A 57,671-nucleotide genomic window follows, 5' to 3' on the forward strand; every position below is an offset into this window, starting at 1 on the left:
TCAGAAGTGAAACATCGTTGCGCCAATGGTAGTGTGGTTCGCCCATGTGAGAGTAGGTCATCGTCAGCTCTCTATTCTAAAAGTAAAAGCCCCCTTCGCTAACGCGGAGGGGGCTTTTCTTTGTCTGAAATTTAGTTGATTACCACTACTATGTTCTTAAACGTGTGTTACATAATGTTTGCAACTATCAGATTATCTATAGGCTAGAAAAGATGCAGAACGCAGACTTTATTGCTATATTGATTGTCAGTTTATGAGAATGATGATAAGTTTTTAGGATTGTAAGTTGCTAGCATATACTCCGTTTCTGTAAAGGTAATATATTTTATGAGTGCTTGGAATGATTTTTTAGAAGAAGTAAAAAAAGCTGAGAATGAGCTCGGGAATCCTCGTGAAATATGGTATAGAGGGCATTCTCAAGAGTCTTGGAAATTAAACCCAAGTTTACTTAGATATAGTAATTGGCAAAAAAAAGAAAAGGAATTATTCTTTGAATTCAGTCAGACGGCTTCCAGACTTTTTGATAAAAGGAATAATGACTGGGAAATATTATTCGATATGCAACATTACTGGGTTCCTACAAGGCTACTTGATTGGACAACAGTCATGGGTGTTGCGATTGCATTCATTCTACATGCTGATTATGAAGGTACAGAAAATAGCTGCTTATATATTTTAGATCCTAGATCTTTAAACCAGTTGAGTGGACGTAATGAAATTATAAGTTTACCTGATGATAAAAAGTTTGATTATAAGTCTATTTATTGGGAGCATATACCAATAGAAGTTGAAAAGCCAATTGCAGTTCTTCCGCAACAGCAAAGTGCTAGGCTATTAGCTCAAAAAGGTGTATTTACTGTACACGGCAATCTAAATGATAGTTTTGAAAATAGTGCAAATGGTTGTTATCGAAAAGTAGTACTTCCAAATGAAGCTAAAGAAGAAGCTAGAACTTTCCTTAAATGGGCAAACCTTGATGAATATACTATCTATCCAGATATTGTGGGTATGTCACAGCATATTAAAAGAAAGATATTAAAGGAAGAATAAAATGCAATTTACCAAGAAAGAGAGATTGAACTTAATTAACCAGTATAAAATTTTGTCAAAATTATACCCGGAAGATTCAGAGCATTATGATGAGCTTCGCGAGATACTGGAAGATGGTTATGAGGTTTTTTATCCACAGATTAGTGAGTGGGTTAGTGAAGATATGCCTGAAAAAGAAGGTAAATTTGTATTAGATGTATTAGATCTATATAGGGCTATTGAAGATTATAAAAGGATATCTAAAGACCAAGAAATTATTGACAACTATTATTCATATTTTAGAGGGTTTGATGGTAATAATGAAGGGCAATATATGCAGTTCGCAAGGTTTCTCATCAATAAGCAAAATAAGTTTTCTGAGCAGAAAGATTATTTAAGAAAGAATGATAATTTAAACAGCCACGCTCCAATGGTTGATATCTATCAAAAAATGTTATCAAAATGGACAGATATTGGTAAACCGTGGAATTTGGATGCTCAAGACATTAATGATATTTTTAATATTTAGGCCATAAATTTTATATATCTTTTATTTATAATTCTGAAAAACCCTTGTAGTCTGCTAAGTTGGGACTGAATCTTCTTGAAGAGTATTGTAGATGCTTGATAAAAAATTGACTATAGTTTTGATATTCCTTACGTTGATATCTTTGGCTATCGGAATGACAACTGTAGACAGTAATGGCTATGGAAGTATGATTAACTCTTTGAGTGTAGGCTTCGTAGTTAGTTCTATATTTTATTTTCTTGTAGTATATATGCCTGAATACAAGCGTAGGAATATGGCTCGTGAGCGCCTTGAAGATGAATACATACGTTTTAAAATGTCGTGTATTAATACTTTTCTAATACTTAGTGACTCTCAAGATTATTCTAATAAAGAAAAACTCCTTAATTTGTCTGAATTTCGTTGTTATTTTAAAATGGAGAATAGACGAGGAGAGAAACGCTGGGATGCTGTAGCTAATTCTCTTGAGGGTAATGAGTATTATCTCAAAGAGGTTATCTACCATCTTCGAATGTTGAATGAAGAAATAAGATATACTCGTAATGCTACGAACCTAAATGATCCAGAAGTGTTTGATTTTCTTAATCGACTTTCACAGATTATTGTAAGAATGGAACTCGCAGAAAAAGAGTATGACGATGTAAAATCGCTATGCAGATTTCTTTGGGCGATTTTTACAGGGTGGGACTTGGCTAAAGGTTACAGTGATTCTGATATAGTAAAAGATATGATAGGGCGTGCTAATAAAACGTAATAGATTATTCAAAAAAGAGAACCCTTATGACCACATCAAAAGTAACCTACCAAGGCGATTTACGCACCACCGCCATTCATTTGCAATCAAACAATGAAATCATCACCGATGCCCCAACGGACAATCAAGGTAAGGGCGAGGCGTTTTCGCCGACCGATTTGCTGGCGACCAGTTTGGCAAGCTGCATGCTGACCATCATGGGCATCAAAGCCCGTGACATGGAGATTGACCTTGCAGGCACCACGGCTGGAGTGACCAAAGTCATGGCCGCTGATCCAAGACGCGTGAGCGAGATCCATATCATCGTGACCTTTAATAAGGAACTCGATGATAGAACGCAAACCATCTTTTATAATACCGCATTGACTTGTCCAGTCGCCAACAGTATTCATCCTGATATCACGCAGAACTTAACGTTCCGTACTGCGCGTGGCCTCTAATACCATGACAAAAACGTTATTGATTGTCGCTCATGCGCCGTCGCCCAACACTGAGAAGTTGGCGCAAGCGGCGTATGCTGGTGCCAATCATCCTGATATAGATATCAATGTGGTATTGAAATCGTCGCAGGACACGCAGCCTGAAGACGTGTTGGCTGCTGATGCGCTACTGATCGGCACGACTGAAAATCTGGCGTATATGGCAGGGCTGACCAAAGACTTCTTTGATCGTTGTTATTATCCTGTGCTGGAAGAGAAGCAAGGCATGCCATTTGCGTTATATATACGGGCAGGGCATGATGGTACGGGTACCAAGCTTGCGATGAAGATGATCACGACGGGGCTGCGTTGGTCATGGATTCAAGAGGCGCTGATACTACAAGGTGAGTGGCATGATAGCTTTGCTGACCAAGTAAAAGAGCTTGCCATGACGTTAGCCGCTGGCGTTGAGGCGGGTATTTACTAGTAGCATATTTTGCCAATAATTCGCGAAAGATGCTGCAAACGTAACGGGCAGTCTGAGGAGAGTATCAATGCAAAACGATCATATAAACAGTCAAATGGATATCGATGCGTTGCCATGCTCTCAAGCTTGTGAGAATAATAAACAGCCCATTCTAGAAGTGTTGCAAAACGAGCTACAAGGCTTTACGCATGTGCTAGAGATTGGCTCTGGAACGGGTCAGCATAGTGTTTACTTTGCACCGCGTTTACCTAAGATACAGTGGCAAACCAGCGATGTCACGAGCAATCACCGCCATATAGCAGCTTGGCATTATGCTTATCCTGCACCCAATCTGTCTCTGCCATTAGCGTTTGATTTGGCTTACGATTCTGTACCTATTAATAGTCATTTAGCAAATAATAATATAGCCAAGCCTTATGATGCGATATTTACGGCAAATACGCTACATATCATCAGCTGGGCGTTGGTCGAAAATTTATTTGCACTGGCTGGTGACGCGTTACCTGTGGATGGTAAGCTGATTGTCTATGGCCCATTTAACGAGCATGGTAACTATACTAGCGCGGGCAACCAGCGATTTGATGCGATGTTAAGGCAAGGTAATTCTGACAGCGGGATTCGTCATAAAGAAGACATTATCAGCCTAGCAATTACTCATCATTTGGCGCTTAGCAAAACGTACGCGATGCCTGCCAATAATCAGCTATTGGTCTTTCAGAAGTATTAAATGATTAGAACGTCAAAAAAAGACACCTCACTGATGATTCGTTGAGGTGTCTTTTTTTTGCATTTCTTATGCAGTTACCGATGTTTTTTATGCTGCTAAATTATTTATACTCATCTGCCAAAAAGTCCAAGTAGCGCTTCCAAGAGCGTTCATCGGCACGGGCATCATATCTGTCACTGCCAAATACGCTAAAGGCATGTGGTGCGCCGCTGTAGGTGACCATTTCATGAGGAACTTTTGCTGCTTCTAGCGTTTTGCCCAGAGTCGCAAAGCTCTCTAGAGAGACAGACTGGTCAGCTGAGCCGTGGAATACCAATATCTCTCCAGTGGTCTTGTCGTAACTTTGACCCGTTGGAATATCAAAGGCACCATGGAAAGGGACAAAGGCTTTTTGCGGGAAGCCTGAACGTGCTAACTCTAATGCAACTGTACCACCGAAACAATATCCCATGGTCGTGCCGTTACGCACATCATTGCCCTCCAGTCGTCCAGCATTCAATGCACCTTGTAGTATGCGGCGCATTTTGTTGCGATCATCATACAATTCGCCGGTTAAGCGTTTGTTTTCTTCGACAGAGGTCGGACGAATACCTTGCCCAAACATGTCTGCGACCAGTACGTTGTAACCTTCATTCGCTAGCATATCAGCACGTTTGCGCTCATAGTCTGTCAAACCATCCCAGTCATGAATCAATAAGATAAAAGGAGCGTTAGCCTTATCTGCTTTGGCGTAATAGCCTTCGTACGCTTGGTTATCCACTGTGTAAGTGACGTTCTTGGTCGTGATAGCGGCAGCGGTTTGGCTGATGGTCAATGCCATGAGACCCATTGATGCACCCACCAATAATGAGCGGTAAGGTTTTTTGGACGAGAAATTCGAAGTTGGTGACATAGTCGATAGCCTTATAATTATATAAAAAAGAGATAAATATATGGCTAAAAACCATGCCAATGTTATTTATCGATGATCTCTAGTACGCTATAAAAGCATACCTTAAAGAATAACTACATTACAAGATTGGATTGTTAATGTTTGGGCTCGCTCAAAAGCCGTCAAGCGGTTGAGTGACTGCGCACGTAAGCTTTAACCAAACATCAACAAGGTTCACTATATACGCAACTATAAGCGACTTAGTTTTTGGGTAATATAAGCCGTATGCCTTTTATTCCTTTATCTTTTTTAATAATTGGTCATGCAGCAGCACAGACAAATAATCGACAGATGAAGTCAGTATTATCCCAAAGGATACAACACCTGTGTAAGCACATTTTTAATGGTCTTAGAAGAGACTACTTTACTCATTAGCTAGGATGTTTTATGAATAATAATATCGATCATACCGACCCAGCCAAAGACATGAATGCTGAGCGTGGCAATGGGGGTGAAACCCATCAACGCGCAGGCGATGACACCAAAGTATTGACCACCCAACAAGGCGTGGCTATCAGCGACAATCAAAACTCACTAAAAGCAGGCGCACGTGGTCCTACGCTATTAGAAGATTTTGTATTACGTGAAAAGATCAACCACTTCGACCATGAGCGTATCCCTGAGCGTATTGTCCATGCTCGCGGTAGTGCGGCCCATGGCTATTTTGAGCTGACCGAATCATTAGAAGAGTATACAACGGCCAAAATTTTGACTGAGACTGGTAAGCAGACACCACTCTTTACCCGTTTTTCGACCGTTGCCGGTAACAAAGGCTCAAAAGATACGCCACGTGATGTGCGCGGATTTTCTGTAAAAGTCTATACCGAAGAAGGTAACTGGGATATTGTTGGTAACAACATGCCAATCTTCTTTATTCAAGATGCGATTAAATTTCCAGATTTGATTCATGCGGTCAAGCCTGAGCCAGATCGCGGATTCCCGCAAGCGGCGTCTGCCCATGATACGTTTTGGGATTTTGTCTCATTGAGCCCTGAAACCATGCACAATCTGATCTGGCTCATGAGTGATCGTGGTCTGCCACGTAGCTTACGTATGATGGAAGGTTTTGGTATTCACAGCTATCGTTTGATTGATAAAGACGGTAAGAGCACTTTTGTACGTTTCCATTGGAAGCCAGTACTTGGCGTACAGTCAACCACGTGGGACGAAGCCGTAAAAATCTCTGGCGCGGATCCTGATTATCATCGCCGCGACTTGTTTGAGTCAATTGACAATGGCATGTATCCTGAGTGGGAATTTGGCGTCCAGTTATTTACTGAAGAAGAAGCAGATAACTTCCCATTTGACCATTTAGACGCGACCAAGCTCATTCCAGAAGAGCTAGTGCCCGTAAAAATCGTTGGTAAAATGGTCTTGAATCGTAATGTAGATAATTTCTTTGCCGAAACAGAGCAAGTAGCATTCTGTCCATCACACGTGGTACCTGGTATCGACTACAGTAATGATCCATTGCTTCAAGGTCGTCTATTTAGTTACCTAGATACGCAGTTGTCACGTTTGGGCTCACCAAACTTTGCGCAAATTCCAATCAATGCGCCAAAATGCCCGTTTGCCAACAACCAGCAAGATGGTCACATGCAAATGCAGGTGCCTAAGACGCGCGTGATGTATGAACCACAAAGCCTTGATCCAACGCGTCCACGCGAAAGCGCCAAACGCGGATTTGCCTCATTCCAAGAGCAGATGGATGATGGCGTTAAAGGTCGTATCAGAGCAGAAAGCTTTGCTGATCATTACAGTCAGCCGCGTATGTTCTATCGTAGCCAGACCGATGCAGGCAAGGCACACATTGCCTCTGCTTATGCGTTTGAGTTGGGTAAAGTAGACACTGCACACGTACGTACTCGTATGCTCAGCCATCTGCCGCATATCGATGAAGACTTGGCCAACCGTGTGGCTTCAGCCCTTGGTATGGAATTACCAGAGCCTGCAGATGCCGCTGCACCTGTACAGGATCTAGGAACGTCAAAAGCGCTTCAAACCATCGGTATCTCACCGAAGAGCCTAAAAGGTCGCTTGGTCGGTATCTTAGTTGCTGAAGGTTCTAGTCATAGTGAAGTCAAGAAGTTTGAACAAGCCGCTATCGACGCTGGTGCTAGCGTCAAGATCGTCGCGCCTAATAAAGAAGTGACGTTAGACGATGGCACGCACATTCAAGCGGACGAACGTCTTGCTGGTGGCCCTTCTGTGCTCTTTGATGCTGTGGTCAGTATCATCATGCATCCACCAGCCAAAAAGCTGGCCATGGACAGCGCAGCACTAGATTGGTTCAATGATGCTTATGCACATTGCAAAGCGATCGCTTATTGCCCTGCGACTGAAGAACACATCTTGAGCAAATTGCCTATCGAAAAAGATGCGTTTGTGACGCCGCTTGATGACGTTGCTGGTTTTATCGAAAATGCTAAGACCCGTCTATGGGAGCGCGAGCCAAAGGTACGTGACCTTGCATAAATAGGCTTAATGCACAATTAATTATATGTTTAAGCAAATAAACCAGTCATAGCAATATGGCTGGTTTTTTCATTTGGATAAAATGTTTTTGGAGAGAGTATGACTGTTTGTGAATATCTATAATAATCTATATCTGAGAGTCGACGCCTGTATAAAGGATCAGAACTTCTTTAGAGGTATATATTGTTGGGTAAGGTTTTTAGGTGCGGTTACATTGTCGTTGTAAGACATCGATGCTAATATTGTATTTTGATAAATCACTATCAATATAAGAGGATTGCAAGTATTGTTTATTTCTCAAAAGAATAGTAATGAGTACATATATCATTACACTAAATCTGAAACTGCAATTGATTTTATTCTAAAAAATAAGAATTTAAGGTTTTCTGCATTCAATGAAACGAACGATCCAAAAGAAACAAAAGATTGGCTTCTAATTCCTGGTACGAATGAAGGAAGGGATTTAACAAAATATACTCCAGAATATTTGTCGAAACGGTTAAATCCATATTTTAAAGAATCAACAAGGTTACTTTGTTTTTCTAAAGACCAAGAGCTTACAGGTAATCATTTAAAGGACACACCTAAAAGAGGTTTCTGTAAACCTCGCATGTGGGCTCAATATGCAGGAAATCATACTGGAATCTGTTTGATTTTTGACTCTGAACGTTTTACCAAAAATTTTCATGATAAGTTTTATGATAAAGAATATACCTATGACCATGTTGATTATTATGATCGCTTGCTAGCTGACACACAATTGGAACAGGCGTATATGATTAATGTTGATTATTTAGAAGAAAAAGGTGATAGAGATTACTGCAATGAACATTTGTTCAAATTTAATAAGCGTTTGTTCTTTGAAAAAGCTAAAGATTGGGAAAATGAAAATGAATTTAGATTTGCCATTTTTGAGTGCAATGAGGAGCTCTATTTCGAATATCGGAATTCTTTAAGAGGAATAGTCTTCGGTCAGGATTGTAAAGAGTCGGATGTTAAGAGAATTGTTGAATTAACGAAAAATGACAGGATTCAGTATCAGAAACTGAGGTGGAGGAATTGTACACCATGGTTTGAATTTGAACGTACAAAGTGGTTATAGTAGTACATGACTTAGCCTAAGTTTAAGCCTTGAGTATGTGAAAGATATTCTTAATAAAAAAAACCCAGCCTAAGCGCTGGGTTTTTTTATGAGGAAATCATACAAAACGGTGGTCACAAGCGTTCACTGAAAACGATTTGTTTTGTATTGATTATCGCTATACTAAAAATACAAAGACACTAGGATCAGATGATCAGGGATGACAAATGAGTTCGTGTGAGATTGTACGCTTAGAGGGGTATATCCAGAGTAGCTACCTTGCGGTATATCCAGACAAAATAATGCTACTAGATGGCTGCTGCCGTGCCGATGTGCCGATGGTACTGGATTATATCAAATCAACGCTAAAGCGACCTATTACGGACCTAAAAGTCGTGGTGGTCACACACATGCATCCTGACCACGCAGGCGGTGCGCGTAAGTTTCGACAAGAGACCGGTTGCCTCATTGTCTCTGCTGACAAGAAAGATCAGTGGTACGGCGGTATTGGTGGACGAGCGATGCATTTTGTCGATATAAATCTAGGGTATTATGTGGCTAGACGGCAAGGTCGCCCATTTAAAAATCTATATTATTCGGCAAGCCTAAAGCCAGACATCACTGTCACAGACAGTGACCCTGTGCCAGAGTTTGATGAGTGGCAAGTATTAGAGACGCCAGGACATACGGATCGTGATCTGTCTTTACTTCATCTACCCAGTCGCCAAGTATATACGGCTGATCTCATCATTAAATTGCGCCATAAGTTTGTTGCGCCGTTCCCTGTCTATGACCCCAAAGCCTATAAGCAATCGTTAAAAAAAATAAGAGATTTAAAACCATCACTAGTAATGATGGCACATGGTCGAGAGCGGGCGATGAGTAGGGTAGAGTTTGATGAGTTCATTGCTCAAGCACCCAAATACCCGCGCACGATTAAAGATACGATCAGCCACAAATTGCTATGGCGTAAGAAAGGCAGCTTCCGACTTTTTAAAAGGCAACGTCATAAGTAAACATAAAATAAAGAACAAAAAGTGCAGACGAAAAAAAGCCCAGTTACTATGATAGTAACTGGGCTTTTCAAATATGGTGGGCTGTCCGCGACTCGAACGCGGGACCAATTGATTAAAAGTCAACTGCTCTACCAACTGAGCTAACAGCCCTGAAGAGTATATAAAAAAGCGAGGCTTTTTAACTCTGCAAGTAAAAATTCTAGTTAAAGAATTTTTTAAAACTAAACATTGAAATAATGTCTTTTAAACTTAACTTTATTAAGCCACTACCGAATAGGGCAGAACGATTAACAAAGATCAAACTAAAATATGGTGGGCTGTCCGCGACTCGAACGCGGGACCAATTGATTAAAAGTCAACTGCTCTACCAACTGAGCTAACAGCCCTAACGTTTAAAGTGTTTGTATCCCTAAACGTGAGAGCACATTATATATATAATTCTGACAATTACAACCCCACATGATAAAAAAAGTGTAATTCTCTTATAAAATTGTCAATTTATTCCAGTTTCTTTAAATTTTTGCCATTATATCGATATTGACTGCTCTATTTTTGGCTAAAGCGAGTCAATAATCAATTATTAGTCGCGAGAAAGTGCTTCGACGGGGTCAAGTTTTGCCGCATTACGCGCAGGCAAGAAGCCGAAGATAATGCCAATCAATGTCGAGCAAACAAACGCGGCAATAATAGAAGTTGGTGAATAGATGACTTTGAAACTGTCACCGCCCACACGATTGATCAATTCACCAATGGCGAAGGCCAGTCCAATCCCAAGTAAACCGCCCAAGATACAGACTAAGACTGCCTCAATCAAGAACTGCTGCATGATATCGCTTTGGCGCGCACCAACGGCCATACGCACACCAATCTCATTGGTACGCTCAGTAACGGATACTAGCATGATATTCATCACGCCAATACCGCCGACGACTAAGGAGATGATGGCAATGGATGAGATTAGTAACGTCATGGCAGTCGTCGTTGACTCAATCGTCTGGCGAATAAAATCTGAATTGCGTATACGAAAGTCATCAGTACCATGACGGCTGATCATCAATTGCGAGATAGCAGACTCAGCAGCGGAAGAGGAGATATTGTCATCAATCAGTGCTACAAAGCTTTCGATGTTCGAGCCGCCTTTGATGCGCGACATCATCGTGGTATAGGGCATATAGAGCGTCGGTGTGTCGACACTGAAGCCAAAACCACCATCATTAGGTGCAAGAACACCGATCACCCGTCCAGGTACACTACCGATGAGCAGCACTTCGCCGATAGGGTTGGCATTATCCGGAAAAAAGGTTCGCTTGGCACTGTCATCAATAATGATGTCCTGCATACGGCGGTCGATACTCTGTGCATCAAAGCCTTGACCTTGTGTTAGCGTCTCACCACTGACCGTCAGGTAGTCTTTACCAACGCCGCTGACACTAGCTGCTTCCTGTATGTTGCGGTAGCGCACGTTCATGTTGCTATCGAGCTGTGGGCTGACGCTGATGACGTAAGGCTGGTTTTCGACGGCCTCAGCGTCTTGCGGGGTCAGATTATCATCATTGTACTGACGCCTTGGATCACCATAAGGATAACCGTCACTGATGGTAATGGTATTGGTACCAAGCGCGCTGATATTCTCTAAGATTTGCGCCTGTGAGCCTTTACCAAGCCCAACCACTGACACGACTGAAGCGATACCGATAATAATACCGAGCATTGTCAGCAGAGTACGCATTTTATGAGCACGCATCGCGAGCAAGGACATTTTGAATGCTTCGAGCAGGCGATCAATAAAGCTACTGAATACACTTTTGCGATTGTTATTTAAAATAGGCTCTGGTTCATTATGGGTCTGCTGATAATGCTCAGTTTTATAATCAGCGATCACATAACCGTCTTTGAGCTCAATGACGCGCTCAGCTTGCGCCGCAAGTTTGGGGTCATGCGTGACCATGATGATGGTATGACCTTGATCATTAAGGTCATGTAGTATTTTCATCACATCTTCGCCAGACTTGCTGTCAAGCGCACCTGTTGGCTCATCCGCAAGGATAATATCGCCACCGTTCATGAGCGCCCGCGCAATGGAAACGCGCTGCTGCTGCCCGCCTGAGAGCTGGTTTGGACGGTTATTGACCTTTTCTGCCAATCCTAAGTCTGCTAGGAGTTTTTCGGCACGATCACTACGAGTTTGACCGTCCATTCCTGCATATACCGCAGGGACGGAGACGTTATCTCTGGCACTGATATCGCCGAGTAGATGATAGCGCTGAAAGATAAAACCAAAATGCTCACGGCGCAGTTTTGCCAATTCATCAGCGTCTAAGCGACTGACTGATTGACCATAGATTTTATATTCACCAGCCGTTGCTTGATCCAAGCAGCCCAAGATATTCATCAAGGTTGACTTACCAGAGCCTGACTGTCCAATGATGGCAACCATCTCGCCTTGATTGATGGTCAAGTCGATATCATGGAGCACGCGAATGTTTTGTTCACCAGCTTTAAACTCTCTGATCAGCCCTTTGACCTGCATCAATGGAGTGTCTGCTGCGGCATTAGGGTTGGGGCTTTTGGTGTTCATTTACGCTGCTGCCTATATCAGTACTGCTCATATAATGACTTATATAAAATTATAAAACGCTTATCTATCATGATTGGACGCTGGTTTATCTACTTAGGTATTAAAACGGTCTTCCACCTTTACCGCCTTTTTGTGGTCCTTCTTCACTTAGTATCACTTCATCGCCTTTATTCAGGCCACTTAAAATCTGTACATCGACGCGGTTATTGATACCTGTTTTTACCACTTGTTCAGCCACACTGCCATCCGCTTTCAAGACACGAACCTTAGCTGTTTTTGTATTTGGATCATCGTTAGTTGTGACTGATTTTTCGGTTTTGCCGATAGGCTGTAGGGCAGCAGCAGGAATGAGCAAGACGTTTTTTGCTTGATTGATCACGACGTAAACCTGTGCCGTCATGTCAATACGAAAGCGGCGATCGGTGTTAGGTACTTCGATATAGCCAACATAATAGATAGCAGAATCGGTTGAGCTGGTGTCACTGATTTGCTCAGGAGCAGGTTCAATGGCTTTGAGAACAGAGTCAAATTTTTGGTCAGGGTTACCAATGATGTTGAAATATACGGGCATACCTGCGTTGACGTTGATAACGTCTGCTTCGGAGATTTGCGCGTTGATACGCACGGTCGATAGATCTGCTAATGTGACGATGGTTGGTGCGGTCTGGTTGGCATTGACAGTGGTGCCTTGCTCCGTTGTGATCGATACGACTGTACCTGATATCGGTGCACGAATCGTGGTATAGCTCAGATCTTCTTCAGCTGTGCTGACGTTGGTCTGTGACTTACGTAGCGCCGCTTGCTGGCTGTTGATATTGGCCTCTGTGGTCGCAATCGCGGCTTTGGCCGTGTCGATGGCAGCACGAGCATTGGCAACGGCTGCTTTTGCAGTCTCAACGCTAGTCGCTTGTGTGTCATATTCCTGCTGGGAGATGGCATCGATAGCGACTAAATCTTGCAAACGAGCAAAATCAGATTGCGCTTGCTTGAGCTCAGATTGTCGACTGGCAAGATCGGCATACGCGCTTTTTAGGCTGGCTTGGCGACTTAGTGACTCAGCTTGTGCGCTTTGGATGGCGGCCACACTTTGTTCAAGGCTGGCTTGTTCGTTGCTCAGGTTGTTTTTTTGGGTCACTTGGTCAATCTGTGCGATCAAATCGCCTTGTTGCACTTCGTCACCGACCTCAACGTACAAGCGTTTTACTTCGCCAGATACCTGCGCCCCGACATCAACGGTATTTAAGGCTTTGACCTTACCAGACGCCATGACATTGTTTTCAATATCACCAATCTCAGCTGTCGCGGTCAAATAGTTGGGGGTGGTTTCTTTTGGTTTTAAGAAATTATAGGCTAAAGCCCCTAGCGCTACGACGACTAAGGCGATAATGCCCCATTTGATAGCAGACTTTTTGCTCATTTTGCGCATGACAACAATCCAATCACAATTAAATCAAGTGTAGATATAGTAGAGACTTCATGTGCAAAAGGGAATGATAATTAGTTTACGAAAGGTTAAGGGGCTTTGTGAAAAAAACATAATAATTTGAATGTAGGTTAAGATAGTAAAACTATTTATATTTAGACAAAGGTTTTATGGTGCTAAATCATCAGCAAGTTCAAGATATAATCAATGGTTATGGTAGAAAAATAGGGTTAAATGCTAATGAAGTGGTCTTAAGAAACGAGCCATCTGGATTTGGAGAGCCGCACTTAGAGATAAGCGACGACTATTACCACTATGTAATATGTGAACGCGGTAGTGAGTTATCTAGAGAATCTTTTTTAAATGTAGATGACTTCATTTATGAATTTTTTGAGATGGTAACTTCTATGCTGGCAGGCGAGTATGAGCAAGAGAATAGGGTCATTGGTGAAGATCAAAGAGTTATACGCTTTAATAAGCAAATTGAACTTATGACGCAGCTAAATCATGAATGGCGTAGAAAAAAAGAAGCTGATATAGCAGAAACTTTAAAAAACTCTCCTTATTCAATTAATAACAGGACTTACGATAAGAGAACTTGGCTAAATAAGCTTGCAAATTTTTTCAAATAATTAAACTGAAAACAGCCTTCTACCTGATAGTTCAAGCGCGGCCTGTAATAACAATTCCCACGCTGGCTGACGAATAAGTCCTTTGATGGCTTGGTCACAGCGATAGAGCAGAGCAGGCCACTCGGCGGTTCGTTCTTTTGATTGACGACGGCAGGCTTGTTGATAGAGACCTTGCTTGCTACGCCAAATGCCCAGTGCTTGTGGGTCTTGTCCATCCATCAATTGTATAATTTGCCGCATATCTTTGCTGATCGCCCAAAGGACCAAGGTGGTCGGCTCATCGGTCGCCTTTAGCTGAAACATGATTTTGGCAACTTGCGTACTATTGCCCGCGAGCATGGCATCAGACAAATCAAACACACTAAATTGAGCGTCACTGACCAAAGCGGCTTGCAAGTCTTTGATGTCCAGTGCCACGTTGTTTACTGGCTGCGTAAAGTTATTAGATTGGTCGTTATCCTCATCATTATCACTAGCGGCTAATTGCGGTGCAAACAGATAAGACAGTCGCCATAGCGTTTGATAAGCACTGAGTAGATGATGCTCAGTGTGTGACATAAGGAGCTGCCACGCTTCTTGCGACAGTCGTAACCCAAATTTTTGAGCCTGTATCTGCAACAACTGCTGGCGCTGCTGCTCATTGTATAAATTGCAATCAATAACAGTGCCGTATTGAGCAAAAGGGGTAAACCATTTGCTACTCTGACTGCGTTTGTCTTGCTTGGGTGTTAGCCATAATACGCTATGACTGTGCGTACCTGTTTGCGCCTCAACCGCAAAGCGCTCAAGCTCAGCAATAACCGCTTTATCAGGTTTATGATTGCCAGTCACGATTACCGCACTGGCATCATCAAACAAAGACTGGCTACCAAGCTCTGACAATACCTCTTGCCAACTCTTCACCGATATTAGCTCTATGCGCTTGATGGCGTAGTTTTGCGCGCGCCAATGCGGACGCAGCGCATCAATCAGCCATTGACTGAGTAATGGCTCGTCACCGTGCGCCAGCCACAAGCCCGTTACCGCAACCGAAGGCTGCAGGAGTTTTGGATAAGCTTGTATAAAGGTATTTTGCATAGCATGGTAGGACACAGGTTGGTAAACAGATGATAGCATTTGCAAAAATATGACGAGCGCTGTCGAACTTGCTTAGCTGACTAAGTTAGTGCGTACGCTCGTTGCTCTTCATACTTAAATGACTGCAAATGGTAGGGCTTCATAACAGTATTTGTTAAAAGTTACTTCTCAGGTACGACAACAACGGTTGGCGTTGCGCCTTTATTCATCAGTACAGACTGTTTGGCAGCAGGTGCGACTTTCGGTAGCGAAATTGCCACATATTGATCCGTGATACGGCGCGCTAAGCTGTCATAGAGCCAGTCACGAATCTGGTCGCCTTGCTGATCGTCAGTACTGACGGATGCTTCATTGTATTGATAGCTACGCTCGACCTGAATCGGATTGGTAAGCGTGACGGGCTTGCCATTCTCGATCGTCTGGTAACTGACATCAGCGGAGAGTACCAAGCGAATCTCTGTTAATACACCCACCAACTCGTAACGCTTAAAACGCACGTTACTGATATCGATCGCTGCAATCGGTTTAGCACCAGCTTGTTGATTACTGCGAATCACATCATCAACTGTCATATTGTCAATGACATCGACACCTAACGTGGTTAGGCGGCGTGTCAATGGCAATTTTAGAGGAAATGAGGTGCGATTATCTTCGATAATGACGGCTGTCTTGCTGTCATTGATCAGCATAGGGGTGTCATAACCGCGTAGCTGAAAACCGCAACCACTTAGACCCGCCGTTGCACCCAATATCGCAAACATAGGTAATGCTGCTAGCATTGCGGTTGCAAGCTTACGCCCACCAGATTGTTTTGCACCAAAGTGTAGTGCGCTTGGCGTTGGTTGTGACTGTCCAGCTCGATGCTTATACGACATAAACGCTATCCTCATATGATAAAAAGGCTTAGAGCACTAAGCCTAGGCGACTAGCCTACAACCACAATATTAACCAGTTTGTTGGGTACGACGATTTCTTTTTTGATCTCGCCTGTGATGAATTTTGCCACGCTTTCCATCGTTCGAGCCTGTGCTTTTAGCTGCTCAGGATCGCTGTTTGGTGCGACATCCATCTTACCACGCATCTTACCATTGACCTGAACGACCATTGTGATCATGTCCTGTACCAGCGCACTTTCATCAACGGCTGGGTAGTCTAGGGTTAATGTATCAAGGCCTAGCTGCTCAAGCAAATGCTCACCAACGTGCGGCGCATAGACAGACAGCATAATCAGCAGATTGGTCAACGCTTCGTGTTTAACGTGTAGCTCTTGCTCGCTACTGGCGTTAAAAGAAGTCAACTCGTTGGCAAGTTCCATCAGGCTTGAGACTGGCGTGTTGAGTGCCAAACGATCACCCAAGTCACTATCAATCTTGGCGATGGTTTCGTGCGTTTTACGGCGTAAGTTTTTGGCTTCTTTGCTCAACCCGTCTGTGTTCAATGTAGCACTATTAAGCGTATCAATACTGATATTGCCGGCCGTTAGCGCTTGCATATGATCATTGGCAATACGCCACACTTTTTTCACAAAGTTATAAGGGCCTTTTAACGCATCATCTGACCATTCAAGCGTTTGATCAGCAGGTGCGGTAAACAACGTATATAAACGAACCGTATCTGCACCATATTTATCAATGGTTAGCTGTGGATCGACACCGTTGTTTTTTGATTTAGACATTTTTTCGATTTTGCCGATCGTGACTGGCTGGCCGTCAGATTTTAAGATTGCTTTGATTGGTTGACCACGTTCGTTAAAGTCAATATCGATATCTTCTGCAAAGTAGTAGGTCGTACTGCCATCAGCGTTGACGCGGTAGAACGTACCAGCAAGTACCATGCCTTGGGTCATTAGATTGGCAAATGGCTCGTCGCCAGTAACTAAGTTTTCGTCACGCATCAGCTTATGGAAGAAACGTGCATATAGTAGATGCATCACCGCATGCTCAACACCGCCGACGTATTGATCGACTGGCAACCATTTGTTAGCAGCAGACTTGTTGACCATGTTTTGTGCATCATTTGGGCTAGCAAAACGTGCATAGTACCAGCTTGACTCTACAAAGGTATCAAAGGTATCAGTCTCACGCTCAGCAGGGTTGCCGCATTTAGGACAAGTGGTATTGACAAATTCTGGTATATTTTTAAGCGGATTACCACGACCATCAGGCACAACATCAGTCGGCAACACAACTGGCAAGTCTTGCTCTTCAACTGGCACCGTACCACAATGCTCACAGTTGATCATTGGGATAGGGCAGCCCCAATAGCGCTGGCGAGAAACACCCCAATCCCGCAAGCGATATTGGATTTTTTTCTTAGCAAGCTCTTTTGGCTCAAGTTTGGCAAGCATTGACTCAAACGCTTGCTCAAAGTCTAGACCGTCAAACTCACCTGAATTGACCAAAGTGTTGCGTTCAGTATAAGCAAGATTCACTTTACTATCATTTGCTTTAGCATCTGCTTTTAGCTCATCAAAATAGCCATCAGGCGTATTGATGACTTGCTTGATCGGTAGGTTATACTTCACCGCAAACTCGTAATCACGCTCATCGTGAGCAGGTACCGCCATCACTGCACCTGAGCCATAGCTCATCAACACATAGTTGGCGACCCAAACTGGTACTTCTTCACCAGTTAGTGGATGCGTCACAGTCAGGCCGGTATCCATACCGATTTTTTCGGCTTTGGCGAGATCAGCTTCAGCCACTGAGCCTTTTTTGCAAAGGGCACAGAACTGAGCGATCATGTCATCATTTTCAGCAGCGTATTGGGCAAGTGGATGCTCTGCGGCAACAGCGACATAGGTCACACCCATCAAGGTATCAGGACGAGTGGTGAACACATCTAAGGTGTTTTCTTCGCCAGCCAGCTCATAAGGGAAATGCACTTCCATACCGGCACTACGACCAATCCAATTGCGCTGCATGGTCAATACTTCAGATGGCCAGTGACCTTCTAGCTGATCCAAATCATCCAATAGCTCATCAGCATAGTCAGTGATGTTGAAGTAGTACATAGGGATATCGCGTTTTTCGACGGCAGCACCACTACGCCAGCCTTTGCCATCGATGACTTGTTCGTTTGCTAAGACAGTGTTGTCAACGGGATCCCAATTGACCGTCGACAGCTTTTTGTAGACTAAGCCTTTTTTATACAACTGCAAGAACAACCACTGCTCCCACTGATAATACTCAGGGCTACAAGTGGCAAACTCGCGTGACCAGTCAATAGACAGGCCAAGTAATTTAAGCTGGGCGCGCATGTTGTCGATGTTGGCAAACGTCCACGCAGCAGGCGGGGTTTGATTGGCAATCGCCGCGTTTTCAGCTGGCAAGCCAAAACCGTCCCAGCCCATTGGCTGCATGACTTCATAGCCTTTTAGACGATAATAACGGCTTAATACGTCAGAAATCGTATAGTTACGTACGTGGCCCATGTGCAGCTTGCCGCTTGGGTAAGGGAACATCGACAGCATGTAACGACTTGGCTTGTCGCTTGGCTCATTGCTGACTTCAAAGCGCTTGTCAGTGGCCCATTTGGTCTGCTGCGCGGCTTCTATCGCTTGCGGATTGTAATAATTGTTTTCTGTTTGGTCTGCTGTCACGGCGTTGCTCATAGTCGGCTCGAAATTGGTTGATACTGATTTATTTAATACGGATTTGTTTAATACTGATCAAAATAGGTGGAATTTGACAATGCCATAGCATAGCGTAATTTGGCAAAAATTGCGACGATATGATGCAGTTGCTTACTAGGTTTGACGATTAAAAGTGAGGTATTTTTTATATCCAGTCAGCCTTCGGTATAATAGAAACATTCACAAGTATTTATGAGTAATGATAAGGAGTCACCATGACCATCACAATTTACGGCATCAAGTCGTGCAGCACCATGAAAAAAGCGTTCAATAAGCTCGATGAGCTAGGCGTGGAGTACACGTTCCATGATTATAAAAAACAAGGTATCGATAAAGAAACAGTGCAGCGCTGGGTAAATGAGCTAGGTATCGAAAAAGTGCTCAATAAGCGTGGAACGACATGGCGCAAGCTAACTGACGAGCAAAAATCGGAAGCTGATGCCAGTGTAGACGCTGCGATAGCGTTACTGGCAGAAAATACCAGCATGATCAAACGTCCGATTGTAGAAGGTCAATTAGAGGATAAAGATCAGCCGATATTACTATGCGGTTTTAATGAAGCGGAGTTTGATAAAGTTTTTTCGTAAGTTTAATTGATAAAAATTAAGCCAGTTTCGTTATTAAAGATAAAACTGCACAAAAAAGCCCGAGGGTTTATATTGACTTGGGCTTTTCTACATTTGACATTGCTACATGTTACTAGCTCAATTAGGCCTCTATCTCACGGCTGATAAGTGTACCAACCCCTTCGTTAGTGAAAATCTCCAGTAACGTGGCATGAGGAACGCGGCCATCGACGATAACGGCACTTTTAACACCGCTACGTACCGCATCAAGCGCACACTGTATTTTAGGAATCATACCGCCTGAGATAGTCCCATCTTCGATTAAGGCATCGACTTTCTTGGGTGTTAGCCCAGTTACTACCTCACCGTCACGGCCCAATACACCTTTGATATTGGTCAATAGCATTAGTTTCTCAGCTTGTAAAAACTCAGCCACTTTACCAGCGACCAGGTCTGCATTAATATTGTAAGTATTGCCTTCTTTATCAACGCCAAGCGGTGCGATAACGGGAATAAAATCAGAGGCAATGAGCATATTGATGACGTCTTTATTGACACTTACTACGTCGCCGACGAACCCTAAATCGACAGGAACAGCGACACCATCTGCGCCGATTTTTTCCATCATCAGTTTTTTGGCTTGAATCAAGTTGGCGTCTTTACCCGTGAGGCCAATTGCACGCCCGCCGTGCTTGTTAATTAAGCTAACAATTGATTTGTTTACACTACCGCCCAAGACCATTTCTACGATATCCATGGTGCTTTTGTCAGTGACGCGCATGCCATCGATACGGTCTGATTGACGACCGAGCTCTTTTAGTAAGTTATCAACTTGTGGGCCACCACCATGTACAACGACTGGGTGCATACCGACCGTTTTTAGCAAGACGATATCGCGAGCAAATGAGCTTTCAAGCTCAGGATCGGTCATGGCATTGCCACCGTACTTCACTACGATGAGTTTATCAACAAAGCGCTGAATATAGGGCAGTGCGGTGGTTAATACCTCGGCGGTGTTTTTGGCGTCATCTAAATTAAGCGTCATTCCTAACTCCTAAAGGGCGGGTTTTAAAGGGGTTGTTCTTTTTAGCATATTTAATCGATACAGGTTTAATGCCGTTATTCAGCAGGCATGGCGACAATCTGTGTTGCCAGCTCTGCATTAAATGGGCGACACAGCGCGGCAAAGGTCGCTTGAATGTCTTTCAGGTCATCCATGCTGTCACCAGCAAAGCGTGCAGTCAGGCTATTACTGGTATTTGATTGACGCAATACGCCAAATCCGTGTGCAAAATCCAAGCGGACACCATCAATGCAGCTAAGTCTAGTGCCTGCTGGCAATAAAGACTTGGCTTGTTCGACGGCTATATGTGATCTGACAGTGGAGCAAGTACAGACTGGTGACTCACATATAGCCGTTGGTAGATTAACGGCGTTTAGTCGGTAATCATAACTGTCAAACAAATCAGCATGAGTAGTCACGCTCGCTAGGTCTTGCAAGTAAGTACAAACCCTCGTTAATTGCTCCATAATTGAGCAATCTGTCCTAGCAGTCTGCGGCACCGGCAAATAATGATCAGCCGTACTGACCATGGCTGGCAAGCGTTGGAGAATATCTGTTAGCGCATTTTTATCATCTAAGATATTACGAGATTTAGCAAACCAATGTAGTAAGCGTAATGCAGCATATATGGCATCATCATAAGGGATAAAGCGGCCATCATTAAAAATAAAATGTCCTGATAGCTCACCTGCAAAGATAATTTGACTATCAAGATGCTGTACCTGTTGGCGCATAAAGCTGCTACCAGTCTTGCTAATCACTGGCATCGCGCCAAGATCTGCCAGTAGCTTCGGCAGATGATGCGCGCATTTAATATCAAATAGCACCTCAGACGCTAAGGAGTTGGTTAAAGAATCCGGACGTTCTGTAATGGCAATGCGTGCCAATAAGTAGAGTAGGTGATCAGGCATGACCACTTTGCCGTCATTATCGACGATCATCAAACGATCACCATCACCATCAAATGCCAGACCAATATCGGCATGGTGAGAAATGACAGCTTGCTGCAACGCGGTTAGACGGTTGGGCTCGGCTGGATCAGGATTACCAAGAGGAAAACTGCCATCTGGCGTATCATTGAGCACAATGACATGCTGGCAAAAACGGTCAAATAAGCGCTGAGTGATGTTGCCAGTGGCACCGTGCATACAATCAATAACCACAACCAAATCAAGCTTAGATGCTGTTTTTTGGTTTTTTGTAGTTGCTGTCTGATTATCTTGAGTCAACTGACAAAAGACTTGCTCAATAGCCGCGATATAGACGTCTGCTACTTGCTTGGCAGGCAGCTCTTTAAGCAAGGTTCTAGAAAACCCAGTATTGCTGCTAATATTTATATGGTGTAAGTCTGATTTTGAGAAGGTTGCTTGCTCGACTTGGTTTTTAGATGAGTAATGAGTATGAGAGATTAATTGTTGATATAGGGTTTGAATCTCTACATTACTGGGAGATCTATGATTGACTAACCATTTAATACCCAATATGTCTTTGGCAGAGTGGCTGGCGGTTACGATAATGCCATGGCCTTGATACTGCTTTGCCCAAAACGCCATCATGGGTGTGGTAACAAGACCAAGCTGGACAACGCGTAAACCCTGCTGAGTCAATACAGTAGAGAGTGTACGTGCAATCGATTCGCTGCCATGACGCATGTCATAGCCAATAACGACGATAGTTTTGGCTACTGTATTCTGCTGGACGCTAACGGTGCTATCGGAAGAGCAAGTAACATCAGCAGCAGTATTGGCATCACTATTTTTTGTGAATTGGCTGCGTTGAGAGCCATAGAGCTGAGCAAAACGATGGCCGAGCGCTTGTACAAACTCATCGGTGAAATGCGTGTTTGTACCACGGATGTCATAAGCACGAAATAAGGATTGCTGCGCCGCAAAAGATGGCATGGCTTATTCTCCTTATTGACGTGATAAATAGGTGATTATGAATACAAAATGGACAGCGCAACATTCTATTAATGTAAACAGATAAACCCTAGTCGCTATCTTGGTGACGATTTGGCTTAGTGACGATCTAAGTCGCTGTCCGAAACTTACTTGCCAATGAGTAGTTACTGACGACCCGAATGCCCGAATCCGCCAGCACCGCGTACGCTTTCATCACTGAATTCTGCAACCACTTCAAACTCAGGACGAGCAACAGGTACCACGATATACTGTGCCATGCGATCGCTTGGATTGAGAACAAAGTCATTCTCACTACGGTTCCAGATGCTAACCATCAGCTCACCCTGATAATCGGCATCAATCAGCCCAACCAAGTTACCCAAGACGATGCCATGCTTATGGCCAAGTCCCGAGCGCGGCAATATCATACCGGCATAATTAGGGTCTTGAATATAAACGGCGAGGCCTGTACCTATCAAGTGAGTTTCGCCTGCTTTGATCGTTAATGGCTCATCAATACAAGCACGTAAGTCGATACCAGCACTGCCATCGGTGGCACGAGTCGGCAAAGAAAATGCTTCATCTTCAGTAATTTTAGGGTTGACCACTTTCACTTGTACAGCTTGCATAACACACTCACTTAACGATTTAGAAGTTTTATAAATTAAGACTATTCAACAATATTGTATAAACAACAATGCTATATTTTTATTGGATACTTTATCATCTAGCAATTCACTAGAGTATTAACACACTTGCCAAGCCTAAAAATGACATAAAACCGACAATATCTGTGACAGTGGTTAGAATCACTGAGGCGGATAGTGCAGGATCGATATTCATACGTTTTAGCATCAGCGGTATACTAATTCCCGAGACATTAGCCGCCGTCATATTAATCGCGATGGCAAAGCCAATGACAGCACTAATTTTGATGTCATGAAACCATAATTGGGCAATAAATGCCATGATTATCGCCCAAATGATACCGTTTATCGCGCCAACCCACAGCTCTTTATTAAGGAGCCAGACTCGGTTAGAACCACCGATTTGACCCATTGCCATACCGCGAATAACGACTGTCAAGGTTTGCGATCCTGCAATACCGCCCATACTGGCTACGACTGGCATTAATATCGCCAGCGCCACCACTTCTGCCAACACTTCTTCGAACTGTCCAATCACTGCTGCCGCTAAAAGCGCGGTACAGAGGTTAATGCCCAACCAGACACTACGGCTTTTAGCACTGGTTAGAATAGGCGCGAACAACTCTTCATCTTGGCTAACACCAGCAAGGTTTTTCATGGTGCTGTCGACATCATCTTGGATAATCTCCATGATGTCTTCGCCATTTAACTGTCCAACCAGCTCGCCGTAGCTGTTCGTCACGGGGGCAAAGCGGATATCTTCTGAACGAAAAATTGCTGCGGCATCTTGGATATCTAGGCGATCATTAATCGTGATAGCGGTATCAATCAGTTCTGAAACCAGCGTATTTTGGTCATGTTTAATCAGATCTACCAGACTCAATAGCCCAAGCAATTGCTGGCTTTGATCGACTACGAGTAGTTCTTGGCTTTCGTCATCGAGTAAATCCTCGTTTTCGCGTAGCCAATCCTGTACATCCGCCAGATAGATATTATCCCGTATTTGGATAATATCGGGATCCATGTAACTCCCAACTTCCCAGTCATCATACGTATCAAGTTTATTGACTTGGACGCGCGTTTCTTCATCGAGCGTTGCCATGACTGAGGTACGTACGCTCTCAGTGACGGTATCCAAAATCTCAGAAATGTCTTGGGCATCAAGATCTTGAGTAAATAGTGAAATTTCTTGAGAAGAAATATTCTCCAGCAATGGCTGGCGGGTATCGTACTCGAGCTCAGCAAGTACTTCACCTTTAATGCTCTCTGGCACTTGCTCCCAGATGAGTAGGCGGTTTTGAGTCGGGAAAGACTCTAGTAGGCTTGCAATCTCATACTCAGACTGCTTTTCTAAAAATTCTGTAATCGCCTCATATGCTTTATCAGCAACCAAATCCTGCAAATACAGCAGTTTATATTCGGCACTGTATTCAGCCGGATTATAATCTCCTGGTAGCACTGATGGTCGTTCCTGATCGGGCATCGAGGTAGGCATAAGGATTCCAATATCTTTTATAAAGTGTCAATAATAGCAAATGGCAAAACGTCGGGTTAGCGTTTGCCTAGTCAGTTCTTTTTGGCATTAGCACTGCCAATGTTGATTTTAGCGCTTACCCAATAAAGCGCGAATATTGGCCAAATACTCATCAGCAACCGCTTCTGGGTCTTTAGTGGCTTTTTTCTTTTTGGCCTTGGCGGGCCAGTCAACATGATCTTCAGGTAGCTCGTCCAAAAATCTGGACTCTGAGGTGACGCGCATCTGGCCACCGGCACGGCGCTGGGTCGCGAGCGTCAATGTCAGCTCACGACGCGCGCGGGTAATGCCTACATACATCAGACGACGCTCTTCTTCCACTGTCTCACTCATGATAGAGTTGCGATGCGGTAGCATCTCTTCCTCAAGCCCCATGATATAAACAAAATCAAACTCCAAGCCTTTTGCGGCATGCAAGGTCATTAGATTGACTTTGTTGGTGTTCTCTTCTTCCTGCTGCTGCTCGAGCATATCGAGCAAGACCAGCTTACGAATGATGGTATCAATCGTGCGATCTTCGTCTTCTTCCGCGCGATTAATGAGAGATTGAATACTGGTATACAGCATATCGATATTATCAATACGGTTTTTTTCTTGCTGCGGTGTTTTGGCATCGCTACGGACAAAGTCAATATAACCCGTCTCATCAATCATTTGGCGTACGATGGGTACAGGATCAGGGTGTTGATCCAGCTCACGCGTATAGTGCTCAATGAACTCGCCAAACTCTTTTATCGTGCCATAAGCCTTAGATGGCAAAACATGAGTCAAGCCAGCATGAGTACAAGAAGCCAATAGCGAGATGCTGTGCTCTTGCGCAAACAAGCCAAGCTTCTCTAGCGTGGCAGGTCCCATGCCGCGCTTGGGTGTATTGATAATACGCAAAAACGCGCTGTCATCTTCAGGGTTCAAAATCAGGCGTAGATAGCCCATGATGTCTTTGATTTCACTACGCGCAAAGAACGACTGACCGCCCGATAACTTATAGGGTACTTGTAGCTGGCGCAATTGTGCCTCTAGCATACGTGCCTGAAAGTTACTGCGGTAGAGTACTGCATACTGCTCCCACTCATTACCAAAACGCAATTTGTGCGTGACGATTTCTTTGGCGACGCGCTCAGACTCATCGTCATCATTACGGCAGTTGATAATCCGAATTTTTTCGCCTTGACCTTTATCTGACCATAGTTTCTTTTCAAATAAATGCTCGTTGTTGAGAATGACCGCATTGGCAGAGGTCAAAATACGGGTGGTTGAACGGTAATTTTGCTCAAGCATGACGATTTTTAGTTTTGGGAAATCTTCTTTTAGCAGTGCCATGTTTTCAGGCTTCGCCCCGCGCCACGCATAGATAGATTGGTCATCATCACCCACCACGGTAAAACGACCTTGGGGTCCAACCAAATGCTTAATCATTTCATACTGGGCGGTATTGGTATCTTGATACTCATCGACCAATAGATAACGAATACGGTTTTGCCATTTGTCTCGCAGTTCTCTATTTTCACGCAAGATTTTGGTCGGCAGTACAATCAAATCATCAAAATCGACGGCATTATACGCACGCAAGTTACGCTCATAAAGTGCGTACAAGGTCGCAAAAATCATGTCTTCTGGATCGTCTAACGTTTCCATCGCCTTGTCAGGTTCAATCAAATCGTTTTTCCAGTCAGAGATCATCTTGATCGCTTTACCAACCAGTTCACGACTTTCAGCGCCACTTAAGTTGTCGCGCATCATAAGCTCCATCAAGAGGCGCTTACTGTCATCACTGTCCATGATAGAGAAGTTGCCTTTTAGTGGCGTATGCATCAGCTCATAGCGCAAAAACTGGAGACCAAATTGGTGAAAGGTCGATACAGTCAAACCGCGCGTTTTTTCGCTTGGTAGCAGTTTGCTGACACGGGCTTTCATTTCACGTGCCGCCTTATTAGTAAAGGTCACGGCAGTGATGCGCTCAGCTGGCATGTCGCACTCTTGAATCAGATACGCAATTTTACGCGTGATCACCGAGGTCTTGCCGGAGCCAGCACCTGCGAGCACAAGTAGTGGGCCGGATACGTAGAGCATGGCTTCTTGTTGTTTGGGATTGAGTTGACTCATAACGTGACCTGTAAGACAAAAGCAAAAAGAGGGTAGCGCTGATATAGCACAAGTAGATGAACGCGGCGCGTATCACCAAAATTAATAACGTAGTGATATCTTAATAATGTTTGTTATAAGGATAATAGAGTTTAAGGTTTGATGATGACATCATCGTAAAATTAGGTGGGTCATTATAAAGCAAAAACGGTCACTTTGGGGGAGGAGTTGGGTGATGAAAATATGGTATGAGCGCACTTGATTTTTGATAAATAGCTTGACAGCGTTTGCGTATCGAACAAAGCATGGATTTGGGGTTAACATAAGGTAACGTCTATATCATAATTTTTGGTAAAAAAAACACATTTTGTTTCATAGAAAATGACCGTCGAATACAGTTAAAAACTAGCTTTTAGGCACTGATATGCGTATAGTACGTAAATAATTTATGCCAGTTGTCACGTTATTATTAACCACGTGTAATGAGCTATTAAATCAATTAAGTACGCAGTCAGATATGATATTGATTTAATACGTTGATCTTACGTTGTTAGAAGATGCGTTGGGCGACCAGCCTTTATCCGCGTGCATACCGGAATCTCTACAGTTGGTCAGGTCTGACATCGTCGTTAATAAGCTTGATAATTGGTTGTTACCAGCAAAATACCTAACATGTGACTCAATGACAGTTACTTAAACACAGTGTCAGTGAATGACAGTTGCTTTGTGTTTTCGTCTGCGTTATACCTGTTGTGAGGCGACCTTAATGGGTCAGTGCCTGCGCTGTGTCTAACACTCGATTGGGTGAGGAGCACGTATTATCATGTCTGCTTTTAATTGGTCAGCAGTTGCTTTTATCTTAGCCGCCATTGGGCTAGTTGTCTTTATGCTGGTGGTACCGCGCTTACTTGGCGGTCGCTCTCAAGGTTCACAAAAAGAAGAAATATTTGAAGCGGGTGTTGTCGGATCTGGCAACGCCCGTATTCGTTTGTCTGCCAAATTTTATTTGGTCGCGATTTTCTTTGTGATTTTCGATTTAGAGGCACTATATCTATACGCCTACGCGGTGTCGGTTCGTGAGACAGGCTGGGCAGGATTTATTGCGGCCGCGACCTTTATCATCGACCTGCTGATAGGCTTGGTCTATGCGCTTAGCTTAGGGGCTCTCAGTTGGGCACCTGCTGACAAACTGCGCAAAAAGGCACGTTTATATGCAGCCCCTGCAGGTTTCAACTTGGCAGATATTACCAAGTTTGACGGCGCTCATGAGTTAATGGTCGACCCGACAGGCAAAGTACCCGCGCAGTCCTCTGGTCAAATCAATGTCTCAAACAATATCGAGGCCAACCGTCGTCATCTACAAAACATTGATCATATCAATACCACAGGTAATGTGACTTCTGTGGATTTTGCGACGTCTGCACAAAACGACAAGCCTGCGCACTAGTGAGTGCTGCTGGCTTTCGCTGATCGCATTATGTTGCAACGATTGCTTGTGATTGGCCCCTTATTAATAACGAAATTTTTGGCGACAGCGTATACAAGATGAGTGTGACGCCAAGCCTAATATAAAGGTTGTATGTTATGAAATACACATTAACAAAAGCCAACCCTGATGCAGATACCTATCCTGCGCAGACCCGCCAAACGGTCAATGATCCGATTGAGGATGAAGTCAATAAAAACGTCTTTATGGGTCGTCTAGAAGATCTCGTTCATTCAACAGCAAACTGGGGACGCAAGCACTCACTGTGGCCATTTAACTTTGGTACTTCTTGTTGTTATGTTGAATATGCCACTACCTTAACCGCCGTTCATGATTTGTCACGCTTTGGAGCAGAGGTTATTCGTGCCTCGCCTCGTCAGGCAGATGTGATGATCGTCGCCGGTACTTGCTTCGTTAAAATGGCCCCTGTTATTCAGCGTCTCTATGAGCAAATGCTTGAGCCAAAATGGGTCATCTCTATGGGGGCTTGTGCCAACTCAGGCGGTATGTATGATATCTACTCTGTTGTACAAGGCGTGGATAAAATCATCCCTGTCGATGTGTATGTACCAGGCTGCCCGCCGCGTCCAGAAGCGTTGATTCAAGGCTTGATGTTATTGCAAGAATCTATCACCAAAGAGCGTCGTCCGTTAGGTATCCATGTCAATGAGCAGGGTGTCTATCAGCCGCAAATGACGCCTGAGCGTGACCGTAAGCAAGCAGATCGTATCGCTGTCAAAAACTTACGTAGCCCAGACAGTATCTAAGTTTAGACAGCATCTAAGTTTAGATAGCATTTAGATTCACAGCAATAACTTTAATATTTTATGCGCTTATCATAGTTCGGTTATGATTAACATAGCTCAGTTATGGTTGACATAGTTTAGTTATGATTAATGAAGGAATACGTCATTCATGGTCACGGTAGTCGAAAACACAGATCCTAATATTAAGCCTATCCCAGCAGTCATCACAGAGCTTGAGCAGAAGTACGCTGGTAAATTTGTCGTGCAGCACACTGTGGATGAGATTCCAACGGTTTGGGTGGCGCGTGCTGATTTATTAGATGTTCTCTTATTTTTGCGCAAACTGCCTCAGCCGTACGTCATGCTATTTGACTTGTCAGCAATAGACGAGCGTCTGCGTCAGCATCGTGCGGGTTTGCCTGACAGTGACTTTACGGTGTTTTATCATCTGATGTCGCTTGAGCGCAATAGTGATATACGTGTCAAGGTCGCGCTGAGCGAAGATGATCTCAATGTTCCAAGTGCGACGAATATTTGGCCAAATGCCAACTGGTACGAGCGCGAAGTGTGGGACATGTTCGGTATTGTCTTTACAGGTCATCCGCATTTGACCCGTATTTTATTGCCAAAATACTGGGAAGGTCATCCACTGCGTAAAGAGTATCATGCGCGTGCGACGGAATTTACCCCGTACTTCTTGAACACCGCCAAGCAACAATACGAGCAAGAGAATCTGCGTTTTGTCCCAGAAGAGTGGGGCATGAAACGTTCAGGTCGTGATGAAGACTTTATGTTCTTGAACATTGGTCCTAACCATCCCTCTGCTCACGGTGCGTTCCGTTTGGTGCTACAGCTAGATGGCGAGGAAGTAGTCGACTGTATCCCTGATATTGGCTATCACCATCGCGGTGCAGAAAAGATGGCTGAGCGTCAAACGTGGCACTCATTCATCCCTTATACCGACCGTATCGATTATCTTGGCGGTGTGATGAATGAGCTGCCATATATCATGTCGGTTGAAAAGCTTGCCGGGATTACCGTGCCACCGCGCGCTGAAACCATTCGCGTAATGATGAGTGAGTTTTTCCGAATCACCAACAATTTGCTATACGTCGGTACATTCATTCAGGATGCGGGTGGTATGACGCCTGTATTCTATATGTTTACCGATCGCCAAAAAGCCTATGACGTTATCGAGGCGGTGACGGGCTATCGTATGCATCCGGCTTGGTTCCGTATCGGCGGTACTGCGGCTGACTTGCCACGTGGTTGGCAGCGTCTGGTTCGTGAGTTCTTAGATTGGATGCCGAAACGCTTGGACGAATATGTCAAAGCAGCATTGCAAAACAGTGTGTTAAAAGGTCGTACTCAAGGTGTTGCTCAGTATAATGCCAAGCAAGCATTGGCTTGGGGTGTGACCGGCGCTGGTCTGCGCGCGACAGGTGTGGATTTCGATCTGCGTAAAGCACGTCCGTACATGGGCTATGAGAATTACGACTTTGAAATACCTGTCGGCTATAACGGCGACGCTTATGACCGCTGTATGGTCAAAGTCGAAGAGATGCGTCAGTCATTGCGTATCATTCGTCAATGTATGGACAATATGCCGCAAGGCCCTTATAAGGCGGATCATCCGCTGGCCGTACCACCGCCGAAAGACCGTACATTGAATGATATCGAAACGCTGATTAACCACTTTATCTCAGTATCTTGGGGTCCTGTGATGCCAGCGGGCGAATGTACGACGATCGTTGAGGCTACCAAAGGTCTGAACAGTTATTACATCACCTCAGACAAGGCCACGATGAGCTATCGTACCCGTATCCGCACACCGACATTTGCGCATTTACAGCAGATGCCATCGGTCATCAATGGCTCACTGGTTTCTGATGCCATTATGTACCTAGCATCGATCGATATTGTGATGGCGGATTGTGATCGTTAAAGCCGCTACTTCAAAAGTATTTGTTCATCAATATATTATTGCCTGATGGCACACCAAAATGCTGTCGCTTGTCGATATAACCCAGTTTTAATGAGACTGATATTGGCTTGTGATAGAGCAGGATGAGTGAGGAAAGACAGAAGATTATGAAAATTGTTTCCGACAAAATGCCAAAAGTAGATGTGGAAAGCATTCTCACCAGTGATGAAATCGCTGCCATTCATGAGTTTATGCACCATTACCCACAGGCGCGTGCCGCCTCGCTAGATGCGCTAAAAATCGTGCAAAAGCGCAATGGTTGGGTCGATGATGCGCAAGCAAACGCCATTGCCAATATCCTAGATATTCCGATGTCAGATATGGATGGGGTGGCGACTTTCTTTAACCGTATTTATCGCCAACCTGTCGGTCGTCATGTGATTCTCATATGTGACTCAGTGGCTTGTTATTTGACAGGTTATGAGGCGCTGTCAGCTGAGATCAGATCGCAGCTTGGTATTGAGTACGGTCAGACCACGGCTGATGGCCGCTTTACGCTATTGCCAATTTGCTGCTTGGGCAACTGTGATAAGGGACCAGCGGTACTGATTGACGAAGACACTTACGGCCCTGTCCAGCCATCTGAGGTCGCGCAATTATTGGAGCTATACGCATGATTTTAACGATTTCAGAGCAAATTGCTCGTCGCGGTCAAGGCCAAGCGCCAAGCCAGCTAAATGCACAGCGTGTTCCAATCTATGGTGATAAAGCGACAGCCACTAGCGAAACCAAGCCATTGACGTGGCGTTTGGCGCATCATGATGCCGTGCTTGATTTAGCCACTTATGAGTCTCTAAAAGGTTTTACAGGTCTAAAAGAAGCATTATCTAAGTCGCCAAAAGACGTCGGCAATATGATTAAAGCGGCCAATGTCCGTGGTCGAGGCGGTGCAGGTTTTAACGCTGGTCTAAAATGGTCATTTATGTCGCCGCCGGATGGTTTGCCGCGCTACCTTATCTGTAATGCGGATGAAATGGAGCCGGGTACATTCAAAGATCGTCTACTGATGGAACGTCTACCGTTTCAGCTTATTGAAGGTATGCTCATTACTGCCCATGCTATCGGTGCAACCGACGGTTATATCTTTATCCGTGGTGAGTATATCTTGGCCGCTGAACGTTTGGTTGCTGCTATCGAAGAGTGTTTAGCCAACAATCTAATGGGCGATAGCATTTTAGGTTCAGATTTTAGCTTTAACTTGCATGTGCATACGGGCGCTGGCCGCTATATCTGCGGTGAAGAAACGGCGCTAATTAATTGTCTAGAAGGTCGCCGTGCTAACCCACGTACTAAGCCGCCGTTTCCACAAATCTCTGGTGCATGGGGTCGTCCAACCGTTGTTAATAATGTTGAGACTTTGTGTAATATGCCAGCGATTTTGAATCATGGCGTCGAATGGTATCAGTCGTTATCTGAAATCAAAGGCAAAAGTAAAACGCCGGGCACCAAACTATTCGGCTGCTCAGGATTGGTTAATGATCCAGGCCTGTGGGAATTGCCATTTGGTTATACGGCACGCGAAATCATTGAGGATTTAGCCGGTGGTATGAAAGATGGTAAAACACTGAAAGCATGGCTGCCGGGCGGCGCATCGACTGACTTTTTAACCGCCGATCATTTGGATGTAGTCGTAGATTTTGACCCAATTCAAGAAGCGGGTAGCCGTATGGGTACTGGTCTGATTATGGTCGTTGATGAATCACAAGACATGGTGCCATTACTGCGCAATCTTGAGATTTTCTTTCAACGCGAGTCATGCGGTTGGTGTACACCATGCCGTGATGGCTTACCGTGGGGCGTTAAACTGCTTACCGCCATCAACGATGGTGAAGGTCAAGTGGGCGATGTAGAAAAACTAGAAGGCCTAACGCGTGACTTATGGATTGGTAAAACATTCTGTGCGCATGCTCCAGGTGCGATGGAACCACTAATGAGTGCGATTAAATATTTCCGTCCAGAGTTTGATCAAAAAATCGCGCAGGCGGTTGGTGTCGATGTTATTGATGCTGCAGCCAACCAACAGCCAGTAGTGAAATAAGGAGAGCGGCATGGCAGTCATACATATTGATGGAACCACTGTCGAAGTAGATAGCGCAGATAACTTGCTACAAGCCTGCTTATCACTCGGCATTGATGTGCCGTATTTTTGTTATCACCCAGCCCTAGGCTCAGTAGGCTCGTGCCGTCAGTGCGCGGTCAAGCAATTCCAAAACGCCGATGACATGAAAGCAGGTCGTGGTCGTCTAGTGATGTCTTGTATGGTCGCTCCTGGCGATGACATGTACATCTCTGTGACTGACGATGAAGCCAAAGCATTCCGCAAGTCGATGGTTGAGCTACTCATGACCAACCATCCACATGACTGTCCAACCTGTGAAGAAGGCGGACATTGTCATTTGCAAGACATGACCTATATGTCAGGTCATAGCCGTCGTCGTTATCGCTTTACCAAACGTACGCATCATAACCAAGAGCTTGGTCCATTCATCGCGCATGAGATGAACCGTTGTATCGCTTGCTATCGCTGTGTACGTTTTTACAAAGACTATGCGGGCGGCGAAGATTTGGGCGTTTATGGCTCAAACAACCGCGTGTACTTTGGTCGTGATAAAGATGGTCAGTTTGAAAGCGAGTTTTCAGGTAACTTGACTGAAGTTTGCCCAACCGGCGTCTTTACGGACAAGACACACTCTGAGCGCTACAACCGTAAATGGGACATGCAGTATGCGCCAAGCATCTGTCATGGTTGCTCAGCTGGTTGTAATATCTCACCAGGTGAGCGTTATGGTGAATTGCGCCGTATCGAAAACCGCTATAACGGCGAAGTAAACCGCTATTTCTTATGTGACCGTGGTCGCTTTGGTTATGGCTATGTCAATCGTGATGATCGTCCAACCCAAGCGCTTGAACGTATCAATGATAAGCATGTCAAAATCAATATTGATTATGCACTTGATGAAACCATCAAACGTATCAAAGATAAAAAAGTCATCGGTATTGGCTCACCGCGTGCCAGCCTAGAAACCAACTTTGCGCTAAAAAATCTGGTTGGATTTGATAAATTTTCAACCGGTCTAAACCACCAGCAGCAAGCATTGGTCAATAAATGTATCGAAGTGCTGAGCACTAAGGGTATCTATAACCCGAGTATGACCGATATCGAAACGCATGACGCGGTGCTCGTGTTGGGTGAAGACATCACGCAAACGTCATCACGCGTCGCCTTGTCAGTACGCCAAGCGGCAAAAAATGAAGGCCTAAAAATGGCGGCGGCATTACAGACGCAGCCTTGGCTTGCAGAACCTGTTAAGCGTATCGCTCAAGATGCGCTAAGCCCAGTCTATGTCATCGATGTAACGCAAACTAAGCTAGAAGATATCAGTAAAGTGAGCGTAGTGGCGACTCCTGAAGACATCATTAAACTTGGCTTCAAAGTTGCTGATGAAATTGCCAATTTCGCTGATGACTTAGCAGAAATAATAGATCCACAAACAGCTGAACAAAACACTAATGCCAGTCCTGAGACTGACGGTATGCAAGCACTGGCACAGCAAATCGCGTATGACTTGATTCAAGCTGATAAGCCGTTAGTTGTCTCGGGTAGTAGCTTGTCTTCTACCGCATTGATAGAAGCAGCGGCACAGATTACCCAAGCGTTGACCCAAAAACGTGCAGCAATCAAAGCGACTGAGCAGCAGCAGGTTGAGGCACATAATGCCAAAGTACAAGCAGCTCAAGCAAAAGCGGCTAATGACCAACCTGAAGAAGACCAAGATTTATCTGCCAAGCCGAACAAACCTGAAACGGGCGTAAATACAGAAGCGCAGGATGATGTCGAGCGTGAGCCAGCAGAAAGCCTTGAGTTAAAAGAAGTAAACAAAAATTATCAGGCACAAGCAGGTATCTATCTAACGGTTCCTGATGCCAATAGCATGGGCGTTTGTATGCTTGGCGGTCAATCAGTTGAAGAGTTGCTAGCCACTGATTACGATGTGGTTGTGGTTGCAGAAAACCAGCTAACAGATGCGATTGATGCCAATAAATTGACGCAGCTATTGACGGATAAAACGGTCATTGCGTTAGATCATCAGCTCCTTGATTGGCATAAGGACGTCGATATCGTATTGCCAGCGGCTAGCTTTGCAGAAGCGGATGGTACATTAATATCAGCTGAAGGTCGTGCGCAGCGTTTCTTCCAAGTTTATGACAACGAATACTACCATCCAATGAGCAGTATTAAAGAAGGCTGGCGCTGGATACATGCTGTGCATAGCAGCATTGAAGGTCGTGATGTTGACTGGACACAGCTTGATGATGTGATCAACGCTCTGATCGCAACGCACCCTAAACTTGCGGGTATCAAAGGTGCTGCGCCTGAAGCGGACTACCGTATAACGGGTCTGAAAATCGCGCGTCAACCGCGTCGTTATTCAGGTCGTACTGCTATGCGCGCGCCAATCTCAGTGCACGAGCCGATGCAGCCAAAAGATTTGGACACTGGTCTGACTTTCTCAATGGAAGGTTATAGCGGTAAAGAAACGCCAAGCTCGATGATTCCTTTTGCCAGTGCGGCAGGATGGAACTCCCCGCAGGCGTGGAATAAATATCAAGACAAAGTCGGCGGTCATCTAAAAAACGGTGATCCAGGGGTGCGTTTGTTTGACCAACTAGAGCGCTTGGCGACGCGTCAGTACGTGGCACCGCAAATTATGTCTGCAAACACCACTAATATAGAGCAAGGCCAAGCAAAACTAGTGCCTATCTATAATATTTATGCCAGCTCAATGATGGCATCACGTAGCCCAATCATTGCAGAGCAGCTTCCAGTGGCGGCATGGCGTGTCGGTATCGATGATGCCAAAGACTGGAATATCGCAGCTGGTGATTATTTAGCCATTGAAATCGATCATCACCAAGTGACTTTGCCAGTGCAGCTTGTCGAGTATCTGGCAGAAGGCTGTATCGGTTATCCAGTGGGGCAGGTAGATATCATCCATCCATCAATGCCCGCGTCGGTGCGTAAAGTAGATGCACCAGTGACGATGATGGGTAGCATGGCTAACGACATGATGAACAATAACGATACAGCGCAAATAAACGCAGCGCCGACCACCACACAGGAGGTGTAATATGCAAGTTACTCGTATTATCCCTGATGTGCCAAGCTTTTTGGCCAATAGCATGAGCTTTGATACTTGGTCTATTCTGTTTTTGGTGGGTCAATCGCTAGTCATTTTTCTGGTCGTGGTATTGGTTGCCGCGATGATGATTATTTATGAGCGCCGTATGTTGGCCTTGTGGCAAGATCGTTACGGTCCAAACCGTGTCGGGCCTTTTGGTTCATTGCAGCTGGTCGCCGATATGCTCAAAATCTTCTTTAAAGAAGATTGGACACCAAACTTTACCGATAAGTTTATGTTCACGTTGGCACCTGCGGTCGCCATGTTTACTGCCTTGGCTTCATTTGCCATCATTCCTATTTCGCCAACGCTTGGCGTGGTTGATTGGGATATTGGTATTCTGTTTTTCTTTGCCATGGCTGGTATTGCTGTCTATGCGGTGATGTTCGGTGGTTGGGCGTCTGCCAACAAGTTCTCGCTACTCGGTGGTTTACGCTCTGCTGCACAGACGATCAGTTACGAAGTGTTTTTGGGTTTGTCGTTGATGGGCGTGGTTGCGCTAACAGGTTCATTTAACCTACGTGCCATTGTCGAAGCACAAGCAGACGGCTGGTATATCATCCCGCAGTTCTTTGGCTTTTTGACCTTTGTCGTGGCTGGTGTTGCCGTCACCCATAGACATCCATTTGACCAACCAGAAGCAGAGCAAGAACTGGCTGAAGGTTATCATGTCGAGTATTCTGGCATGAAGTTCGGTATGTTCTTCATTGGTGAGTATGTCAACGTTGTCTTGATTTCTGCTTTGATGACTTGCTTGTTCTTTGGCGGTTGGCTTGCGCCGTTCAATTTAGATATCCCATTTATTCCACCAGCTTTTTGGTTCATGATTAAAACGCTGTTCTTTATGACCATGTTTGTTTTGGCTCGAGGCTCACTCATGCGTCCGCGTTATGATCAGGTGATGAACTTTGGCTGGAAAGTATGTCTGCCCGTAACCTTGATCAATCTGTTGATTACTGCTGCGGTCATTTTGATCTTTTCCCCAACGTTGTAATCATCACTAGCCATCACTGATGAACTAGGGTAAAGCTGATAAGGATAATAATCCCATGTTTACTACCATAAAAAAGACCGTCATTGGTATATTTACCATTGTCCGCAGCATGTGGATGGTCAATAGTCATGCGCTCAGACCGCGTGACACCATCCTTTATCCTGAAGAGCCGGTACCTGTACCGCCGCGTTTTCGTGGACGTATTGTCCTCACGCGTGATCCTGATGGAGACGAGCGCTGTGTCGCTTGTAACTTGTGTGCGGTGGCATGTCCGGTAGGGTGTATCTCATTACAAAAAGCCGAGCGTGAAGATGGACGCTGGTATCCAGAGTTTTTCCGTATTAACTTCTCACGCTGTATCTTTTGCGGATTGTGTGAAGAAGCCTGTCCAACGACAGCGATTCAAATGACCCCAGATTTTGAGCTGGGTGAATATAAGCGCCAAGACTTGGTCTACGAAAAAGAGCATTTGCTTATTTCAGGACCAGGTAAATACCCTGATTATAACTATTATCGTGTGACAGGTATGGCGGTAGCAGATAAACCAAAAGGCGCAGCACAAAATGAGTCTGCACCGATTGATCTAAGGAGCTTGCTACCATGATGAATATTTTGAACCATCCTGAACTGGCTGGGTTTTATTCACTGGCTGCAGTGGCAATATTTGCCAGTTTGCGCGTAGTGACTCAGGCCAATCCAGTGCATGCGATCTTATCGATGATTGTGTCGTTATTGGCAATCGCAGGGATATTTTTTGTACTAGGTGCGCCATTTGCTGGTGCGCTAGAAATCGTTGTCTATGCCGGCGCCATTATGGTGCTGTTTGTTTTCGTTATCATGATGCTCAACTTGGGCATGAGCAATGATGAGCGCGAAGAGCGTTGGCTCGATGCCGGCACTTGGGCGATACCGACAGGATTGACGATAATTATTGCCGTTGTGCTATATGCAATGATTGGTCTTAATCATGATGAAGCGGTCATGATGGGTGGAACGACTATCTCTGCTAAAGCAGTAGGTACGGTGCTATTTACTAAATATATCATGCTGGTTGAAATTGCAGCTTTGTTACTACTCGCAGCCTTGGTTGCTGCTTACCATTTGGGCAAAGAGTCAATCGATGAAGAGATCGTCGGTCATGCAAGCCAAGACTTTCAGCCAAGTGTGGGTAGTATTGAGCAATACGAAAATGACAGTATTTACAAAAACAGTGACTATACAGCTAGTGACGCCGTAAAAATGGCTAAGCCCTACGAATATAAAGATGTTGACCCACATGACTATGTTGGTATGAAGGTAGGCATGAAAACAGGTGCGAACAAAGTGACGCGCAAGGAGGCAGACTAATGGTACTAGCAGCAAGCGTGGCACAAGATGTGTCAAACGTGCCGTTTGCCCACGAGGTGGCAGGCTTAGTACAGCCAGTTACTGAGGCGCAAAATGTACTGGGTATGATACCCATGAGCCATGGACTGATTTTGGCAGGTATTTTATTTGCCATCGGTCTGTGCGGCGTCATGGTACGACGTAACTTCCTATTTATGCTCATGAGTCTTGAGATTATGATGAATGCGGCAGCACTAGCATTTGTAGTAGCAGGTAGTCGCTGGGTCGATCCAGACGGGCAGATTATGTTTATCTTCATTTTGACGTTGGCCGCGGCTGAAGCGTCAATTGGTCTGGCAATATTATTGCGTTTTTATCATCAGCGTGGGCATCTCGATGTCGATAGCGCCAATGAGATGAAAGGATGATGTCATGAGTTTATTACCATTAACCTTTATATTCCCGCTCATTGGCTTTTTGATTTTAGCCTTTATGCGCGACAAATTATCAGAGACGATCGCAGCGATTGTTGGTGTGGGTAGCATGCTGCTATCGGCTCTATGTACGCTAGTGGTTAGTTATACCTTTTTGACCACCAATCCAGCTGGAACGGTAGTAGAAGTTCCGCTATGGACATGGTTCCAAGTTGGCGACTTTGCGCCGCATTTTGGCTTGAGCTTTGATGGTCTTGCATTGACCATGTCAGGCGTCATTACTGGGATTGGCTTTTTGATTCATCTGTTTGCCTCTTGGTATATGAAAGGCGACACTGGCTTTGCCCGTTTCTTTAGCTATATGAACTTGTTCGTGGCCAGTATGTTATTACTGGTGCTAGCAGATGATTTGTTCTTGCTATATCTTGGCTGGGAAGGCGTGGGTATCTGTTCGTACCTATTGATTGGTTATTATTACCACGACAGAGCCAACGGCCGTGCCGCGATGAAAGCTTTCACCGTTACGCGTGTTGGTGATGTGTTCTTAGCCTTCGGTTTGTTCTTATTATTCCGCGAATTCGGTACGCTTAATATCCAAGAGATTATTACACGCGCGCCAGAAGTGTTTGATATTAATAATCCAACGATGATGCTTACCACCATGATGTTGGTCGGCGGTGCGATGGGTAAGTCAGCGCAGTTGCCATTACATACATGGCTTGCTGATGCGATGGCAGGTCCAACGCCAGTATCAGCATTGATTCACGCGGCAACAATGGTCACGGCAGGGGTTTATTTGATTGCCCGCCTGCATCCATTGTTTGAGCTAACGCCAGGTATTTTATTGTATTGGGTCGGCGGCGTAGGGGCATTGACGCTGGTGGTTGCTGGATTCTGTGCATTGGCGCAAACAGACATCAAGCGTATCCTTGCGTACTCAACCATGAGTCAAATTGGCTATATGTTTTTGGCGCTTGGCGTGGGGGCATGGCAAGGGGCTATCTTCCATCTAATGACCCATGCTTTCTTTAAAGCATTGCTGTTCTTATCGTCAGGGGCGGTCATCCTTGCGGTACACCATGAGCAAGATATCTTTAAGATGGGTGGTCTGCGCAAAAAGATACCATTGGTATTTTGGTGCTATATCGTCGGTGGTGGTGCACTCGCTGCGATACCTTGGGTTACCGTTGGCTTTTACTCTAAAGAAGCGATTCTTTGGGAGACTTATGCAACAGGTCACTTAGTACTATTCTACATGGGTGTATTTGGTGCTTTCTTAACCGCAATTTATACGTTCCGTATGATTTGGATCATATTCTTTGGTGAAGAAAAAACCCATGCGCATAAGCTATCAGGGGTGTCGTACTGGTTGCCTTTGACGGTATTGCTTGTCCTATCTACCGCTGTTGGTGCATGGATTACACCGCCACTACAAGGCGTCTTACCGGAGAGTGTGGGTCATCTGCTAGAAGTCGCGGGTCAAGATCACGCCAAGCACACCGCAGAGTATATCGCGATGGGTGCAATGGCAGCAGGTTTGATATTGGCGGCATTACTATATGTGGTCAATAAAGGACGTATGCTCACGAGCTTTAAGCGCTCACGTATTGGTGGGGCGCTATATCACTGGTGCTACCATGGCCTAGGTTTTGATGCGCTATACGATATAATTTTTGTAAAACCCTTTTTGTTCATCGGCCGCTTATTAAAAGCCGACCCTATCGATAAAACGTGGTATATCTTGCCTAAGCTGGCTTCAGCAGGTAATAAAGTATTGTCTGCGACGCAAACAGGGTCACTTCGAGGTTATGCTACAAGCTTTGGCTTGGGTATGGCTGTATTGCTGGTGCTGGTAATGATGACGGTGGTGTAAAGATGATTGAGTTACAACAAACGTGGATGCTACCAGCATTAATCGCAATTCCTTTTATTGCAGGATTGCTGTGCTGGGTGGTAGAGCGATTTAATAAACGTCTGCCGCGCTGGATTGCCTTGATCGGTATGACGTTGACCTTTGCTTTGTCATTAGTGCTTTGGCAGCAGGGTGATTTTAGCGGTATGAGCAAGCAGGTCATTGCGCCAGATGCGGCGGTGCCTTGGGTCGCTGAATTCAGTGTGCCATGGATACCAAGCTTTGGTATTAGTTTTCATTTAGCATTAGACGGTCTGTCACTGATGATGGTGGCATTGACTGGTTTGCTAGGTGTAGCGGCTGTTGCCTGCTCTTGGAATGAGATTCAGCGCCGTGTTGGTTTTTTCCACCTAAACTTGCTATGGAGTTTGGGCGGTGTCATCGGGGTTTTCCTAGCGATTGATCTGTTCTTATTCTTCTTCTTTTGGGAGATGATGTTGGTTCCTATCTACTTCTTGATCGCCATTTGGGGTCATGATGTGGTTGGCAAAACCAAAGAATACGCCGCAACTAAGTTCTTTATTTATACCCAAGCATCTGGGCTTATCATGCTCATTGGCATCTTGGTATTGGTCATTATCAGCTATGCCCAAACAGGGGTAGTAAGCTTTAACTACAATGACTTGCTCGGTACGTCACTCGGCGGCTGGGAATATCCCATCATGCTGTGCTTCTTTATTGGCTTTGCGGTGAAGTTGCCAATTATCCCGTTCCACGGCTGGTTGCCAGATGCGCATGCGCAAGCACCAACGGCAGGTTCGGTGGATTTGGCAGGTGTACTAATTAAGACTGCTGCCTATGGTTTGATTCGTTTTGTATTGCCGCTATTTCCAGCAGCGTCACAAGAGTTTGCGCCGATAGCGATTACCCTAGGTACGATTGGTATCTTCTACGGTGCTTGGCTCGCGTTTATGCAGACTGACATGAAGCGTTTGCTGGCTTATACCAGTATCTCGCATATGGGCTTTGTGGTATTGGCAATTTATGCTGGAACATTGCTCAGCTTACAAGGTCTGATGATTCAGATGCTTGCTCATGGCTTGAGTTCAGCCGCATTATTCATCATGGCAGGGCAGCTATATGAGCGTCTGCATACACGTGATTTGACCTTGATGGGTGGTATGTGGGGACAGTTCCGTTACTACGCACCGATACTGATGTTCTTCTGTGCGGCATTACTTGGTATTCCAGGTACGGGTAACTTCATTGGCGAGTTCATGATTTTGTTTGGCTCCTTTGCTCAGTATCCTGTGTTTGTGGTATTTGCGACATTCAGCTTGGTACTCGCAGGGCTATACTCGCTCATTTTGATTCATCGCGCACTATTTGGTGAAAATAATATTGCCGCATTGGCAGAGCGAGAGACTAAGTCACATGGCTTACCTGCACGTAAATTAAAAGATTTGGGCAAGCGCGAGCTGTCATTACTATTGATGTTAGCTGCTGGTTTGGTATGGCTCGGATTATATCCACAGCCGTTCCTTGATACCTCAAGTCACGCGATGCAGTGGATCAACAACGCATATATATACAGTCAAGTGACACAGGTAGATGCGTCGCAACTGCTTGATGTAATGGAGGCACGTTAAGTCATGAATGAGATTACAATGAATGATTTGATAGGGCTTGTGCCTTACGCGCCGATTATCGCCGTAGTGATTACGGTACTCGTGGTGATGATTGCTATCACTATTAAACGCTCGCATATGGTCACTGGTACAATTACCGTGGTCGGTTTGAATATTGCTCTGGTTACGCTACTTGGGCAAATGACGGGCTTTATCGAGAGTGGCGCTATCGCGCCAAATGCTGAGCAGTTATTTGTGATTGATAATTTTGCTCAGTTCAATATGGTGGTGATCCTGATCTGCGCATTGGCTTGTTGTACGCTATCGTATGCGTATCTGGCCAACCTCAAAGACAATAAAGAAGAGCTATACTTGCTCATGCTGCTATCGACCATTGGTGCATTACTAATGGTAAGCGCGCAGCATATGGCTTCATTCTTTATGAGTCTAGAGATGTTGTCAGTGCCCTTGTATGGTTTGCTTGCTTACACTTATATGCGCAACCGCTCGCTTGAGTCAGGACTAAAATATCTAGTGTTGTCGGCAACAGCGTCAGCGACTTTACTTATGGGTATGGCATTTATTTATGCAGAAGTGGGCTCGTTGGCATTTAAGCCAATCAGTATGGTGCTAGGCAATTTGTTTGAATCGCCACTACTGATATTGGGTGCGGCGATGATGATGTTTGGGATCGCCTTTAAGCTCTCTGCGGCTCCCTTTCATATGTGGACGCCAGATGTTTATGAAGGCGCGCCTGTTCCTATTGCGACCTTTTTGGCATCGGTATCAAAAGTTGCCATGATGGCGCTGGCGGTTCGATTCTTAATCGATACCTCTTTATTGGCATTGCCATCGGTGCAGATGTTATTGATGGTGATGGCAACCTTGTCTATCTTGGTAGGTAATTTGTTGGCTGTGCGTCAGACCAGCCTCAAACGTCTATTGGGTTATTCATCTATTGCCCATATGGGTTACGTGATGATTGTTATCGTCAGTATTGGCGCGGCCGCTGATAGTATCTCTAGCATGTATATGGCGGTATATGCCTTTACATCTATCGGTGCCTTTGGTGTGGTGACATTGATGTCGAGCCCATATCGTTTGTCTGGTGAAGCTGATGAGCTGACTCATTATCAGGGGCTGTTCTGGCGTCGTCCGGTACTGACCGCTGTGATGACTATCATGATGTTATCACTGGCTGGTATTCCGTTGACTGCAGGCTTTATCACCAAGCTATTTGCGATATTGGCTGCTGTACAAGGTACCCACTGGTTCTTAGCTGCGATGATTATTTTGGGTAGTGCCATTGGTCTATTCTACTACTTGCGCGTGTTACTCACACTGTTCAAACGTCCTAAGCAGTTCATTGAGTTTGATGTCTCTGGTCAATGGGGTATTCGTACCGGCGGTATTATGGTTATTGCTGTGACGGCAATTATCCTGTTCTTTGGTATCTTGCCAAACAGTATGATCGAATGGGCAAGCTTGGCTCGTATTTGGTAGATTCAATGATTTATGCGATAAGATAAGTCATTTGCTGCTTATCTGTTGTTACGGTTAAAAAACCAAGATGCGCCCGCTTTATGATAAGCTTGGCGCATCTTTTTTTGCTTAATTTTTGTCTTTAGCAAACTTATCTTATAAAAATACCATTTAATAAAATATAAGTGATGAACAGTTATGAGTGATAATATTCAAACGGTAACGGTGCTCAGCAAAACCACATGGACGCCAAATTTATTTAGTTTTACCGTCAGCCGTCCCGATAGTTTTAAGTTTACTGCCGGACAGTTTGTGCGCTTGGGCGTCAATCCCAGCCAGTTGAAATATTACCAACAGGTTGAGGCAAGTGATGGAGTCTCTGATGAAGCATTGAATGAAGATATCTTTCGAGCGTATTCGATTGTGTCTTCGCCATTCGATGAGGTGCTAGAGTTTTTCTCTATTGTGATTCCTGATGGTGCATTTACCTCACAGCTGCAACATCTACAAGTGGGCGATGAGTTACTACTTAATACCATGCCATTTGGATTCTTAACGTTAGCGCGTTATCAAAAACCATTGCCAAAAAATTTGTGGCTGCTGGCTACCGGCACTGGTCTTGCACCATTTTTATCGATGCTACAAGACCTAAAGACATGGGAAGACTACGAGCATATTGTATTGGCCTATAGCGCACGCTCGACGGATGAGCTTGCTTACGTTGAGCAAATCGAACGCTTGCAAGAAGACTTTGGCACTTTGGTGGATAATCCGGCAAAGCTGATCTTTATTCCTATCGTCACCCGAGAGTCTGTCGACGGCGCATTGTCAGAGCGTCTGCCGAAGCTATTATTAGAAGGCACGTTGCAAGCGCGCGCGGGTATCGATTTGGATGTCGATACGACGCATGTCATGCTATGTGGTAACCCAGATATGGTGGATGATACCAAAGAAGCATTGAAGACATTAGGTCTGGTGATGAATCGACGCGGTGAGGGTAATATCGCTGTTGAGAACTATTGGTAGGGGCATCTGACGATTATCTTGGTTAACAAAAAACGCTGCATCTGTAAGGCCAATAACCTGTAAGATGCAGCGTTTTTTATGGAGAAGTGATTTATCTTGGATAGTTATTCTTGGCTTGGTTCGGTGGCATCGTCTATCGGGTCGATAGGGCCTTGCATCAATTGCGGCTCATCATCGTCGCTAATGATATCTTCGTTATTGCTTGAGGCCAATAAATCACGATAGTTAATCTGCGCCTTCAAAACCATTTGCTCTTCTTCAAGCTTTCCATAGTTGACCTGTACTTTATACAATGTACTCATAATCTTTTTGTTGTTTTTTAGCCAGCGGTTAATATCGAGGTAAATCACTTCGTCTTTTGGGCGAGCAATATTGACGTAGGAGAGAATAAAACCCAATGGGTCTTTTTTGAGGACGCTGTGATAAAACCAAATAGCCAGCTTGACACCTTGGCGCTTAACAAAAGACTCGCAGCGTAGATTTAATATATCGGTATACGTCTGCTGACCAAACACAAAACGTTGAACATTACGATCTAGCTGCACATGTACCAAACTAAAATTACTGGCCACTTCAGCATAAATACCGCCAGCATCAACCGTACAGTATAAGCGAAACCAATCATCATGCATTTCAACGCGCAGCTCTAGTATGGCTTTTACATTATCCGTCACAAAGCTCTGTAGCGCCTCGTTGACGTATTTTTGTGCGACTGGTAGGGATATCTCATCTTCGAGTTTGTCTGTCGTTTTGTTATAAACCTCTTTAACCGATTGAGCGATACGCTCCCAACCATTACCAAGTGACTCGTCAAAACGATAGCCGATGTTCTCAAAGAACTCGTCAAAACTGTCTGAATTATTCACGTTATCAAAGTCGCTCAAACTTATTATCCTTACAATTATAGGGCTTAGCACCAGCGTTTTAAAACAGTATATAACAAATACAGTGGCTTCAAAATGGACACATGCGTTTTATGACAATTCATTTGACACTATAAACACGATATTGGTTTTATAACATTTTCGATGACCTGTTTTTTTCTTAAATGGATGAAAGGTCGTAAACACCGAATGGCTGGACCAAAATTTTGACATTGACGGTTAGGCTAGCGACATAATTCTACGTCATGTTATGATAGCGCCAACATACATCGTGCATATCGTTATAGTGCTCATTAATGAATGCTCTACACGCATACGCGCCACCTATCAGCTGAGACCCATTGTGGCCTATATCAAAGACTCACAAAGCTACCATTTTTCGGCGCAGCCTCCCAAGCGTGATGTGAGCTTACCTGTAGCGATTGTCATTGCGGTCGCCATACACGTGTTGATTATTTTTGGCATTAGCTTTTCGATGGGTAAAGACCCTGCGGCCATGATGCAGGATGTAGCAAAGGCGCTCACCGATAATATGAAGCCAAACGAAGACGCGCATTTTATTGCCAACGCCTCACAAGAAGGCGGCGGTACCATAGAGGAGCGGCTGAGACAAGAGAATGACCAAATGAGTCCATTGTCTGCTGAGCAAATGAGCGAGACACAAGACGTCATCAATCTACAGCGCCAAGTTCGACAGCAGCGCTACCAAGAGAGCTATCTGCGCACCACGTTAAGCTGGCGTCAGGCGAGCGTAGAGTCGGATAATGATAGCAAACAAGCACAAGATGACATCATGGCACAAGAAGAGCGTCTGCGTAAGCAAATCGCTACGTTAGAAGCGCAATTGTCTCAGCGTCAGCAAGTCTATGCGACCAAGTCCAAAGTGGTCACTATGGATAGTAATTCGACCACGCGCGGGGCAGCAGCCGACTATATCAATACCTTTCGTGAGCATGTCGAGCGTGTCGGCAATTTGCATTATCCTGTGCAAGCACGGGCGCAAGGCATTACTGGTAAAGTGCGGCTCATGGTCATCATTAGTAACAATGGAAATATTAAAGCCATTCGCCTGCTAGAAAGCTCAAATTCGACGATACTGGATGAGGCCGCAAAACAGTCAGTACGGCAAGCAGCACCTTTTGGACAATTCACCAAAGAGATGAGTGATATTGTTGAGTTACGACTGATACGTACTTATCGCTATAGCGACGAAGTGGATGTTACTTACTAACGACACAAAACTAAAACCACAAAACTAAAGCGATAAAAAATTAGTGACACGATAAATAAACATAGAATATCAATGAATACGTCATAATATTCGACGATAATAATCAAGATTGATCGACACCCAAATTTATAACACACCGCTATAGAGTAAAGAGTTAGTATGGAATTTTTAGGTTTTACAGTAGATGTTGCAACGCTCACTAGCAATGCACTAGAGGTAGTCATCAAGGTGGCTTTGGCAATAATTATATTTATCGTTGGACGTTGGCTTGCCAAAAAAGCCGTCGACTTCTCTGGTCGTCTAATGACGCGTAGTCATTTAGATGAAACAGTCTCTGGCTTTTTAAGCCGTCTGTTGTATGGCGTGCTATTGGTTGTCGTGGTCTTAGCCGCACTTAGCAAAGTTGGCGTACAGACCACATCGGTCGTTGCTATCTTGGGCGGTGCCGCGGTTGCGGTTGGTTTGTCACTGAAGGATCAGCTGTCGAATTTTGCCGCTGGCATTATGATCGTGACTTTTCGCCCGTTTGTGCGCGGTGATTATGTGCAAATCAGCAGCTATACGGGTACGGTGACCGAGATTACCTTGGTCAACACCCATCTAACGTCCATTAACAATCATGATATCATTATTCCTAACAGCGACATCACAACTTCAGCGGTGGTCAACTATACAGCACTACCCAATCGCCGCGTCGATATCACAGTAGGTATTGGCTATGATGCGGATATCAAAATAGCCAAAGATCTGATGCTGAGCCTCGCCAGAAATAACCCGTTGTCTTTTACCGATCCTGAGCCTATTGTACGAGTGACCAATCTTGGTGACAATTCAGTTGATTTGACATTGAACGTGTGGACAACCAATGCTGACTGGTGGACCATGCAGTGTCAGTTACTTGAGCAGTTCAAACACGCGTTGGATGACGAGAAGATTGAGATTCCATTCCCGCAGCGTAGCGTCCATGTCAAAGGCTTGGATCAAATGATCAATCAAATGGGTCAAGCGCAAAAGCTGCCGACCACTAAAGATTGATTAAGGCCGAATTAAAGATAAGGGTTTGGTAGGTTTAGGCCTGCCAAAATCTCAATCTCAAAGCGCTCCATCTCATCTTGCTCGGCCTCTCCGAGCTCATGATCAAAACCTAGTAGGTGCAGCACGCCATGTATCAGCAAATGGCTGATGTGCTGTGCCACGGTTTTGTCTTGCTCATGTGCCTCTCGTACCATGACCTCATGACAGATAATAAGCTCACCAAGAGACAGTGTTGGCATTAGTCCGATGATGGCGATAGGCAACTCGCTTGGATAAGACAAAATATTGGTCGCGTAGTCCTTACCGCGTGCCTCTAAATTGAGGGCTTGGCCTTCGATTTCATCTGTAATGTATATATCCAAGGTTTTAGGTTTTTCTTGCCACAGCTCAGAACCGATATCTGCAAAGTAGGGTAGCGTCAGACCTTCATTGATGCGCGCATTGATATAATCTAAAGTTGCCATCATGACAGATAATAGATACTTACGATCATAAAACGTATCAAGCGTTTCATCATCGATACTATCGGCTGCATTAATATCCAGTGCTACCAAGCTATCATCGTCATTAGTGGCGCTATGATCTTGGTGGCTATTATTACTGTCAAATTGGTTCATATTGTTGTCCTGTTTTATTATGAATGGGCGTGTTTAGTCGGCTATACTCAATCTAGACCATGCCTCATCCAGGTAATGCTAAACCTAAGCAATCTTTGCTAAGAAAAAACCGGACTACTTTAGTAATCCGGTTTTTCTATGCAATATAAATCTTTATAGTAAATTGTTCTAGCATTATTATTATAGTTTGGCAGCAGCATTAGCCACAGCTTGTCTACGTTCTTGTTCTTTGATACGTTCAAACTTACGTTTTTCTTCTAAAGCCATTTGCTCTTCATCGTATACGTCATAAGCTTCAACGATTTGTTGTACCAACTGATGGCGTACCACGTCTTTTGAATCAAATTTGGTGATATGAATCTCTTCGATGTCTTTTAAGATATCCATCGCTTGCGCCAAGCCTGACTTATGACCGCGCGGCAAATCGACCTGCGTGATATCACCAGTAATCACTGCACGTGAGCCAAAGCCCAAACGTGTCAAAAACATTTTCATCTGCTCGGGCGTGGTGTTCTGCGCTTCATCCAAAATGACAAATGAGTTATTGAGCGTACGACCACGCATATACGCAAGCGGGGCGATTTCGATGATTTGTTTTTCGATCATCTTGCCAACTTTCTCAAAACCTATCATCTCATAGAGCGCGTCATACAATGGACGCAAGTAAGGATCAATCTTTTGCGTCAAATCACCGGGCAAGAAGCCCAGTTTTTCGCCAGCTTCTACGGCTGGACGCACGAGCAAGATACGCTCAATCTCGTTACGTTCTAGCATATCGACAGCACAAGCGACCGCAAGATAGGTCTTACCAGTACCAGCAGGGCCAATACCGAACGACACATCAGAGCTTAAGACGTTTTTTACATAGCGCTGCTGGTTGCCACCGCGCGGTATGATACGACCTTTGCGCGTACGCAAACTAACAGGCGTAAACTCATTAGCCTCATCTGATTCTGCATCCTCGATATCATCATCCTGCTCATCGTCGTCCATATCCTCATCACGCGAGATGCTAGATTGGATAATCAGATGCAGCTCTTCTGCGCTAATATCTTTGGTGTTTTGGGCTTCATCGACCATCTTATAGATAATACGTTCACCGCGCTCGACAGCGGTCACATCGCCACTTAAGCAAAAATCGCCTTGGCGTTGCATGATTTTGATATCGAGGCGTTCTTGGATATATTTCATGTGATTGTTATATTCGCCCAGCACGGTTTTGAGCTGTGCTGGCGTTAGGGATTCGAACTTTATACGGCGGCTCATGGTATCAGTCAAGCGATTATCCTTGTATTGTGTGCCCGGCGCTGTGATTTAATTTTGATCGCGTCACGGGTTTCAGAGATAAAGTAGTTAGTAGCGTTATATAGGTGTCGAGTAGTTATAGTAGATACTAAAAATGACGGTAATATTATTGTTGGTTTTGTGGAAGATAATAAATAAAAGTCTTGCCTTCATTATGGTAGAGAATTTTTAAAATTCAAGCGATACATTGAGCAGATAGCGTAGTTTTTGTATGTCGATTGCAATCAACACACAGGCCTACCCTAAATCGAGTCAACGGCATGTCTATTAAGTTCATTTATCAGTTAGATAACATCATTAATGAAAAGTGACGCTCGCATTGAGATATTGATAAGTTAAGTTTTTACTGATTTTACCAATATAAACCTTGCTTGGGATGAGGATGGACGAACGATTTGTCTACGGTTAAGAGCACGGCATGATAGGCAATTTGTGGTAATCTATGAGCGATATTACAACGCTTTACGATTGAGTAAAAAGCGGCTTTTATCATATAAAGGCTATTCAATAAAACGGCTATCAATCGCCAAAGACGTGTCTGCCCAACAATTATAATAGGAACAACAACGATGCAAGAGACAGGTTCACCTTTATCCAATTCTGAAAGCCTACCTGAAAAGAGAGAGGCAATCACCGACCAGCAAGTGCTTATCGTCGGTGGCGGTCATGTCGGTTTGTCTTTTGCCTTACTACTGGCGCATCACGGCATTGCTAGCACGCTATTAGAAAAAAACCGTTATCCAACCATCAGTCCGACCGATGACCGTACGCGCAGTCATTATTTGGACAGTCGTAATACGGCATTATCGCGGCGCACAGTACAGATCTATCAAGAGATTGGTCTATGGGACGAGCTACAAAGCCATGCGTGCCGTATCGATAGCGTGCAGATTAGCGAGCAAGGTAGCTTTGGGCGCGCGCAGCTGAATAAAGCCGAAGAGAAAGTAGAATCCTTTGGACAAGTGATTGAGAACGCATGGCTCGGGCGTAAGCTTTTATTAGCCGCGCAGCAGTCGCCGCTCGTTACCTTGATTGATAATGCCAGTGTCAACGCCGTTGCCCAACAAGCGGACGGCGTGACGCTGAGCTTTAGCAACGATGACGCAGCAGAAAGTGAGCAGCAGCTACAGGCCAGCGTATTAGTCGCTTGTGATGGACGCGATTCTACCGTACGTCCATTATTGAATATAGGCACTACCACCTATGACTATCAGCAAACGGCTATCGTTGGCGTGGTAGAGACTGATAAGCCGCACGAGCATGTCGCAATTGAGCGTTTTAGCCCAGCAGGGCCACTGGCGGTATTACCACTGACGGATCCAGAGGGCGATGGCAATGATGAATATCAACAAGGATATAGAAGATCTGTGGTTTGGGTCTGTGCAACAGGTGAAGAAACCAAATATCTAGAAGACGACGCCCATTTCTTGCAGACGCTACAGCAAGCGTTTGGACAACGCGCTGGCAAGTTCGTTACTGCTGGTCGCCGCGGCGCATATCCATTGTCCCGCGTACTAGCAGACAAGCAGGTTGAGGGTCGCTGCGTCATTATGGGCAATGCCGCTCATACTTTGCATCCTGTCGCGGGTCAAGGGTTCAATCTGTGTATGCGAGATGCGCATGTATTGGCGCAGATGATGAGCTCACAAGTGCTCAAAGGTGAAGATATCGGCAATGCACAATTACTACAGCGCTATGAGAAAGCACGTCAAACGGATCAAAAGCGGGTGATTCGCTTTTGTGATGCCGTAGTACATGGCTTTACCCATCCTAATCCCGCCATTAAGTTTGTACGTAATATGGCATTACTGGCCTTTGATAAATTGCCAAATATCAAGCCATTGGTTGCGACTTACGCGATGGGTCTAAAGTCATAACAGCGTATCAAAATACGATTTTTTTAAAACACACAATAAATAAGAGGGGAGTCGTCCGTGCATCATTTATAGGATGATGGACGGACAATGCTCCAAAAAGGATAGTTCATGAAAGACAATCATACGCTGATTATCGGTGGCGGTATTGTTGGCGCGACACTCGCGCTAAAGCTGGCACAAAATAAAATGCCAGTGACATTGGTTGATGCCAGTCCTGCCCGTGACGAGTCAGCGTGGCAAGCGGTGCTGAGTAAACGTGACGCGCGTGTCTATGCGCTCAGTCTGGCGAGTATCAACTTGCTCGAAGAGGTTGGCGCGTGGCAACACATTGCCGCCTCCCAGCGTAAAGCGGACTACTCACAAATGCAGGTCTGGCAGTTGAACGGCATGGGCGAGCTATTATTTGGTGATAGTCGCGATCAAAGCGCTGCGCCTGAGATACTCGGTAGTATGGTCGAGCCTGCTGTTATTGAGCACGCATTATGGCAGCGTTTGCATGAAGCGGATGTCAGCGAGTATCTGACCGTTATCGCTGGTCACAAAGTGGTAAATATGGATTGGCTGGGTGCGCAGCAAGGCTACCGTGTGACCTTAGATAATGGAACAGCGACTGAGGCGCGTCTATTAGTCGGTGCTGATGGTCGTGGCTCATTTGTCCGTCAACAAGCAGGAATTGGGCTCGATACGCTTGATTATAATCAAACGGCGATTTGCTGTGCGATTCAAACTGAAAAACCGCATCAAGCGACTGCCCGCCAAGCCATGTTGCCAACGGGGACGCTAGCGCTATTGCCGCTAGCGGATATTACTGATGACGATAAGGTAAATCCACAACATTGGCAATCTATCGTATGGACATTGCCGCGCAATCAGGCATTGGCATTGATAGAGGAAGATGACCGCTTTATCGCGGACAAACTTGCGGCAGCGAGCCATTACGAGCTGGGTGCTATCGAGCAGATTGAGTCCATTGCCAGTTTTCCTTTAGCGGCACAACAAGCAAAAAGCTACGTCGCTGATAACTTAGTACTCATAGGCGATGCCGCCCATGGCGTGCATCCGCTGGCAGGTCAAGGATTGAATCTCGGTATGCTCGATGTAAAAGTGTTGTGTGAGCAGTTGATGCATGACTTTACCCGTAGTGGCGCCACGCTGTGGGGCGGCAATCAAACGCTGCGTCATTATGAGCGTTCGCGCCGTCCGCATAATAGCCTGATGATGCATAGTTTCTCTGCACTGAACTGGTTGTTTGCAGGATCGCTTGCCCAAACGCGCCCCGTGCAGCAAATCCGTAATGAAGGCATGTACCGCGTTGGTAAGATTAAGCCATTGATGCGATTGTTTGCGAAGCAGGCGAGTGGGGTATAAGTAATCGTAACTTTTACTAAATGATAAGAATATTTTGATGAAGCATATTTTAATTGATTATGAAAACATTCAGCCTAAAAGCTTTGATGGTATAGAGACAAAAGATTGCCATGTATGGCTGTTCTTGGGTGTTAATCAGCAGAAGAGTCTACCACTTGAGTTGGTTGAGACTTTGCTCGAATTTGATAACGAAAGCGTTCATATCATTAGAATGCAGCACGCAGGAAAAAATGCCTTAGATTTTTACTTATCTTTTTATCTTGGCAAAATTTCTGAAATTGATCCTAAGGCTGATGTTTGTATTTTAGCAAGAGACAGTGGTTATGATATCTTGGTTGAGCATCTTAATAGCGCCTATGATGGTATTAATATCGTACGATTAGCAAGTGCTAATCAACTAACCGTCGCTGACGAATCAAATGGGAAAAATGCTTCAGATGTAGAAAAAAGCCAATTTATCGTCGCAGATAACCAAGGCGTTTTGTGCGATCACATCAATAATATCATAATAGAAAATCAAAAGTCTCTAACTCAAACTATCGAAGATAATGTACCTAAAGCAGTTATACATGAGTGTTATGTCTTAGTGTTTGATAGCATCGTTAATCGTAAAGTGTTTTTACCGAGCTATAAATCCAACCTCTTATATTCAATGAAGAAATATGTTCCAGTGACAGTGCTAGAGAGATTCAATAGTACTGAGCAAGACTATATTTTTGAGAAAGTTTTCGAAAAGTTTATCAGAGCAGGACTCATTAGTATTGATGAAAAAGAAGAAAAGCTCAGTTATAAAGTAGATAGTCAAGGAATATTAGATTTAGTCACTGATCAAGTTTTACGAAGTAAGGCGAAAGAAATTGATGGATTGAATAATGTGATCAAGCAAAAACTTGCAAGTTATCGCCAAGCAAATAATCAGAATCAAATTGATTTAGTTGTGACGTACCTCAAAAAGAAGGACATAATAAAACAAGATAACAAAACTATCTATTACTCACCTTTTGATAATATCAAAGGAAATTCGAGTAAAGTATCACAAGATGATGATAATAATAAGAATAGCAAAAACTCTGCTGCAACATATCAACGTGCAATAGCACAGCTAAAAAGTAGACCAGCAAATACTCGACCATCCAAAAAGTCAAGTTTAACAAACTATCTTAAAAGCCATCTACGCAATGAAGATCCTAAAACTATCGATAAGCTAGTCAAACAGATGGTTAGTAATAAAATAATCGTAATATCAAATACGAATAAGCTAATCTATAAAATATAACTTAACCTAACGCCGAAAAAAGCACCATCAGTACAGGCGAGACAATATTAATCAAAAAGCCAAAACTGATCGCCAGTGGCACAACTTTCAGACCACCTGATTGCTGAATAATAGGCAAGGTAAAATCCAAACTGGTCGCACCGCCGAGACCTACCGCAGCAGAAGGATATTTGCGCATAAATACAGGAATAAATAGCAGCGCAAAGAACTCGCGTACCAAATCATTAAATAGCGCGACGCTTCCCCATACCGCACCATAAGCATCGGTCATGACAATCGCGGATAGCGAATACCAACCAAACCCTGATGCCATTGCCAAGCCTTTAGTCCATGACACATCTGTGAATAGTAAGGCAAACACAAGTCCACCGATCAAAACCGATAGCGTAAAGATAATACTCATCTCAACGCCGCGCTTGTTGAGCATGACTTCTTTTAGTGTAATGCCTGAGCCTTTGAGACCGATGCCTACCAACAAAATCAAAATCATCAGCATGACCGTCATAGAGTTTTCAGGTGGCATATAATCAGCGGGCAAGAAATAGCCAATTACCATCCCAATCACGACGCAAACGACCTGTGCTAGGCTGCCCCGAATACTAACGCGATGCTCTTTGGATTTGACGCTTGGTTTTTTGGCATGCCATGGTCGTACACGGTCAAACAGCATAAGTGCAAACAATCCTGTGCCAATCGTCAATATAGATAAGACTGTTACGTACAGGGCAATTTCGCCAACTTGGTTACCTAGCCCTTCTACCTGTGATAGCTCAATACCGATCAATGCCAAGATGAGATATACCAAATAAGACAAGCCTTTATCGGCAAGTTTAGTCATAGTTGGGTTAGAGGGAATGGCAAAGCCAATAAACATTGGCATCAAGACCAAAACGAGGGTAATTAAGCTTTGCATGGTGATCGGCTCGCAGCATTTTTAACAAGATATTTTAAGAAGTTTGCGATTGTAGCATATCAGCTTAGCAATACTGACATGGGCAACGAGGATGTATAGAAAATTATCAGGCGTTGATTGTCGATCAGTAATAGCTTAAGGCGCTATAATTCTTTACCAAACAAAATTTTATTGATACATTAAGGCACTGATAATATTTGGCTAGCATTATGTCGCTATACCAGCTCAAATCTCACTTTCAAGATCAGCTTCGTCCGATAAGTAATGCATTGGTTGAGCAAAATGTGACTGCCAATCAAGTGACAGTATCTGCTGTACTATTAAGCGTGGGTACGGCATATGTGGTTGCTAAGCCTGCCGTCGAAAAACAAAGATTATGGCTCTTATTACCATCTTCATTATTTGTACGTATGGCACTCAATGCCATCGACGGTATGATGGCGCGTGAACATAATCAAGCGTCAACGCTAGGCGCCGTACTGAACGAAGTAGGTGATATCGTTGCCGATACGGCGTTGTTAGCGAGTCTGTTACCTCATGTCGCTGACAAGAAAAGTGATGCGTCAGTAGTCAGTTTATCAGCTCATCAGCAGCACATTTTTAGTTTGATCGCGCTTAGTATCAGCACCGAATTATTGGGTATAGCCAGTAATGCAGTTTTAGACAACCGCGCCAATCAAGGGCCTTTAGGTAAAAGCGACCGTGCTTTTGTGCTGGGTACGCTAGGTGCAGTTATGGGTATAAAAACACCGATATCATGGTTTCATCCCAGAATGGGACAGTTTCTTATACTGACGGAGGTCATGTTATTAAAGACTTGCCTCAATCGACTGCGCTATATGGCAGCGTTATACTTGATGCGTAACCCGCCTGTATGTCGGTCAGACAAGTCCATTTCTCTCATGACTCGTCATAGTGATTCTATTCAATCTGATACCTTATCTCCTGACAGCTCTATCTCTAACTTTTCTATGTCAAATTCTGCTACTCAAGCTTCCTTTTCGGAGTCCAAAACAATGCCATCTATTTCTGAAAATACCAAAGATACCTCAAAGGATATGACCGACGATATTCATGTTCCTGAGCAGAAAATCATCAATGGTGAAAGCTGCTATAACGCTTACGATGGTACGGCTATTTATTATCGTTATTGGCTAACGATGTCTTTAGAGCAGATAAAAGAAGCCAGTCAGCCATTACGCCAAGTTATTTTATTACATCGAGGTCATGAGCACTCGGGGCGATTGGCAGAGCTAGGAGAGCAGTTTGCAAAAGCGGGCTATCAAGTATTTGCTTGGGATGCACGCGGCAATGGTCGCTCAGGCGGTATCAAAGATCATGCTGAGAGCGTCACAGAGCTTGAGCGCGATTTAGACGGTTTTGTGCAATTGGTCATGGGACAAACTGGCATCGCTATCGAAGACACGCTGATTGTCGCCAGTAGTATTGGTGCGGTACTGGCAGCAGCCTGGGTACACGATTATGCGCCCAATATTCGCGGGATGATATTGGGTACGCCTGCGCTCAGTATTCGCTTATATTTGCCTTTTGCTATACCTTCATTAAAGGTAGCACGCACGCTAGGTCTGATGTCACGTGTCAGCAGCTATGTCAAAGCCCAAGTTTTGACCCATGATAAAGACGCGCAGCAAGCCTATAATGCGGATCCGTTAATCTCTAATAGTATCTCGACCGACTTACTCATCGACACTCATGCGACAGGTAAGCGCTTGCTCGATGATGCTGGGGCTATCACCGTACCGACGTTTGTCTTATGCGCGGGTAAGGATTATGTGGTCGATAAGCAGGCTGAGCGGGCATTTTATGAAGCGATTAATATCCCGACGAAACGCTGGCAGTTATATCCAGATAGCTATCATGCGATTTTTCATGAAACCAATAAAGCCGACGTATTCGCAGACTGTATTGAGTTTGCCGAGCAGGTATTTAGCACACCAGTACAAGCGCCTGATTTGAGTACCGCCCATTTAAACAGCGCCAGTAAAGATAAAGTGGATCGTCTGGCGATTAAACCATTCAATCCAAACTTTGCGATTACCCGTTTTGCCATGCAGAAATTCGGTCATGTCAGTGCTGCGATTGCCACAGGGCTTGAGCATGGGTTTGATTCTGGTCATTCATTGGATCATGTCTATTACAATCAGCCCAGCGGTCAGAATAAATTCGGACAGGCAGTCGATAAATTCTATTTAAATAATATTGGCTGGCAGGGTATCCGCATTCGTCGTGAGCATATATTGGAGTTGGCACGTTTAGCACTTGCAGATATTGAAGATAACAATCAAAGTAGCAATAAACCATATCAACCGAAATTGTTAGATATTGCGAGTGGTCATGGTTTTTATGCGTTTGATCTATTGACAGAATTTACAGATTTGCACGCTGAATTGCGTGATTATGAGATGCATAATATCGAAGCAC

At 44.5% G+C, this 57,671-nt stretch carries 46 protein-coding genes and 2 tRNA genes (1 of these 48 running past the window's edge); 31 read left to right on the plus strand and 17 right to left on the minus strand.

Features of this window, described 5'->3' with window-relative positions:
* Nucleotides 1-327 precede the first annotated feature (327 nt).
* From ACHUET_RS13140 to ACHUET_RS13165, 6 genes are all read left to right on the plus strand, one after another.
* Nucleotides 328-1,050 carry an FRG domain-containing protein gene (locus ACHUET_RS13140; RefSeq protein WP_394213428.1) on the plus strand — a complete coding sequence of 241 codons (723 nt, stop codon included), beginning with the start codon at nucleotides 328-330 and terminating at the stop codon, nucleotides 1,048-1,050.
* A gap of 1 nt (nucleotide 1,051) precedes the next feature.
* On the plus strand, nucleotides 1,052-1,558 hold the full coding sequence (locus ACHUET_RS13145; RefSeq protein ID WP_394213429.1) for a YfbU family protein: 507 nt from the start codon (nucleotides 1,052-1,054) through the stop codon (nucleotides 1,556-1,558).
* A 154-nt stretch (nucleotides 1,559-1,712) separates the two neighbouring features.
* Nucleotides 1,713-2,312 (plus strand): hypothetical protein, encoded by a 600-nt coding sequence (locus tag ACHUET_RS13150; protein WP_394213430.1) that lies wholly within the window; start codon nucleotides 1,713-1,715, stop codon nucleotides 2,310-2,312.
* A gap of 26 nt (nucleotides 2,313-2,338) precedes the next feature.
* Nucleotides 2,339-2,752 carry an OsmC family protein gene (locus ACHUET_RS13155; protein WP_394213432.1) on the plus strand — a complete coding sequence of 138 codons (414 nt, stop codon included), beginning with the start codon at nucleotides 2,339-2,341 and terminating at the stop codon, nucleotides 2,750-2,752.
* A gap of 4 nt (nucleotides 2,753-2,756) precedes the next feature.
* Nucleotides 2,757-3,218, plus strand: a complete 462-nt coding sequence (locus ACHUET_RS13160; RefSeq protein WP_394213434.1) for a flavodoxin family protein — start codon at nucleotides 2,757-2,759, stop codon at nucleotides 3,216-3,218.
* Nucleotides 3,219-3,285: 67 nt separating this feature from the next.
* Nucleotides 3,286-3,945: a DUF938 domain-containing protein gene (locus tag ACHUET_RS13165; RefSeq protein ID WP_394213436.1), complete on the plus strand. Its 660-nt coding sequence runs from the start codon at nucleotides 3,286-3,288 to the stop codon at nucleotides 3,943-3,945.
* Between the two features lie 100 nt (nucleotides 3,946-4,045).
* Here ACHUET_RS13165 and ACHUET_RS13170 read toward each other — a convergent pair whose 3' ends face one another.
* A complete protein-coding gene (locus ACHUET_RS13170; protein WP_394213438.1) occupies nucleotides 4,046-4,837 on the minus strand; it encodes a dienelactone hydrolase family protein in 792 nt (263 codons plus the stop codon).
* A 426-nt stretch (nucleotides 4,838-5,263) separates the two neighbouring features.
* Here ACHUET_RS13170 and ACHUET_RS13175 point away from each other — a divergent pair, with 426 nt between their 5' ends.
* The 3 genes from ACHUET_RS13175 (at nucleotide 5,264) to ACHUET_RS13185 (ending at nucleotide 9,448) form a co-directional block, all read left to right on the plus strand.
* On the plus strand, nucleotides 5,264-7,351 hold the full coding sequence (locus ACHUET_RS13175) for a catalase (RefSeq protein WP_394213440.1): 2,088 nt from the start codon (nucleotides 5,264-5,266) through the stop codon (nucleotides 7,349-7,351).
* A 286-nt stretch (nucleotides 7,352-7,637) separates the two neighbouring features.
* On the plus strand, nucleotides 7,638-8,453 hold the full coding sequence (locus ACHUET_RS13180; RefSeq protein WP_394213442.1) for a DUF2971 domain-containing protein: 816 nt from the start codon (nucleotides 7,638-7,640) through the stop codon (nucleotides 8,451-8,453).
* 206 nt (nucleotides 8,454-8,659) lie between these two features.
* The gene (locus tag ACHUET_RS13185) at nucleotides 8,660-9,448 is read left to right on the plus strand and encodes an MBL fold metallo-hydrolase (RefSeq protein WP_394213444.1); all 789 of its coding nucleotides are present in this window, start codon (nucleotides 8,660-8,662) and stop codon (nucleotides 9,446-9,448) included.
* A 74-nt stretch (nucleotides 9,449-9,522) separates the two neighbouring features.
* Here ACHUET_RS13185 and ACHUET_RS13190 read toward each other — a convergent pair.
* The 4 genes from ACHUET_RS13190 to ACHUET_RS13205 form a co-directional block, all read right to left on the minus strand.
* Nucleotides 9,523-9,598 (minus strand) — tRNA-Lys (locus ACHUET_RS13190).
* A gap of 160 nt (nucleotides 9,599-9,758) precedes the next feature.
* Nucleotides 9,759-9,834 (minus strand) — tRNA-Lys (locus ACHUET_RS13195).
* 194 nt (nucleotides 9,835-10,028) lie between these two features.
* Nucleotides 10,029-12,026, minus strand: a complete 1,998-nt coding sequence (locus tag ACHUET_RS13200; RefSeq protein ID WP_394213446.1) for a MacB family efflux pump subunit — start codon at nucleotides 12,024-12,026, stop codon at nucleotides 10,029-10,031.
* A gap of 100 nt (nucleotides 12,027-12,126) precedes the next feature.
* Entirely contained in the window at nucleotides 12,127-13,452 is a 1,326-nt protein-coding gene (locus ACHUET_RS13205) for an efflux RND transporter periplasmic adaptor subunit (RefSeq protein WP_394213448.1), read from the minus strand.
* A 167-nt stretch (nucleotides 13,453-13,619) separates the two neighbouring features.
* On the opposite strand from ACHUET_RS13205, the gene ACHUET_RS13210 reads away from it, so the two are divergent.
* Nucleotides 13,620-14,081, plus strand: coding sequence for an Imm63 family immunity protein (locus ACHUET_RS13210; protein ID WP_394213450.1), 462 nt, complete (start codon nucleotides 13,620-13,622; stop codon nucleotides 14,079-14,081).
* Here the strand turns inward: ACHUET_RS13210 and ACHUET_RS13215 are convergent, their stop codons facing one another.
* The 3 genes from ACHUET_RS13215 to leuS all read right to left on the minus strand — a co-directional run bounded on the left by ACHUET_RS13215 (nucleotide 14,082) and on the right by leuS (nucleotide 18,771).
* A complete protein-coding gene (locus ACHUET_RS13215; protein ID WP_394213452.1) occupies nucleotides 14,082-15,158 on the minus strand; it encodes a DNA polymerase III subunit delta in 1,077 nt (358 codons plus the stop codon).
* 161 nt (nucleotides 15,159-15,319) lie between these two features.
* Nucleotides 15,320-16,033: an LPS-assembly lipoprotein LptE gene (locus ACHUET_RS13220; protein WP_463556916.1), complete on the minus strand. Its 714-nt coding sequence runs from the start codon at nucleotides 16,031-16,033 to the stop codon at nucleotides 15,320-15,322.
* A gap of 50 nt (nucleotides 16,034-16,083) precedes the next feature.
* Nucleotides 16,084-18,771, minus strand: coding sequence for a leucine--tRNA ligase (gene leuS / locus ACHUET_RS13225; protein WP_394213454.1), 2,688 nt, complete (start codon nucleotides 18,769-18,771; stop codon nucleotides 16,084-16,086).
* Nucleotides 18,772-19,007: 236 nt separating this feature from the next.
* On the opposite strand from leuS, the gene ACHUET_RS13230 reads away from it, so the two are divergent.
* Nucleotides 19,008-19,379, plus strand: coding sequence for an arsenate reductase (locus ACHUET_RS13230; RefSeq protein WP_394213455.1), 372 nt, complete (start codon nucleotides 19,008-19,010; stop codon nucleotides 19,377-19,379).
* A 121-nt stretch (nucleotides 19,380-19,500) separates the two neighbouring features.
* On the opposite strand, the gene argB is transcribed toward ACHUET_RS13230, so the two are convergent.
* The 5 genes from argB to ACHUET_RS13255 all read right to left on the minus strand — a co-directional run bounded on the left by argB (nucleotide 19,501) and on the right by ACHUET_RS13255 (nucleotide 26,606).
* On the minus strand, nucleotides 19,501-20,403 hold the full coding sequence (gene argB, locus ACHUET_RS13235; protein WP_394213457.1) for an acetylglutamate kinase: 903 nt from the start codon (nucleotides 20,401-20,403) through the stop codon (nucleotides 19,501-19,503).
* Between the two features lie 74 nt (nucleotides 20,404-20,477).
* Nucleotides 20,478-22,322: a phosphohexomutase domain-containing protein gene (locus ACHUET_RS13240; protein ID WP_394213459.1), complete on the minus strand. Its 1,845-nt coding sequence runs from the start codon at nucleotides 22,320-22,322 to the stop codon at nucleotides 20,478-20,480.
* 164 nt (nucleotides 22,323-22,486) lie between these two features.
* Nucleotides 22,487-22,951: a dUTP diphosphatase gene (gene dut, locus ACHUET_RS13245; protein WP_394213461.1), complete on the minus strand. Its 465-nt coding sequence runs from the start codon at nucleotides 22,949-22,951 to the stop codon at nucleotides 22,487-22,489.
* A gap of 109 nt (nucleotides 22,952-23,060) precedes the next feature.
* Entirely contained in the window at nucleotides 23,061-24,452 is a 1,392-nt protein-coding gene (gene mgtE, locus ACHUET_RS13250; RefSeq protein ID WP_394213539.1) for a magnesium transporter, read from the minus strand.
* A 120-nt stretch (nucleotides 24,453-24,572) separates the two neighbouring features.
* The gene (locus ACHUET_RS13255) at nucleotides 24,573-26,606 is read right to left on the minus strand and encodes a UvrD-helicase domain-containing protein (protein ID WP_394213463.1); all 2,034 of its coding nucleotides are present in this window, start codon (nucleotides 26,604-26,606) and stop codon (nucleotides 24,573-24,575) included.
* An 802-nt stretch (nucleotides 26,607-27,408) separates the two neighbouring features.
* On the opposite strand from ACHUET_RS13255, the gene ndhC reads away from it, so the two are divergent.
* The 14 genes from ndhC (at nucleotide 27,409) to ACHUET_RS13325 (ending at nucleotide 44,723) form a co-directional block, all read left to right on the plus strand.
* On the plus strand, nucleotides 27,409-28,032 hold the full coding sequence (gene ndhC, locus ACHUET_RS13260) for an NADH-quinone oxidoreductase subunit A (protein WP_394213465.1): 624 nt from the start codon (nucleotides 27,409-27,411) through the stop codon (nucleotides 28,030-28,032).
* A gap of 137 nt (nucleotides 28,033-28,169) precedes the next feature.
* A complete protein-coding gene (locus tag ACHUET_RS13265) occupies nucleotides 28,170-28,838 on the plus strand; it encodes a NuoB/complex I 20 kDa subunit family protein (RefSeq protein WP_394213467.1) in 669 nt (222 codons plus the stop codon).
* Between the two features lie 148 nt (nucleotides 28,839-28,986).
* Complete coding sequence (nuoC, locus tag ACHUET_RS13270; RefSeq protein ID WP_238038536.1) at nucleotides 28,987-30,762, plus strand: NADH-quinone oxidoreductase subunit C/D; 1,776 nt, start codon at nucleotides 28,987-28,989, stop codon at nucleotides 30,760-30,762.
* A gap of 146 nt (nucleotides 30,763-30,908) precedes the next feature.
* Nucleotides 30,909-31,418 (plus strand): NADH-quinone oxidoreductase subunit NuoE, encoded by a 510-nt coding sequence (gene nuoE / locus ACHUET_RS13275; RefSeq protein WP_057758927.1) that lies wholly within the window; start codon nucleotides 30,909-30,911, stop codon nucleotides 31,416-31,418.
* The gene (nuoF, locus tag ACHUET_RS13280; RefSeq protein WP_394213470.1) at nucleotides 31,415-32,839 is read left to right on the plus strand and encodes an NADH-quinone oxidoreductase subunit NuoF; all 1,425 of its coding nucleotides are present in this window, start codon (nucleotides 31,415-31,417) and stop codon (nucleotides 32,837-32,839) included. The genes nuoE and nuoF overlap by 4 nt, the downstream gene beginning before the upstream one ends.
* Nucleotides 32,840-32,849: 10 nt before the next feature.
* Nucleotides 32,850-35,930, plus strand: a complete 3,081-nt coding sequence (nuoG, locus tag ACHUET_RS13285; RefSeq protein ID WP_394213472.1) for an NADH-quinone oxidoreductase subunit NuoG — start codon at nucleotides 32,850-32,852, stop codon at nucleotides 35,928-35,930.
* Between the two features lie 52 nt (nucleotides 35,931-35,982).
* On the plus strand, nucleotides 35,983-36,975 hold the full coding sequence (gene nuoH, locus ACHUET_RS13290; RefSeq protein WP_179798733.1) for an NADH-quinone oxidoreductase subunit NuoH: 993 nt from the start codon (nucleotides 35,983-35,985) through the stop codon (nucleotides 36,973-36,975).
* A 55-nt stretch (nucleotides 36,976-37,030) separates the two neighbouring features.
* Complete coding sequence (gene nuoI, locus ACHUET_RS13295) at nucleotides 37,031-37,579, plus strand: NADH-quinone oxidoreductase subunit NuoI (RefSeq protein ID WP_010198902.1); 549 nt, start codon at nucleotides 37,031-37,033, stop codon at nucleotides 37,577-37,579.
* Nucleotides 37,576-38,322, plus strand: coding sequence for an NADH-quinone oxidoreductase subunit J (nuoJ, locus tag ACHUET_RS13300; RefSeq protein WP_394213474.1), 747 nt, complete (start codon nucleotides 37,576-37,578; stop codon nucleotides 38,320-38,322). Before nuoI ends, nuoJ begins: the two co-directional genes overlap by 4 nt.
* Nucleotides 38,323-38,420: 98 nt before the next feature.
* Entirely contained in the window at nucleotides 38,421-38,729 is a 309-nt protein-coding gene (gene nuoK / locus ACHUET_RS13305) for an NADH-quinone oxidoreductase subunit NuoK (protein ID WP_025653102.1), read from the plus strand.
* Nucleotides 38,730-38,733: 4 nt separating this feature from the next.
* Nucleotides 38,734-40,608 (plus strand): NADH-quinone oxidoreductase subunit L, encoded by a 1,875-nt coding sequence (nuoL, locus tag ACHUET_RS13310; protein WP_394213476.1) that lies wholly within the window; start codon nucleotides 38,734-38,736, stop codon nucleotides 40,606-40,608.
* Between the two features lie 2 nt (nucleotides 40,609-40,610).
* Nucleotides 40,611-42,236, plus strand: a complete 1,626-nt coding sequence (gene nuoM / locus ACHUET_RS13315; protein ID WP_394213478.1) for an NADH-quinone oxidoreductase subunit M — start codon at nucleotides 40,611-40,613, stop codon at nucleotides 42,234-42,236.
* A 3-nt stretch (nucleotides 42,237-42,239) separates the two neighbouring features.
* Nucleotides 42,240-43,718: an NADH-quinone oxidoreductase subunit NuoN gene (gene nuoN / locus ACHUET_RS13320; RefSeq protein WP_394213480.1), complete on the plus strand. Its 1,479-nt coding sequence runs from the start codon at nucleotides 42,240-42,242 to the stop codon at nucleotides 43,716-43,718.
* 177 nt (nucleotides 43,719-43,895) lie between these two features.
* Complete coding sequence (locus tag ACHUET_RS13325; protein ID WP_394213482.1) at nucleotides 43,896-44,723, plus strand: ferredoxin--NADP reductase; 828 nt, start codon at nucleotides 43,896-43,898, stop codon at nucleotides 44,721-44,723.
* 104 nt (nucleotides 44,724-44,827) lie between these two features.
* On the opposite strand, the gene ACHUET_RS13330 is transcribed toward ACHUET_RS13325, so the two are convergent.
* A complete protein-coding gene (locus tag ACHUET_RS13330; protein WP_394213484.1) occupies nucleotides 44,828-45,607 on the minus strand; it encodes a hypothetical protein in 780 nt (259 codons plus the stop codon).
* Nucleotides 45,608-45,857: 250 nt separating this feature from the next.
* On the opposite strand from ACHUET_RS13330, the gene ACHUET_RS13335 reads away from it, so the two are divergent.
* Complete coding sequence (locus tag ACHUET_RS13335; RefSeq protein WP_394213486.1) at nucleotides 45,858-46,838, plus strand: energy transducer TonB; 981 nt, start codon at nucleotides 45,858-45,860, stop codon at nucleotides 46,836-46,838.
* A 159-nt stretch (nucleotides 46,839-46,997) separates the two neighbouring features.
* Entirely contained in the window at nucleotides 46,998-47,873 is an 876-nt protein-coding gene (locus ACHUET_RS13340) for a mechanosensitive ion channel family protein (protein WP_394213488.1), read from the plus strand.
* 11 nt (nucleotides 47,874-47,884) lie between these two features.
* On the opposite strand, the gene ybeY is transcribed toward ACHUET_RS13340, so the two are convergent.
* Nucleotides 47,885-48,490, minus strand: a complete 606-nt coding sequence (gene ybeY, locus ACHUET_RS13345; RefSeq protein WP_394213490.1) for an rRNA maturation RNase YbeY — start codon at nucleotides 48,488-48,490, stop codon at nucleotides 47,885-47,887.
* Nucleotides 48,491-48,670: 180 nt separating this feature from the next.
* On the minus strand, nucleotides 48,671-49,756 hold the full coding sequence (locus ACHUET_RS13350) for a PhoH family protein (RefSeq protein WP_394213541.1): 1,086 nt from the start codon (nucleotides 49,754-49,756) through the stop codon (nucleotides 48,671-48,673).
* A gap of 608 nt (nucleotides 49,757-50,364) precedes the next feature.
* On the opposite strand from ACHUET_RS13350, the gene ACHUET_RS13355 reads away from it, so the two are divergent.
* The 3 genes from ACHUET_RS13355 to ACHUET_RS13365 all read left to right on the plus strand — a co-directional run bounded on the left by ACHUET_RS13355 (nucleotide 50,365) and on the right by ACHUET_RS13365 (nucleotide 54,316).
* Nucleotides 50,365-51,672: a UbiH/UbiF/VisC/COQ6 family ubiquinone biosynthesis hydroxylase gene (locus tag ACHUET_RS13355; RefSeq protein WP_394213492.1), complete on the plus strand. Its 1,308-nt coding sequence runs from the start codon at nucleotides 50,365-50,367 to the stop codon at nucleotides 51,670-51,672.
* A gap of 108 nt (nucleotides 51,673-51,780) precedes the next feature.
* Nucleotides 51,781-53,040: an FAD-dependent monooxygenase gene (locus ACHUET_RS13360; RefSeq protein ID WP_394213494.1), complete on the plus strand. Its 1,260-nt coding sequence runs from the start codon at nucleotides 51,781-51,783 to the stop codon at nucleotides 53,038-53,040.
* A gap of 37 nt (nucleotides 53,041-53,077) precedes the next feature.
* Nucleotides 53,078-54,316, plus strand: a complete 1,239-nt coding sequence (locus ACHUET_RS13365) for a PIN domain-containing protein (protein WP_394213496.1) — start codon at nucleotides 53,078-53,080, stop codon at nucleotides 54,314-54,316.
* A 1-nt stretch (nucleotide 54,317) separates the two neighbouring features.
* Here the strand turns inward: ACHUET_RS13365 and ACHUET_RS13370 are convergent, their stop codons facing one another.
* Entirely contained in the window at nucleotides 54,318-55,229 is a 912-nt protein-coding gene (locus tag ACHUET_RS13370) for a LysO family transporter (protein ID WP_394213498.1), read from the minus strand.
* Between the two features lie 209 nt (nucleotides 55,230-55,438).
* Between ACHUET_RS13370 and ACHUET_RS13375 the strand changes: the two genes are divergently transcribed.
* Nucleotides 55,439-57,671: the 5' portion of an alpha/beta fold hydrolase gene (locus ACHUET_RS13375; RefSeq protein WP_394213500.1), read on the plus strand. Its footprint extends 449 nt past the window's final position; 2,233 of the gene's 2,682 nt are visible here — the first part of the coding sequence; it begins with the start codon at nucleotides 55,439-55,441; its stop codon lies beyond the right edge, outside the window.

The organism is Psychrobacter piscatorii, from assembly GCF_043641605.1.
Classification (GTDB): domain Bacteria; phylum Pseudomonadota; class Gammaproteobacteria; order Pseudomonadales; family Moraxellaceae; genus Psychrobacter; species Psychrobacter piscatorii_C.

Excerpts from the sequence above, each read along its gene's own strand:
- ACHUET_RS13210 (WP_394213450.1), top strand. The coding sequence starts at position 13,620 with ATGGTGCTAAATCATCAGCAAGTTCAAGATATAATCAATGGTTATGGT.
- ACHUET_RS13160 (WP_394213434.1), top strand. The coding sequence starts at position 2,757 with ATGACAAAAACGTTATTGATTGTCGCTCATGCGCCGTCGCCCAACACT.
- ACHUET_RS13220 (WP_463556916.1), bottom strand. The coding sequence starts at position 16,033 with ATGTCGTATAAGCATCGAGCTGGACAGTCACAACCAACGCCAAGCGCA.
- ACHUET_RS13185 (WP_394213444.1), top strand. The coding sequence starts at position 8,660 with ATGAGTTCGTGTGAGATTGTACGCTTAGAGGGGTATATCCAGAGTAGC.
- nuoH (WP_179798733.1), top strand. The coding sequence starts at position 35,983 with ATGAGCTTTGATACTTGGTCTATTCTGTTTTTGGTGGGTCAATCGCTA.
- ACHUET_RS13150 (WP_394213430.1), top strand. The coding sequence starts at position 1,713 with ATGACAACTGTAGACAGTAATGGCTATGGAAGTATGATTAACTCTTTG.
- ACHUET_RS13175 (WP_394213440.1), top strand. The coding sequence starts at position 5,264 with ATGAATAATAATATCGATCATACCGACCCAGCCAAAGACATGAATGCT.
- ACHUET_RS13325 (WP_394213482.1), top strand. The coding sequence starts at position 43,896 with ATGAGTGATAATATTCAAACGGTAACGGTGCTCAGCAAAACCACATGG.
- ACHUET_RS13140 (WP_394213428.1), top strand. The coding sequence starts at position 328 with ATGAGTGCTTGGAATGATTTTTTAGAAGAAGTAAAAAAAGCTGAGAAT.
- nuoM (WP_394213478.1), top strand. The coding sequence starts at position 40,611 with ATGATTGAGTTACAACAAACGTGGATGCTACCAGCATTAATCGCAATT.
- ACHUET_RS13230 (WP_394213455.1), top strand. The coding sequence starts at position 19,008 with ATGACCATCACAATTTACGGCATCAAGTCGTGCAGCACCATGAAAAAA.
- ACHUET_RS13335 (WP_394213486.1), top strand. The coding sequence starts at position 45,858 with ATGATAGCGCCAACATACATCGTGCATATCGTTATAGTGCTCATTAAT.
- ACHUET_RS13170 (WP_394213438.1), bottom strand. The coding sequence starts at position 4,837 with ATGTCACCAACTTCGAATTTCTCGTCCAAAAAACCTTACCGCTCATTA.
- dut (WP_394213461.1), bottom strand. The coding sequence starts at position 22,951 with ATGCAAGCTGTACAAGTGAAAGTGGTCAACCCTAAAATTACTGAAGAT.
- ybeY (WP_394213490.1), bottom strand. The coding sequence starts at position 48,490 with ATGAACCAATTTGACAGTAATAATAGCCACCAAGATCATAGCGCCACT.
- ACHUET_RS13240 (WP_394213459.1), bottom strand. The coding sequence starts at position 22,322 with ATGCCATCTTTTGCGGCGCAGCAATCCTTATTTCGTGCTTATGACATC.
- ACHUET_RS13265 (WP_394213467.1), top strand. The coding sequence starts at position 28,170 with ATGAAATACACATTAACAAAAGCCAACCCTGATGCAGATACCTATCCT.
- nuoN (WP_394213480.1), top strand. The coding sequence starts at position 42,240 with ATGAATGAGATTACAATGAATGATTTGATAGGGCTTGTGCCTTACGCG.
- nuoG (WP_394213472.1), top strand. The coding sequence starts at position 32,850 with ATGGCAGTCATACATATTGATGGAACCACTGTCGAAGTAGATAGCGCA.
- ACHUET_RS13365 (WP_394213496.1), top strand. The coding sequence starts at position 53,078 with ATGAAGCATATTTTAATTGATTATGAAAACATTCAGCCTAAAAGCTTT.
- nuoL (WP_394213476.1), top strand. The coding sequence starts at position 38,734 with ATGAGTTTATTACCATTAACCTTTATATTCCCGCTCATTGGCTTTTTG.
- ACHUET_RS13255 (WP_394213463.1), bottom strand. The coding sequence starts at position 26,606 with ATGAGTCAACTCAATCCCAAACAACAAGAAGCCATGCTCTACGTATCC.
- ACHUET_RS13200 (WP_394213446.1), bottom strand. The coding sequence starts at position 12,026 with ATGAACACCAAAAGCCCCAACCCTAATGCCGCAGCAGACACTCCATTG.
- argB (WP_394213457.1), bottom strand. The coding sequence starts at position 20,403 with ATGACGCTTAATTTAGATGACGCCAAAAACACCGCCGAGGTATTAACC.
- ACHUET_RS13215 (WP_394213452.1), bottom strand. The coding sequence starts at position 15,158 with ATGCAAAATACCTTTATACAAGCTTATCCAAAACTCCTGCAGCCTTCG.
- ACHUET_RS13340 (WP_394213488.1), top strand. The coding sequence starts at position 46,998 with ATGGAATTTTTAGGTTTTACAGTAGATGTTGCAACGCTCACTAGCAAT.
- nuoI (WP_010198902.1), top strand. The coding sequence starts at position 37,031 with ATGTTTACTACCATAAAAAAGACCGTCATTGGTATATTTACCATTGTC.
- leuS (WP_394213454.1), bottom strand. The coding sequence starts at position 18,771 with ATGAGCAACGCCGTGACAGCAGACCAAACAGAAAACAATTATTACAAT.
- ndhC (WP_394213465.1), top strand. The coding sequence starts at position 27,409 with ATGTCTGCTTTTAATTGGTCAGCAGTTGCTTTTATCTTAGCCGCCATT.
- nuoC (WP_238038536.1), top strand. The coding sequence starts at position 28,987 with ATGGTCACGGTAGTCGAAAACACAGATCCTAATATTAAGCCTATCCCA.
- nuoJ (WP_394213474.1), top strand. The coding sequence starts at position 37,576 with ATGATGAATATTTTGAACCATCCTGAACTGGCTGGGTTTTATTCACTG.
- ACHUET_RS13355 (WP_394213492.1), top strand. The coding sequence starts at position 50,365 with ATGCAAGAGACAGGTTCACCTTTATCCAATTCTGAAAGCCTACCTGAA.
- mgtE (WP_394213539.1), bottom strand. The coding sequence starts at position 24,452 with ATGCCCGATCAGGAACGACCATCAGTGCTACCAGGAGATTATAATCCG.
- ACHUET_RS13360 (WP_394213494.1), top strand. The coding sequence starts at position 51,781 with ATGAAAGACAATCATACGCTGATTATCGGTGGCGGTATTGTTGGCGCG.
- ACHUET_RS13370 (WP_394213498.1), bottom strand. The coding sequence starts at position 55,229 with ATGCAAAGCTTAATTACCCTCGTTTTGGTCTTGATGCCAATGTTTATT.
- ACHUET_RS13155 (WP_394213432.1), top strand. The coding sequence starts at position 2,339 with ATGACCACATCAAAAGTAACCTACCAAGGCGATTTACGCACCACCGCC.
- ACHUET_RS13165 (WP_394213436.1), top strand. The coding sequence starts at position 3,286 with ATGCAAAACGATCATATAAACAGTCAAATGGATATCGATGCGTTGCCA.
- ACHUET_RS13145 (WP_394213429.1), top strand. The coding sequence starts at position 1,052 with ATGCAATTTACCAAGAAAGAGAGATTGAACTTAATTAACCAGTATAAA.
- ACHUET_RS13205 (WP_394213448.1), bottom strand. The coding sequence starts at position 13,452 with ATGCGCAAAATGAGCAAAAAGTCTGCTATCAAATGGGGCATTATCGCC.
- nuoE (WP_057758927.1), top strand. The coding sequence starts at position 30,909 with ATGAAAATTGTTTCCGACAAAATGCCAAAAGTAGATGTGGAAAGCATT.
- ACHUET_RS13350 (WP_394213541.1), bottom strand. The coding sequence starts at position 49,756 with ATGAGCCGCCGTATAAAGTTCGAATCCCTAACGCCAGCACAGCTCAAA.
- nuoF (WP_394213470.1), top strand. The coding sequence starts at position 31,415 with ATGATTTTAACGATTTCAGAGCAAATTGCTCGTCGCGGTCAAGGCCAA.